At 65.1% G+C, this 57,475-nt stretch carries 51 protein-coding genes (1 of these 51 only partly in view); 31 read left to right on the plus strand and 20 right to left on the minus strand.

What is annotated here, in order from left to right:
* From yaaA to E3U47_RS09770, 16 genes are all read left to right on the plus strand, one after another.
* Positions 1-319, plus strand: partial view of a peroxide stress protein YaaA gene (gene yaaA / locus E3U47_RS09695; protein ID WP_134691139.1) — the 3' end only. 461 nt of this gene lie to the left of the window's left edge; only the last 319 of its 780 coding nucleotides appear in the window; the start codon falls outside the window, past its left edge; it ends in the stop codon at positions 317-319.
* 865 nt (positions 320-1,184) lie between these two features.
* Positions 1,185-2,501 (plus strand): nucleotide sugar dehydrogenase, encoded by a 1,317-nt coding sequence (locus E3U47_RS09700; RefSeq protein WP_134691141.1) that lies wholly within the window; start codon positions 1,185-1,187, stop codon positions 2,499-2,501.
* A gap of 71 nt (positions 2,502-2,572) precedes the next feature.
* The gene (locus tag E3U47_RS09705; protein WP_134691143.1) at positions 2,573-4,054 is read left to right on the plus strand and encodes a glycosyltransferase family 2 protein; all 1,482 of its coding nucleotides are present in this window, start codon (positions 2,573-2,575) and stop codon (positions 4,052-4,054) included.
* Between the two features lie 34 nt (positions 4,055-4,088).
* Complete coding sequence (locus E3U47_RS09710; RefSeq protein WP_134691144.1) at positions 4,089-5,255, plus strand: alginate biosynthesis protein Alg44; 1,167 nt, start codon at positions 4,089-4,091, stop codon at positions 5,253-5,255.
* 12 nt (positions 5,256-5,267) lie between these two features.
* The gene (gene algK, locus E3U47_RS09715) at positions 5,268-6,800 is read left to right on the plus strand and encodes an alginate biosynthesis TPR repeat lipoprotein AlgK (RefSeq protein ID WP_256660256.1); all 1,533 of its coding nucleotides are present in this window, start codon (positions 5,268-5,270) and stop codon (positions 6,798-6,800) included.
* Complete coding sequence (locus E3U47_RS09720; protein ID WP_134691145.1) at positions 6,797-8,275, plus strand: alginate export family protein; 1,479 nt, start codon at positions 6,797-6,799, stop codon at positions 8,273-8,275. The genes algK and E3U47_RS09720 overlap by 4 nt, the downstream gene beginning before the upstream one ends.
* Before the next feature lie 18 nt (positions 8,276-8,293).
* A complete protein-coding gene (algG, locus tag E3U47_RS09725) occupies positions 8,294-9,850 on the plus strand; it encodes a mannuronan 5-epimerase AlgG (protein ID WP_134691146.1) in 1,557 nt (518 codons plus the stop codon).
* A gap of 13 nt (positions 9,851-9,863) precedes the next feature.
* Positions 9,864-11,306, plus strand: coding sequence for an alginate O-acetyltransferase (locus tag E3U47_RS09730; RefSeq protein ID WP_134691147.1), 1,443 nt, complete (start codon positions 9,864-9,866; stop codon positions 11,304-11,306).
* Between the two features lie 7 nt (positions 11,307-11,313).
* Entirely contained in the window at positions 11,314-12,408 is a 1,095-nt protein-coding gene (locus tag E3U47_RS09735) for a mannuronate-specific alginate lyase (RefSeq protein WP_134691148.1), read from the plus strand.
* Between the two features lie 191 nt (positions 12,409-12,599).
* Entirely contained in the window at positions 12,600-14,057 is a 1,458-nt protein-coding gene (locus tag E3U47_RS09740) for an MBOAT family protein (RefSeq protein ID WP_134691149.1), read from the plus strand.
* A gap of 10 nt (positions 14,058-14,067) precedes the next feature.
* On the plus strand, positions 14,068-15,225 hold the full coding sequence (locus E3U47_RS09745; RefSeq protein WP_134691150.1) for an alginate O-acetyltransferase: 1,158 nt from the start codon (positions 14,068-14,070) through the stop codon (positions 15,223-15,225).
* Between the two features lie 20 nt (positions 15,226-15,245).
* The gene (locus tag E3U47_RS09750; RefSeq protein ID WP_134691151.1) at positions 15,246-15,893 is read left to right on the plus strand and encodes an alginate O-acetyltransferase AlgF; all 648 of its coding nucleotides are present in this window, start codon (positions 15,246-15,248) and stop codon (positions 15,891-15,893) included.
* A gap of 35 nt (positions 15,894-15,928) precedes the next feature.
* A complete protein-coding gene (locus tag E3U47_RS09755) occupies positions 15,929-17,383 on the plus strand; it encodes a mannose-1-phosphate guanylyltransferase/mannose-6-phosphate isomerase (protein ID WP_134691269.1) in 1,455 nt (484 codons plus the stop codon).
* A 176-nt stretch (positions 17,384-17,559) separates the two neighbouring features.
* Positions 17,560-18,024 (plus strand): multidrug transporter, encoded by a 465-nt coding sequence (locus E3U47_RS09760; RefSeq protein WP_134691152.1) that lies wholly within the window; start codon positions 17,560-17,562, stop codon positions 18,022-18,024.
* A 62-nt stretch (positions 18,025-18,086) separates the two neighbouring features.
* Positions 18,087-18,899, plus strand: coding sequence for an SDR family oxidoreductase (locus E3U47_RS09765; protein WP_134691153.1), 813 nt, complete (start codon positions 18,087-18,089; stop codon positions 18,897-18,899).
* Between the two features lie 296 nt (positions 18,900-19,195).
* Positions 19,196-19,867, plus strand: a complete 672-nt coding sequence (locus E3U47_RS09770) for a TetR/AcrR family transcriptional regulator (protein ID WP_134691154.1) — start codon at positions 19,196-19,198, stop codon at positions 19,865-19,867.
* Here the strand turns inward: E3U47_RS09770 and E3U47_RS09775 are convergent.
* A complete protein-coding gene (locus tag E3U47_RS09775) occupies positions 19,847-20,761 on the minus strand; it encodes a CoA ester lyase (RefSeq protein WP_134691155.1) in 915 nt (304 codons plus the stop codon). The two genes, E3U47_RS09770 and E3U47_RS09775, sit on opposite strands and share 21 nt — an antisense overlap.
* A 45-nt stretch (positions 20,762-20,806) precedes the next feature.
* Positions 20,807-21,547 (minus strand): SDR family NAD(P)-dependent oxidoreductase, encoded by a 741-nt coding sequence (locus E3U47_RS09780; RefSeq protein ID WP_134691156.1) that lies wholly within the window; start codon positions 21,545-21,547, stop codon positions 20,807-20,809.
* Between the two features lie 504 nt (positions 21,548-22,051).
* Here E3U47_RS09780 and E3U47_RS09785 point away from each other — a divergent pair.
* The 4 genes from E3U47_RS09785 to E3U47_RS09800 all read left to right on the plus strand — a co-directional run bounded on the left by E3U47_RS09785 (position 22,052) and on the right by E3U47_RS09800 (position 26,902).
* Positions 22,052-22,465 (plus strand): thioesterase family protein, encoded by a 414-nt coding sequence (locus E3U47_RS09785; protein WP_134691157.1) that lies wholly within the window; start codon positions 22,052-22,054, stop codon positions 22,463-22,465.
* A 72-nt stretch (positions 22,466-22,537) separates the two neighbouring features.
* On the plus strand, positions 22,538-23,680 hold the full coding sequence (locus tag E3U47_RS09790) for an acyl-CoA dehydrogenase family protein (RefSeq protein ID WP_134691158.1): 1,143 nt from the start codon (positions 22,538-22,540) through the stop codon (positions 23,678-23,680).
* Positions 23,681-23,833: 153 nt separating this feature from the next.
* Positions 23,834-25,165, plus strand: a complete 1,332-nt coding sequence (gene paaK, locus E3U47_RS09795) for a phenylacetate--CoA ligase PaaK (RefSeq protein WP_134691271.1) — start codon at positions 23,834-23,836, stop codon at positions 25,163-25,165.
* A 45-nt stretch (positions 25,166-25,210) separates the two neighbouring features.
* Positions 25,211-26,902: an alpha-keto acid decarboxylase family protein gene (locus E3U47_RS09800; protein ID WP_134691159.1), complete on the plus strand. Its 1,692-nt coding sequence runs from the start codon at positions 25,211-25,213 to the stop codon at positions 26,900-26,902.
* A gap of 159 nt (positions 26,903-27,061) precedes the next feature.
* Here the strand turns inward: E3U47_RS09800 and E3U47_RS09805 are convergent, their stop codons facing one another.
* The 5 genes from E3U47_RS09805 to E3U47_RS09825 all read right to left on the minus strand — a co-directional run bounded on the left by E3U47_RS09805 (position 27,062) and on the right by E3U47_RS09825 (position 33,251).
* Positions 27,062-27,856: an SDR family NAD(P)-dependent oxidoreductase gene (locus tag E3U47_RS09805; RefSeq protein WP_134691160.1), complete on the minus strand. Its 795-nt coding sequence runs from the start codon at positions 27,854-27,856 to the stop codon at positions 27,062-27,064.
* Positions 27,857-27,959: 103 nt separating this feature from the next.
* A complete protein-coding gene (locus E3U47_RS09810; RefSeq protein WP_134691161.1) occupies positions 27,960-29,426 on the minus strand; it encodes an efflux transporter outer membrane subunit in 1,467 nt (488 codons plus the stop codon).
* Positions 29,423-30,511, minus strand: coding sequence for an HlyD family secretion protein (locus tag E3U47_RS09815; RefSeq protein ID WP_134691162.1), 1,089 nt, complete (start codon positions 30,509-30,511; stop codon positions 29,423-29,425). Before E3U47_RS09815 ends, E3U47_RS09810 begins: the two co-directional genes overlap by 4 nt.
* 26 nt (positions 30,512-30,537) lie before the next feature.
* Entirely contained in the window at positions 30,538-32,094 is a 1,557-nt protein-coding gene (locus E3U47_RS09820) for an MFS transporter (RefSeq protein ID WP_134691163.1), read from the minus strand.
* Positions 32,095-32,345: 251 nt separating this feature from the next.
* Positions 32,346-33,251 (minus strand): LysR family transcriptional regulator, encoded by a 906-nt coding sequence (locus tag E3U47_RS09825; protein WP_134691164.1) that lies wholly within the window; start codon positions 33,249-33,251, stop codon positions 32,346-32,348.
* A gap of 170 nt (positions 33,252-33,421) precedes the next feature.
* On the opposite strand from E3U47_RS09825, the gene E3U47_RS09830 reads away from it, so the two are divergent.
* Both E3U47_RS09830 and E3U47_RS09835 read left to right on the plus strand, forming a co-directional pair.
* Entirely contained in the window at positions 33,422-33,886 is a 465-nt protein-coding gene (locus E3U47_RS09830) for a universal stress protein (RefSeq protein ID WP_134691165.1), read from the plus strand.
* Positions 33,887-33,901: 15 nt separating this feature from the next.
* Positions 33,902-34,678, plus strand: coding sequence for an enoyl-CoA hydratase (locus E3U47_RS09835; protein WP_134691166.1), 777 nt, complete (start codon positions 33,902-33,904; stop codon positions 34,676-34,678).
* Positions 34,679-34,729: 51 nt separating this feature from the next.
* On the opposite strand, the gene E3U47_RS09840 is transcribed toward E3U47_RS09835, so the two are convergent.
* From E3U47_RS09840 to E3U47_RS09855, 4 genes are read right to left on the minus strand one after another with little or no spacing between them, the layout of a single operon-like run.
* Positions 34,730-35,590 (minus strand): HlyD family secretion protein, encoded by an 861-nt coding sequence (locus E3U47_RS09840; protein ID WP_134691168.1) that lies wholly within the window; start codon positions 35,588-35,590, stop codon positions 34,730-34,732.
* A 10-nt stretch (positions 35,591-35,600) separates the two neighbouring features.
* A complete protein-coding gene (locus E3U47_RS09845; protein WP_028689551.1) occupies positions 35,601-35,801 on the minus strand; it encodes a DUF1656 domain-containing protein in 201 nt (66 codons plus the stop codon).
* A gap of 4 nt (positions 35,802-35,805) precedes the next feature.
* Positions 35,806-37,983, minus strand: coding sequence for an FUSC family protein (locus tag E3U47_RS09850; protein WP_134691170.1), 2,178 nt, complete (start codon positions 37,981-37,983; stop codon positions 35,806-35,808).
* Entirely contained in the window at positions 37,980-39,506 is a 1,527-nt protein-coding gene (locus E3U47_RS09855) for an efflux transporter outer membrane subunit (protein WP_134691172.1), read from the minus strand. The genes E3U47_RS09850 and E3U47_RS09855 overlap by 4 nt, the downstream gene beginning before the upstream one ends.
* 180 nt (positions 39,507-39,686) lie before the next feature.
* Between E3U47_RS09855 and E3U47_RS09860 the strand changes: the two genes are divergently transcribed.
* Both E3U47_RS09860 and E3U47_RS09865 read left to right on the plus strand, forming a co-directional pair.
* Positions 39,687-40,634, plus strand: coding sequence for a LysR family transcriptional regulator (locus tag E3U47_RS09860; RefSeq protein WP_134691174.1), 948 nt, complete (start codon positions 39,687-39,689; stop codon positions 40,632-40,634).
* A gap of 160 nt (positions 40,635-40,794) precedes the next feature.
* Positions 40,795-41,769 (plus strand): D-glycerate dehydrogenase, encoded by a 975-nt coding sequence (locus tag E3U47_RS09865; RefSeq protein WP_134691176.1) that lies wholly within the window; start codon positions 40,795-40,797, stop codon positions 41,767-41,769.
* A gap of 23 nt (positions 41,770-41,792) precedes the next feature.
* Here the strand turns inward: E3U47_RS09865 and E3U47_RS09870 are convergent, their stop codons facing one another.
* Entirely contained in the window at positions 41,793-42,695 is a 903-nt protein-coding gene (locus E3U47_RS09870) for a DMT family transporter (protein ID WP_134691178.1), read from the minus strand.
* A 230-nt stretch (positions 42,696-42,925) separates the two neighbouring features.
* Here E3U47_RS09870 and E3U47_RS09875 point away from each other — a divergent pair, with 230 nt between their 5' ends.
* On the plus strand, positions 42,926-43,801 hold the full coding sequence (locus E3U47_RS09875; RefSeq protein ID WP_134691180.1) for a helix-turn-helix domain-containing protein: 876 nt from the start codon (positions 42,926-42,928) through the stop codon (positions 43,799-43,801).
* A gap of 115 nt (positions 43,802-43,916) precedes the next feature.
* Here E3U47_RS09875 and E3U47_RS09880 read toward each other — a convergent pair whose 3' ends face one another.
* The 6 genes from E3U47_RS09880 to E3U47_RS09905 form a co-directional block, all read right to left on the minus strand.
* A complete protein-coding gene (locus tag E3U47_RS09880; RefSeq protein ID WP_134691182.1) occupies positions 43,917-46,310 on the minus strand; it encodes a TonB-dependent receptor in 2,394 nt (797 codons plus the stop codon).
* Between the two features lie 230 nt (positions 46,311-46,540).
* Positions 46,541-47,512, minus strand: a complete 972-nt coding sequence (locus E3U47_RS09885) for a FecR domain-containing protein (RefSeq protein WP_134691184.1) — start codon at positions 47,510-47,512, stop codon at positions 46,541-46,543.
* A complete protein-coding gene (locus E3U47_RS09890) occupies positions 47,509-48,081 on the minus strand; it encodes an RNA polymerase sigma factor (protein WP_134691186.1) in 573 nt (190 codons plus the stop codon). Before E3U47_RS09890 ends, E3U47_RS09885 begins: the two co-directional genes overlap by 4 nt.
* 4 nt (positions 48,082-48,085) lie before the next feature.
* The gene (locus E3U47_RS09895) at positions 48,086-48,412 is read right to left on the minus strand and encodes a DUF3325 domain-containing protein (protein WP_134691188.1); all 327 of its coding nucleotides are present in this window, start codon (positions 48,410-48,412) and stop codon (positions 48,086-48,088) included.
* Positions 48,406-49,974 carry a PepSY domain-containing protein gene (locus E3U47_RS09900; RefSeq protein ID WP_134691190.1) on the minus strand — a complete coding sequence of 523 codons (1,569 nt, stop codon included), beginning with the start codon at positions 49,972-49,974 and terminating at the stop codon, positions 48,406-48,408. The genes E3U47_RS09895 and E3U47_RS09900 overlap by 7 nt, the downstream gene beginning before the upstream one ends.
* The gene (locus tag E3U47_RS09905; protein WP_134691192.1) at positions 49,971-50,276 is read right to left on the minus strand and encodes a DUF3649 domain-containing protein; all 306 of its coding nucleotides are present in this window, start codon (positions 50,274-50,276) and stop codon (positions 49,971-49,973) included. Before E3U47_RS09905 ends, E3U47_RS09900 begins: the two co-directional genes overlap by 4 nt.
* Before the next feature lie 236 nt (positions 50,277-50,512).
* Here E3U47_RS09905 and E3U47_RS09910 point away from each other — a divergent pair, with 236 nt between their 5' ends.
* The 5 genes from E3U47_RS09910 to E3U47_RS09930 all read left to right on the plus strand — a co-directional run bounded on the left by E3U47_RS09910 (position 50,513) and on the right by E3U47_RS09930 (position 55,398).
* Positions 50,513-51,007 (plus strand): sigma-70 family RNA polymerase sigma factor, encoded by a 495-nt coding sequence (locus tag E3U47_RS09910; protein ID WP_134691194.1) that lies wholly within the window; start codon positions 50,513-50,515, stop codon positions 51,005-51,007.
* Positions 51,004-51,933, plus strand: a complete 930-nt coding sequence (locus E3U47_RS09915; RefSeq protein ID WP_134691196.1) for a FecR domain-containing protein — start codon at positions 51,004-51,006, stop codon at positions 51,931-51,933. The genes E3U47_RS09910 and E3U47_RS09915 overlap by 4 nt, the downstream gene beginning before the upstream one ends.
* Before the next feature lie 203 nt (positions 51,934-52,136).
* Complete coding sequence (fecA, locus tag E3U47_RS09920) at positions 52,137-54,443, plus strand: TonB-dependent Fe(3+) dicitrate receptor FecA (RefSeq protein ID WP_134691198.1); 2,307 nt, start codon at positions 52,137-52,139, stop codon at positions 54,441-54,443.
* Positions 54,444-54,620: 177 nt separating this feature from the next.
* Positions 54,621-54,968, plus strand: coding sequence for an HPF/RaiA family ribosome-associated protein (locus E3U47_RS09925; protein WP_134691200.1), 348 nt, complete (start codon positions 54,621-54,623; stop codon positions 54,966-54,968).
* A 130-nt stretch (positions 54,969-55,098) separates the two neighbouring features.
* Positions 55,099-55,398, plus strand: a complete 300-nt coding sequence (locus E3U47_RS09930) for a DUF3509 domain-containing protein (RefSeq protein ID WP_134691202.1) — start codon at positions 55,099-55,101, stop codon at positions 55,396-55,398.
* Between the two features lie 3 nt (positions 55,399-55,401).
* On the opposite strand, the gene E3U47_RS09935 is transcribed toward E3U47_RS09930, so the two are convergent.
* Positions 55,402-55,872, minus strand: coding sequence for a phosphate-starvation-inducible protein PsiE (locus E3U47_RS09935; RefSeq protein WP_031315617.1), 471 nt, complete (start codon positions 55,870-55,872; stop codon positions 55,402-55,404).
* 219 nt (positions 55,873-56,091) lie between these two features.
* On the opposite strand from E3U47_RS09935, the gene E3U47_RS09940 reads away from it, so the two are divergent.
* Complete coding sequence (locus tag E3U47_RS09940; RefSeq protein ID WP_134691204.1) at positions 56,092-56,355, plus strand: YebG family protein; 264 nt, start codon at positions 56,092-56,094, stop codon at positions 56,353-56,355.
* A gap of 78 nt (positions 56,356-56,433) precedes the next feature.
* Here E3U47_RS09940 and E3U47_RS09945 read toward each other — a convergent pair whose 3' ends face one another.
* Positions 56,434-57,453: a Glu/Leu/Phe/Val dehydrogenase dimerization domain-containing protein gene (locus E3U47_RS09945; protein WP_134691206.1), complete on the minus strand. Its 1,020-nt coding sequence runs from the start codon at positions 57,451-57,453 to the stop codon at positions 56,434-56,436.
* Positions 57,454-57,475: the final 22 nt, after the last annotated feature.

Raw genomic sequence — 57,475 nt, forward strand, 5'->3', positions numbered from 1 at the left:
GCTGAACCAGGCCCTGGCCGACCAGGGTGACGACGTGCTGCTCAACCTGGCCAGCAACGAGTACTTCAGCGCGGTGAAAAAGAGCGCGTTGCAGGCGCGAGTGATCGATGTCGACTTCAAGGACCTGAAGAACGGCCAGTACAAGATCATCAGCTTCTACGCCAAGAAGGCCCGCGGGATGATGAGCCGCTTCGTGATCCAGGAGCGCATCAACGACCCCGAGCAGCTCAAGCGCTTCGACGTGCAGGGCTACTACTACAGCGCCGAGCAGTCCAAGCCGGACCACCTGGTGTTCCTGCGCGATCACGCCGAAGGCTGATGGCCCTTGGGGCCGCTTCGCAGCCCATCGCGACACAAGGCCGCTCCTACAATGGACCGCAACCTCCTGTAGGAGCGGCCTTGTGTCGCGATAGGGGCGCAAAGCGCCCCCAGCACTTCCGACCCGCAGCCCCGCAATAGGGCACCCTCGCAACACCCCAAAAAAGCCAAATTCCCGCCGCCAAAAACCCACCACCCATACCTTTATCGCAAAATGCCATAAGACCGTTCGTAGTTTTTTGACGAATTTTGAAAAAAAATTTCCCATGCTGGCATATAACCATCCCGCCTCGTTTTCGCCCTTTATATACGGGAGTGAAACTGTGGGGTGCTATCAATATGAAAGTATTTTCCACTGAAAAAATATTTAGAAATCTTTCATCGACGCCGAACCACGCCGGAACTTCTACTACGGCCCATGGCTCATAGCACCCGTAACGAGTTTCAAGCGCTGGTCGTGAGAAATGACTTACAGGTGACAGCTGAAGGGTATCCACCCTTAGCCCCAATAAGTCAGGCAGCGCAACGGTGACCGCCGAAGGCCCTGCCCCGAAGGAGAGACGCGCCCCTTACGAATCGTCCTAGTGGTTGATTTCAAAAGGTTTTTCCAATTGAAAGAACAAGCACAGCAATTCACCAAGTTTGAATTGCAATAAAGACGGCTGCATTTCAGGGCACGCCTTTTTAATACTGGCCTTTGACTGCCAACTTTGAGTGCATCGGTTTATGCGCTCCGGATTTATTCATGCCTGCGTTCGGTGAAGTGTCAATTCGCCATGGATCCGTGCGCCCGAAAACTGTTGGTCAATCAACCCAGTCGGCTCTTCGCTGAAGGGCTGGCGTGATAAACACATGAGGTGAATGCGATGCGTATCAGCATCTTTGGTTTGGGTTATGTGGGTGCAGTCTGTGCAGGTTGCCTGTCGGCACGAGGCCACGAAGTGATTGGTGTGGATGTCTCCAGCACCAAGATCGACCTGATCAACAAGGGCAAGTCGCCCATCGTCGAGCCAGGCCTGGAAGAACTGCTGCAACAGGGCATCGCCAATGGCCGTCTGCGCGGTACCACCGACTTCGCCGAAGCCATCCGCGCCAGCGACGTGTCGATGATCTGCGTGGGCACCCCAAGCAAGAAAAACGGCGACCTGGGCCTGGAGTACATCGAGTCGGTGTGCCGTGAAATCGGCTATGTGCTGCGCGACAAGGCCAGCCGCCACACCGTCGTGGTGCGCAGCACCGTGCTGCCGGGCACCGTCAAGAACGTGGTGATCCCGATCCTCGAAGACTGCTCGGGCAAGAAGGCCGGTGTCGATTTCGGCGTGGCGGTCAACCCCGAGTTCCTGCGTGAAAGCACCGCGATCAAGGACTACGACCAGCCACCGATGACCGTCATCGGAGAACTGGACAGCGCCAGCGGCGACGTGCTGCAAGCCCTGTACGAGGAGCTCGATGCGCCAGTGATCCGCAAGCCGGTCGAAGTGGCCGAGATGATCAAGTACACCTGCAACGTCTGGCACGCCACCAAGGTCACTTTCGCCAACGAGATCGGCAACATCGCCAAGGCGGTCGGCGTCGATGGTCGCGATGTGATGGAGGTGGTCTGCCAGGACAAGGTGCTCAACCTGTCGCAGTACTACATGCGCCCAGGCTTCGCCTTCGGCGGCTCGTGCCTGCCCAAGGACGTGCGCGCCCTCACCTACCGCGCCTCGAGCCTGGACGTGAAGGCGCCGCTGCTCGATTCGCTGATGCGCAGCAACGAATCCCAGGTGCAGAACGCCTTCGACATCATCGAGAGCCACGACAAGCGCAAGGTTGCCTTGCTGGGCCTTTCGTTCAAGGCCGGTACCGACGACCTGCGCGAGAGCCCGCTGGTGGAACTGGCCGAGCGTCTGATCGGCAAGGGCTACCAGCTGGACATCTACGACCAGAACGTCGAGTACGCCCGGGTGCATGGCGCCAACAAGGACTACATCGAATCGAAGATTCCGCATGTGTCCTCCTTGCTCAATGCCAACTTCGAGCAGGTGGTGAACGACGCCGACATCATCGTGCTGGGCAACCGTGACGAGAAATTCCGTGCCCTGGCCCAGCAGGCGCCGGCCGGCAAGCAAGTGATCGACCTGGTCGGCTTCATGAGCAAGCCGACCTGCGCCACCAGCCGTACCGAAGGCATCTGCTGGTAAACCCGGTCGGGCGGCGCGTCCCTCCCCAGCGCGCCGCCCTTCCCACCCCGAATTCTCGACGGATGCCGAACATGCAAAGGTTCCAGACAGTGCTGTTGCAGTGCGCCGGCTGGCTGCTCTACATGAGCCTGCTCATGCTGATCGCCCTGGCCCTGCCCAGCGATATCTTCGATTCGCAGTCGAAGCACTTCATCTTCCTGGTCGGCGCTGTCGGCATCTGGCGCTACTCCATGGGCGCCACCCATTTCATCCGCGGCATGGTCTTCCTCTACCTGGTCTACCCGTACCTGCGCCGCAAGGTGCAGAAGCTCGGCAAGGCCGCCGACCCGTCGCATGTGTACCTGATGGTCACCAGCTTTCGCATCGATGCGCTGACCACCGCCCAGGTGTATAGCTCGGTGATCCGCGAGGCGATCGACTGTGGCTTCCCCACCACGGTGGTCTGCTCGCTGGTGGAGAAGTCCGACGAGTTGCTGGTCAAGAGCCTGTGGGCCAAGTACAACCCACCCGCGCATGTCCACCTGGACATCGTGCGCATCGCCGGCACCGGCAAGCGCGACGGCCTGGCCTATGGTTTCCGCGCCATCTCGCGAATGCTCCCGGACGAGAACGCCGTGGTCGCGGTGATCGACGGCGACACCGTGCTGGCCGAAGGCGTGGTGCGCAAGACCGTGCCGTGGTTCAAGCTCTACCCCAACGTCGGCGGCCTGACCACCAACGAGTTCTGCGAAGTGCGCGGCGGCTACATCATGAGCGAGTGGCACAAGCTGCGCTTCGCCCAGCGCCACATCAACATGTGCTCGATGGCCCTGAGCAAGCGCGTGCTGACCATGACCGGGCGCATGTCGATGTTCCGCGCAAGCGTGGTGACCAACCCCGAGTTCATCGCCGACGTCGAAAGCGACTCGCTGATGCACTGGCGCCTGGGCCGCTTCAAGTTCCTCACCGGCGACGACAAGTCCAGCTGGTTCAGCCTGATGCGCCTGGGCTACGACACCTTCTACGTGCCGGATGCGGCGATCAACACGGTCGAGCACCCGCCGGAGAAAAGCTTCGTCAAGGCCAGCCGCAAGCTGATGTACCGCTGGTACGGCAACAACCTGCGGCAGAACTCCCGCGCCCTGGGCCTGGGTCTCAAGCGCCTGGGGCTGTTCACCAGCATCGTGCTGCTCGACCAGCGCGTGTCGATGTGGACCAGCCTGCTGGGCCTGACCGTGGCGGTGATCGCCAGCTTCAAGTTCGGCCTGCAGTTCCTGCTGGTGTACCTGCTGTGGATCGGCATCACCCGCCTGATCCTCACCATCATGCTGCTGTGCTCGGGGCACAACGTCGGGCCGGCCTACCCGCTGATTCTCTATTACAACCAGATCGTCGGCGCAGTGATGAAGATCTACGTGTTCTTCCGCCTCGACAAGCAGTCCTGGACCCGCCAGCCCACTGCCCTCAAGCGCGACCTCGCAAGTTTTCAACAATGGTTCAACACCTGGTCCTCGCGGACCATGACCTTCTCGGCCGCGAGCATCTTCGTCGCCGTGCTGTTCATGGTCGTGTGAGCCCCCGGATCGGATAACAGGAACGAATATCGCCATGAATACCGCCGTGAACGTCAACGTCGTGCATGAATCCGAAGCGCAGCGCCAGCATGCCCGGGTGCGCATTCCCGCCAAACTGCGCTACCTGGATGGCAACCGCGAGCCGCACGAGGTGAAGGTTGACGACCTGTCCGCCGGGGGCCTGTCCTTCCATGCCAAGAAGCCCCTGGCCGAAGGCGAAGTGCTGCGCGGCCGCCTGCAGTTCGTGGTCGACAACCTCGGCCTGTCGATGGACGTCGAGCTGCTGGTGCGCACCAGCGATGCCCAGAACGGGCGCATCGGCACCGAGTTCCAGAACCTCGAGCCACGCGACATCGCCACCCTGCGCCATATCATCACCAGCCACCTGTCCGGCGAGCTGATCAGCGTCGGCGACGTGCTCAGTACCCTGCAGCGAGACAACTTCACCAAGGCGCGCAAGCAGAAGGACGGTGGCTCCGGTCTGTCGGCCTTTGGCCGCCTGCGCGCGGTCACCGTCACCGCCGGGGTGTTCGCCATTGGCCTGGTAGCCTTCGGCTTCGTCGCCAAGTCGCTGTATGGCCTGTACTTCGTCAGCCATGCCGAGGCCGGCGTGGTCGCGGTGCCCACCACAAATGTCACCATGCCCCGCGACGGCAGCCTGCAGAGCCTGGTGCAAAGCGGAACCAGCGTGGCCAAGGGCGCGCCGCTGGCGACCTTCAACACCAGCATGCTCGACCTGCTCAAGGGCCACCTGGACGACTCGCAACTGGAGCCGGCCAAGGTCGAGGAGCTGTTCGGCAAGCAACTCTCCGGCACCCTCACCAGCCCCTGCGATTGCGTGGTCTCGCGCCAGCTGGTGGACGACGGCCAGTACGCCAGCAAGGGCCAGCCGGTGTTCGCGCTGATTCCGCGTACCAGCACCCCGACCATCGAGGCGCGCTTCAGCTACCGCCAGTTCGATGAAGTGAAGCCCGGCACCCGGGTCAACTTCCAGGTCGCCGGCGAAGACGACGTGCGCAGCGGCAAGATCGTCGGCAGCTCGAGCCTGGACACCGACAACCTGGCGTCCGACATCCGTGTGCAGATCCAGCCCGACGAAGGCCTGCCAGCCGAGCTCGCCGGCCGCCCGGCCGCCGTCAACAGCGACCGTGGCCCGTCGCTGAACTGGCTGATCGACAAGGCCGTGGCCCGCGGGCTGTAAGAGGGATAACCCATGACCAGCAGATACCCCGATACCTGTAGGAGCCGGCTTGCCGGCGATCGAGTGCGCAGCACTCGCCCATGGGATGCAACACCTGCGCGAACCATTCGCCGGCAAGCCGGCTGCTACAGGGACGGTTTTGGCCTTGGCCTGTGCGCGCTGGCCCTGGCCATCACCCTGGGCGGCTGCGCCGGCCTGCCCGACCAGCGCCTGGCCAACGAAGCGCTCAAGCGCGGCGACACCGCCACCGCCGAGCGCAACTACAAGGCCCTCGCCGACCTTGGCTACAGCGACGCCCAGGTCGGCCTGGCGGACATCCAGGTCGGCACCCGCGACCCGGCCAAGCTCAAGCAAGCCGAAGCCACCTACCGCGCCGCCGCCGCCACCTCGCCCCGTGCCCAGGCGCGCCTCGGCCGCCTGCTGGTGGCCAAGCCCGACAGCACCCAGGCCGAGCGCGAAGAGGCCGAGACCCTGCTCAAGCTCGCTGCGCAACAAGGTGAGACGAATACCCTGATCCCGCTGGCGATGCTCTACCTGCAGTACCCGCAGAGCTTCCCCAAGGTCAACGCCCAGCAGCAGATCGACCAGTGGCGCGCCGCCGGCAACCCCGAAGCCGGCCTGGCCCAGGTACTGCTGTACCGCACCCAGGGTACCTACGACCAGCACCTGGGCGAGGTGGAGAAAATCTGCAAGGCCGCGCTGGCCACTACCGATATCTGCTACGTGGAACTGGCCAGCGTCTACCAGAAACGCGCCCAGCCCCAGCAGCAGGCCGCGCTGCTTGAGCAGCTCAAGGCCGCCCATGCCCGCGGCACCGTGCCGGCCACCCGGGTCGATAGCGTCGCCCGCGTGCTGGCCGACCGCAGCCTCGGCCAGACCGACGAGAAGACCGCCAAGGACCTGCTCGAGCAGGTCGCACCGGCCAACCCGGCATCCTGGGTGAGCCTGGCGCAGCTGCTGTACGACTTCCCCGAACTGGGCGACACCGACCAGCTGATGGCCTATATCGACAAGGGCCGCGAGGCAGAACAGCCCCGCGCCGAACTGCTGCTGGGCCGGCTCTACTACGAAGGCAAGACCGTGCCCGCCGACGCGCAGAAGGCCCAGGAGCACCTGCAGGCCGCCGCCGACGCCGGCGAAGTCAGCGCCGACTACTACCTCGGCCAACTGTACCGCCGCGGCTACCTGGGCCAGGTCGAGCCGCAAAAGGCCGTCGACCACCTGCTCGCCGCCGCCCGTGGTGGCCAGAACAGCGCCGACTACGCGCTGGCCCAGCTGTTCAGCGAAGGCCACGGCATCCGCCCGGCGCCGACCAATGCCTGGGTGTTCGCACAACTCTCCCAGGTCAACCCGACCCCACAGTCCAGCGAACTGCTGCAACAGCTCGACCAGCAGCTCACGCCCGACCAGCGCAACCAGGCCCAGCAACTGCTGGCGCAGGAAAAGCAGGCGCGCGGCAGCATGGCCCAGGGCGCCAACAACACCCTGGCCATCGAAGCGCTGCAGGACGAGAAAGAAGAAGTAGACGCCGAGGATTCGCTATGACGCTCAACCCCTTCGTGAAAGCCGGCATCGGCCTGGGCTTCGCCCTGCTGTGGTCGATGCCGACCCTGGCGGCGCAAACCGCGCAGAAGAACTTCGGCCTCGACGTGAAGATCACCGGCCAGTCCGAGGACGACCGCGACCTCGGCACCCGCTCCGGCGGCGACGTCAACGGCCTGGGCCTGGACCTGCGCCCCTGGGTGTACGGCGAGCGCGGCAACTGGAGCGCCTTCGCCATGGGCCAGGCGGTGGCCGCCACCGACATCATCGAAACCGACACCCTGCGCCAGAACGACGACGGCACCACCAGCGACAACGGCGACGACAGCCGCAGGCCGGACAAGAGCTACCTGGCCATGCGCGAGTTCTGGATCGGCTACAGCGGCCTGACCCCCTACCCCGGCGAGCAGTTGCGCTTCGGCCGCCAGCGCCTGCGCAGCGACGACGGCATGTGGCGCGACACCAACATCGAGGCGCTGAACTGGACCTTCGACACCACCCTGCTCAAGGCCGACCTTGGCGTTGCCCAGCGCTTCAGCGAATACCGCACCGACCTCACCGAACTGGCCCCCGAAGACAAGGACCGCACCCATGTCTACGGCAACGTCGCCACACAATGGACACCCGGCCACTGGGTTGGCCTGCGTGCCCATCACAGCCATGACGGCGGTAGCCTGAAGAGCCCCGGCGAAACCGTCGATGCCCTCGACAAGACCCGCACCGGCGACCTCACCTGGCTGGGCCTGGAAGCCAACAGCGACGCCTACAACTGGCGCAACGACCACCGCGTCAACTACTGGGGCAGCGTCACCTGGCTGACCGGCGACCGCGACACCCTCAGCAGCCAGGCGGTCGGCAACGACCAGGTCGCCACCGGCAAGCAGAGCGGCGACGTCAACGCCTGGGCCACCGACCTCGGTATCCGTCTGCGCCTCGACCCGCAGTGGCAGGTCGGCGCGGCCTACGCCCGGGGCAGCGGCGGTGGCGGCAGCGACGGTTCGAACAATTTCGAGCAGACCGGCCTTGAGAGCAACCGCTCCAACTTCACCGGCACCCGCTCGCGCGTGCACCGCTTCGGCGAAGCCTTCCGCGGCGAGCTGGGCAACCTGCAGGCGGCCACCCTGTTCGCCTCCTGGCAGTTGCGCGACGACTACGACGCCAGCTTCATCTACCACAAGTTCTGGCGCGTCGACGGCAAGCAGAACATCGGCTCCAGCGGCATCAACGCGGTGGTCGACGACGGCGGCATCAGCCGCCCTCTGGTGCAGGGCGAGAAAGACCTCGGCCAGGAAATGGACGTAGTCGTGACCAAGTACTTCAAGCAGGGCCTGCTGCCGGCCTCGATCAGCCAGTCGATTGACGAACCCTCGGCCCTGGTACGCCTGCGTGCCGGTGTGTTCAAGCCGGGCGATGCCTACGGCAAAGAGGCCGACTCGTACATGCACCGCGCCTTCGTCGACGTGATCTGGCGCTACTGAGGCCGGGAGAGGATAGCCATGAACCTGCACCCGAACCTTCGCCACAGCCTGCTCGCCAGCGCCCTGCTGCTGGCCGGCGGCCTTGCCCAGGCCGCCGAGCCGGAAATGGCCAAAGGGCTGCAACAGGCCAAGACCTATACCGTCTCCAGTGCGCCGATCGAGCCGCTGAAGATGGACCCACCCAAGCTGCCCGACCTGTCCGGCTACACCGCCCAAGCCGTGCAGCAGAAGATCGACCGCCAGCACAAGGGCAAGGTCAGCGTGCGCCGCATGCTCCAGGAGGACACCCTCAAGGAGTTCATCGGCGGCGACAACAAGGGCGCCGAATGGGTACGCCGCCAGCACGGCATCCCCCAGGCGATCTTCGTCGATGACGGCCACGTCGACCTGGTGGAGCTGAGCAAGAAAGTCCCCAGCCAGTACCTGCGCGAAACCGCGCCGGGGGTGTACCTGGCGCGCCTGCCGATCGTGGTCGGGCGCAAGGGCGTGCTGGAGATCGACGGCAAGGTCAAGGAGCTGCGCCTGTCCGAGGAAGGCGGTTCGTTCATCGTCAACGACGGCAAGCTGTTCGTCAGCAACACCCAGGTGACCGGTTGGCGCGAACAGGCCAACGGACCGGCGACCTTCCGCAAGCCCGACCAATTCCGCCCGTTCCTGCTCAGCTGGGGCGGCACCGAGACCTACATCGTCAACAGCAAGATGGCCAGCTTCGGCTACGCCAAGTCCAAGTCGTACGGCGTGAGCATCTCGCAGTACACGCCGAACATGGCCAAGCAGATGGGCCGCCCGGAACCCACCGGCTGGATCATCGGCTCGGAGTTCAGCGACATGTGGTACGGCTTCTACTGCTACGAAACCCAGGACTTCGTGATCAAGGACTCGACCTACCGCGACAACATCGTCTATGGCATCGACCCCCACGACCGCTCGCACCGTCTGATCATCGCCGGCAACACCGTGCATGGCACCAAGAAGAAGCACGGGATCATCGTCTCCCGTGAGGTCAACGACAGCTGGATCATCAACAACAAGAGCTACGACAACAAGCTCTCGGGCGTGGTGATCGACCGTAACAGCGTCAACAACCTGATCGCCTACAACGAGATCTACCGCAACCACACCGACGGCATCACCCTGTACGAGAGCGGCGACAACCTGATCTGGGGCAACAAGCTGATCAACAACCGCCGCCACGGCATCCGCGTGCGCAACAGCGTGAACATCCGCCTGTACGAGAACGTCGCCATGGCCAACGGCCTGGTGGGCGTGTACGGGCACATCAAGGACCTGTCCGACACCGACCGCGACATCGCCCTCGACCCGTTCGATACCAAGGTGTCGCTGATCGTGGTCGGCGGCGAGCTGGCGGCCAACGGTTCAGGCCCGCTGTCTATCGATTCGCCGCTGTCGGTGGAGCTGTACAAGGTGTCGATGCTGATGCCGCGCAAGGCCAACGGCATCAGCTTCAACGGCGTGCTCGGCGAGCGCCAGGACGAAATCCTCGACCTGCTGGTGCGCCAGCAGAAGGCCGTGCTGATCGACCCGGTCGAACGCCAGACCGAAATGATCGACTAAGGAAGCCCAGACCATGACTCCACACCTGATGAAACTGCTGGGCCTGTCCGCCGCCCTCCTGGCCATCAGCCAGGGCGTGCGCGCCGAAGACGTCAAGGCACCGACCTTCAGCGCCGAACCGTGCTGCCAACTGTGCCCCGAGGCCCACGACGCCAGCCGCTACACCACGCGCTACCAGCAGAACTTCACCACCCTGGTGCAAGCCCAGGGCGACTGGCTGTTCCGCACCCGTGAGGACCTGCGCACCGAGTTCGACACCACCCCGGGCGGCTACAAGCGCCTGCAGCAGGTGCACGACGCGTTCAAGAAGCGTGGTGTCGAGCTGGTAGTGGTGTACCAGCCGACCCGTGGCCTGGTGAACCGCAACATGCTCAACCCCGAAGAAAAGGCCGCCTTCGACTACCAGAAGGCCCTGCGCAACTACCAGGCCATGCTCCAGCGCTTCGGCAAAATGGGCTACAACGTGCCCGACCTGTCGCCGCTGACCAACGAGCAACTGGCTGCCGCCGACCAGGGCAAGGACTTCTACTTCCGTGGCGACCAGCACTGGACGCCCTATGGCGCCGAGCGCGCGGCGAAGATCGTCGCCGACACCGTGCACAAGATGCCGGCCTTTGAAGGCATCCCGCGCAAGGAGTTCGAGACCAAAAAGTCCGGGCGCATGGGCAAGACCGGCACCCTGCACAACGTCGCCGGCCAGCTGTGCGGCACCAGCTATGCGGTGCAGTACATGGACCAGTTCGCCACCGAACCGAAGGGCGCCGCCGGCGGCGACGACCTGTTCGGCGATTCGGGCAACGCGCAGATCACCCTGGTGGGCACCAGCCACAGCGGCAAGAACTACAACTTCTCGGGCTTCCTCGAGCAGTACATCGGCGCCGATGTGCTCAATGTCGCCTTCCCCGGCGGCGGCCTGGAAGGCTCGATGATCCAGTACCTGGGCAGCGAGGAATTCCAGAACAACCCGCCGAAGATTCTGGTGTGGGAGTTCTCGCCGCTGTACCGCCTCGACCAGGAAACCATCTGGCGGCAGATCCTCGGCCTGCTCGACGACGGCTGTGACGACCGCCCGGCACAGATGAGCGCCAGCGCCACCCTCAAGCCCGGCAAGAACGAGCTGATGGTCAACGGCAAGAACGGCGTGATCAAGGACCTGGTCAACCGCAACCACCAGCTCGACATCAAGTTCGAGGACAGCTCGGTGAAGGTGTTGCAGGCCACCCTGTGGTACCTCAATGGCCGCCACGAGGACATCAAGATCGAGAAACCCGAGACCTCCGACACCGACGGGCGCTTCGTCTTCCAGATGCGCGAGGACGAAGACTGGGCAGGCCAGAACCTGCTCGCCCTGGAGGTACAAGGGCCAGAAAGCGGTACGCAGAAAGTCGAAGCCAAACTCTGCAAACGCAACAACTTCGCCAGCCCCGCGCAGCACACCGCGCAAGCTGGCCAGTGAGGCGACCATGACCACCATAAGCAGCAAGACCGCACCCGCCCTGCTCGCCCTCGCCCTGTTCGGTGGCGCGGCGCAGGCCGCGCTGGTGCCGCCCCAGGGTTATTACGAGGGCATCGAGAAACTCAAGACCGGCGACGGCAATTTCCGCTGCGAAGCCGCGCCCAAGCCCTATACCGGCGCGCTGCAGTTCCGCAGCAAGTACGAAGGTTCGGACAAGGCCCGGGCGACGCTCAATGTCGCCTCGGAAAAAGCCTTCCGCAAATCCACCGAGGACATCACCACCCTCGAGAAAGGCGTCAGCAAGATGGTCGGCCAATACATGCGCGATGGCCGCCCGGCGCAACTGGACTGCGCCCTGACCTGGCTCGACACCTGGGCACGCGCCGATGCGTTGATGTCCACCGATTACAACCACACCGGCAAGTCCATGCGCAAGTGGGCCCTGGGCAGCATGAGCGGTTCGTGGCTGCGCCTGAAGTTCTCCAACTCGCAGCCACTGGCGGCGCACCGCGCCGAAGCCGAGCAGATCGAGAAATGGTTCGTGCGCCTGGCGCGCCAGACCGTGCGCGACTGGAGCGACCTGCCGCTGGAGAAGATCAACAACCACAGCTACTGGGCGGCCTGGTCGGTGATGGCCACTGCCGTGGCCACCGACCAGCAGGAGCTGTTCGACTGGGCGGTGAAGGAATACAAGGTCGGCATCAACCAGGTCGACGAGCAGGGCTTCCTGCCCAACGAGGTCAAGCGCAAGCAACGCGCCCTGGCCTACCACAACTACGCCCTGCCGCCGCTGGCGATGATCGCCAGCTTCGCCCAGGCCAACGGCGTGGACCTGCGCAAGGAAAACAACTTCGCCCTGCAGCGTCTCGGCGAAGGCGTGCTGGCCGGTGCCCGCGACCCTGTTCATTTCAACACCCGCGCCGGCGTGAAGCAGGACCTCAAGGACCTGAAGATAGATAGCAAGTACGCCTGGCTCGAACCATGGTGCGCGCTGTACCAGTGCGTCGGCGACACCCTCGAGCGCAAGCATGACATGCAGCCGTTCAACAGTTTCCGGCTGGGTGGCGATGTGACGCGGGTCTACGACCCGTCCCGAAAATAACGCAAATCCCTGTAGGAGCCGGCTTGCCGGCGATGCAAGGCGAAGCCTTGCCTTGCGATGGTCGGGGGCCGCCATGCGGCCCATCGCCGGCAAGCCGGCTCCTACAGGGGAACTAGGTTGCCTTCCGGTTTTTGCTGGGGGGTTTGGGGGGCGCTGTGCCCCAGGTGCTGTGCATAACTAGGAGAACCGGGATGGTCTTCTCGTCCAACGTGTTCCTGTTCCTGTTCCTGCCGGTTTTCCTCGGCTTGTACTACATAAGCGGGAACCGCTACCGCAACCTGCTGCTGCTGGTTGCCAGCTACATCTTCTATGCCTGGTGGCGGGTGGACTTCCTCGCCCTGTTCGCCGGGGTCACCCTGTGGAACTACTGGATCGGCCTGCAAGTCGGTGCCGCCGGCGTGCGCACCAAGCCCGCGCAGCGCTGGCTGCTGCTGGGCGTGGGCGTCGACCTGTGCATCCTCGGCTACTTCAAGTACGCCAACTTCGGCGTCGACAGCCTCAACGCGATCATGACCTCGATGGGGCTGGAGCCGTTCATCCTCACCCATGTGCTGCTGCCGATCGGTATCTCGTTCTACATCTTCGAATCGATCAGCTACATCATCGATGTGTACCGCGGCGACACCCCGGCCACGCGCAACCTGATCGACTTCGCGGCCTTCGTGGCGATCTTCCCGCACCTGATCGCCGGTCCCGTGCTGCGCTTCAAGGACCTGGTGGACCAGTTCAACAACCGCACCCACACCCTGGACAAGTTCTCCGAAGGCTGCACCCGCTTCATGCAGGGCTTCATCAAGAAGGTGTTCATCGCCGACACCCTGGCGGTGGTCGCCGACCACTGCTTCGCCCTGCAGAACCCCACCACCGGTGATGCCTGGCTCGGCGCCCTGGCCTACACCGCGCAGTTGTACTTCGACTTCTCCGGCTACAGCGACATGGCCATCGGCCTGGGCCTGATGATGGGCTTCCGCTTCATGGAAAACTTCAAGCAGCCCTACATCAGCCAGTCGATCACCGAGTTCTGGCGGCGCTGGCACATCAGCCTGTCGACCTGGCTGCGCGACTACCTGTACATCACCCTGGGCGGCAACCGCAAAGGCACCTTCAACACCTACCGCAACCTGTTCCTGACCATGCTGCTGGGCGGGCTGTGGCACGGCGCCAACTTCACCTACATCATCTGGGGCGCCTGGCACGGCCTGTGGCTGGCCATCGAGCGCGCGCTGGGGCTGGACACCAACCCGCAGCGTTTCAACCCGGTGAAATGGGCCTTCACCTTCCTGCTGGTGGTGGTTGGCTGGGTGATCTTCCGCGCCGAGAACCTGCACGTGGCCGCGCGCATGTACGGCGCCATGTTCAGCTTCGGCGACTGGCAGCTGTCGGAAATCAACAGCGCCCAGCTCACTGGCCTGCAGGTGGCCACGCTGGTGGTCGCCTACCTGAGCCTGGCGTTCTTCGGCCTGCGCGATTTCTACCGCAATGCCAAGCCAACGCCAAAGGCCACGCCGGTGCAAATCAACGCCGACGGCTCGGTGGGGCTGGACTGGACGCGGATCATGACCCACGCCCTGGTCCTGCTGCTGTTCGTCGCCTCGGTGCTCAAGCTCTCGGCGCAGAGCTACTCCCCGTTCCTGTACTTCCAGTTCTGAGGCCTGAATCATGAACCGGACACTTCGCATCACCTATTCGCTGTCGTTCATGGGCCTGCTGGTCGGGCTGGGCGCAGCCTCTCTCGGCGGGCTGGAAAGCTTCACCCGCACCGGGCAGATGACCCTGCTCGACGGCAAGCTGGCCAAGGCCGCCGAAACCCACTACGACGAGCAGTTCCCGATCAAGCGCGTCGGCACCAACCTGTGGGCCGCGCTGGACTTCAAGCTGTTCAACGAAGGCCGCCCCGGCGTGGTGCTGGGTCGCGACCAGTGGCTGTTCAGCGATGAAGAGTTCAAGCCCACCGCCAGCGCCGAACAACTGATGCAGGACAACCTGGCACTGGTGCGCGGTATCCGCGACGCCCTGCAACGCCACGGCAGCCAGCTGGTGCTGGCGATCGTCCCGGCCAAGGCGCGGCTGTACTCGGAATACATCGCCAAGCAAACCCCGGCCAGCCTGCACGACGAGCTGTTCAACCGGTTCCACGCCCAGGTGCGCCAGGCCGGGGTATTCGCCCCCGACCTGCTGGCCCCGCTGGAACAGGCCAAGGCCCGTGGCCAGGTGTTCCTGCGCACCGACACCCACTGGACGCCGCTGGGCGCCGAGGTGGTCGCCCAAGCCCTGGCCGAGGCGGTCAACCGCCAGAGCCTGCTCAGCGGCGCACCACGGCAGTACATCACCGAGGCTGGCGCCAGCGCGCCATACAAGGGCGACCTGACCAACTTCCTGCCGCTCGACCCGTTGTTCAGCAACCTGCTGCCCACTCCGGACACCCTGCAGCAACGCAAGACCCATCCGGTACAGGCCGACGGCGAAAGCGCCGACGCGCTATTCGCTGACAGCCAGATCCCGGTGGCGCTGGTGGGCACCAGCTACAGCGCCAACCCCCACTGGAACTTCCTCGGCGCCCTGCAGCAGGCGCTGCGCAGCGACGTCGCCAACTACGCCGAGGATGGCCACGGCCCGCTGTTGCCGATGCTCAAGTACCTGCAAAGCGACGCCTTCAAGAACGCCCCGCCACAGGTCGTGGTGTGGGAATTCCCTGAACGTTATCTGCCCATGAGGAACGACCTCGGCAGCTTCGACCCACAGTGGATCGCACAACTGAAGAACACCCGTCAATCCGAAGAAAACCTGGCCCTGTCGTCCCACCGGACGGACCACTGAAGATAGAGAGGAACACGCACATGACCACCAAGACTTCCATTGCCAAAGCCCTCACCCTCGCCGCCGGCCTGACCGTCGCCTCGATGCAGGCCTTCGCCGGTGCCGACGCCGCCCTGTATGGCCCAAGCGCGCCGAAAGGCTCGACCTTCGTGCGCCTGTACAACGCCGCCAGCGCGCCCACCGCCGCCTCGGTCGGCAATACCCAGATCAAGCAGGTCGGCGCCCAGGCCAGCAGCGACTTCAGCTTCCTGCCCGGCGGCGACTACACAGCCCAGGTCGGCGGCAAGAGCGTGCCGGTGAAGCTGGCCGCCGACAAGTACTACACCCTGGTCAACAGCAACGGCGGCAACCCGCAACTGATCGAGGAGCCGCCGTTCAAGAACAAGCAGAAAGCCCTGGTCCGGGTGCAGAACCTCAGCGACCAGCCCCTGACCCTGAAGACCGCCGACGGCAAGACCGAAGTGGTCAAGCCGGTGGCCGCCAAGGGCCGTGGCGAACGTGAAATCAACCCGGTCAAGGTCAACCTTGCCCTGTATGCAGGCGACAAGAAAGTCGGCGACGTCAAGCCCGTCGCCCTGGAGCGCGGCGAAGCGGCCGTGCTGTATGTCACCGGTTCCGGCGACAGCCTGTCGCCGGTGTGGGTAACTCGCCCCGTGGCTAGCAACTGATCCCCCTGCCTCTAAACGACTATTGGAGAAACATGATGATCCCGGTAATTCTTTCTGGTGGTAGCGGTTCGCGTCTGTGGCCTCTGTCGCGCAAGCAGTTCCCCAAGCAGTTCCTGGCCCTGACCGGCGAACACACCTTGTTCCAGCAGACCATCGAACGCCTGGTGTTCGAAGGCATGGACACTCCCATCGTGGTCTGCAACAAGGACCACAAGTTCATCGTCCAGGAGCAGTTGGGCGCGCTGAAGCTGGAAACCCAGGCCATCCTCATGGAGCCGTTCGGCCGCAACACCGCGCCGGCGGTGGCGATCACCGCGATGAAGCTGGTCAACGAAGGCCGTGACGAGCTGATGCTGGTGCTCCCGGCCGACCACGTGATCGAGGACCAGAAGGCCCTGCAACGCGCACTGGCCCTGGCCACCGTGGCCGCCGAGCGCGGCGAAATGGTGCTGTTCGGGGTGCCGGCGACCAAGCCCGAGACTGGCTACGGCTACATCCGTTCCAGCCAGGATTCGCTGCTGCCCGAGGGCGTGGCACGGGTCGCGCAGTTCGTCGAGAAACCCGACGAGAAACGCGCCAACGAGTTCGTCCGCGCCGGCGGCTACTTCTGGAACAGCGGCATGTTCCTGTTCCGCGCCAGCCGCTTCCTCGAAGAGCTGAAAAAACACGACCCGGACATCTACGACACCTGCCTGCTGGCCCTGGAGCGCAGCCTGGAGGACGGCGACGCTCTGAGCATCGACGACGCCACCTTCGCCTGCTGCCCGGACAACTCCATCGACTACGCGGTGATGGAGAAGACCCAACGCGCCTGCGTGGTGCCGCTGTCGGCCGGCTGGAGCGACGTGGGCTGCTGGTCGTCGCTATGGGATGTGCACGAGAAGGACGACAACGGCAACGTCACCAAGGGCGACGTGGTGGTGCAGGACAGCCACAACTGCATGATCCATGGCAATGGCAAGCTGGTGTCGGTGATCGGCCTTGAGAACATCGTGGTGGTCGAGACCAAGGACGCCATGATGATCGCCCACAAGGACAAGGTTCAGGGGGTCAAGCAACTGGTCAACACCCTCGACCAGCAGGGCCGCACGGAAACCCAGAACCACCTTGAGGTCTACCGCCCGTGGGGCTCGTACGACTCGGTGGACATGGGCGGGCGCTTCCAGGTCAAGCACATCACCGTCAAGCCCGGCGCCAGCCTGTCGCTGCAGATGCACCACCACCGTGCCGAGCACTGGATCGTGGTGTCCGGCACCGCCGAGGTGACCTGCGACGAGAACGTGTTCCTGCTCACCGAGAACCAGTCCACCTACATCCCCATCGCCTCGGTGCACCGCCTGCGCAACCCGGGCAAGATCCCGCTGGAGATCATCGAGGTGCAGTCCGGCAGCTACCTGGGCGAGGATGACATCGAGCGCTTCGAGGATGTGTATGGGCGCACGTCCACGCCGGTGGAGCGTGGAGTTTCGGTGAAGACCATCGCGCAATAAAACGTCGGGACCGCTTCGCGGTCCATCGCGGCACAAGGCCGCTCCTACAGAGGATTGCGTTACCACTGTAGGAGCGGCCTTGTGCCGCGAAAGGAGGGCGAAGCCCTCCCGCTTTTGAGGCATTCCCCGTTTCCCGCTAGGATGATCAAACCCCCGTCACCAAGGCCTGCTCCACCATGATCATCGGCGCCCTGCTCGTCCTCACCTGGCTGGTCCTGCTGCTGCGCTACCCGGCCAAGGCCTTGCCGATTTCCCTGTCCGCGGTCTGCGGTCTCGGCCTGGTGGCGCTCTGGGTAGCCTGGCAAGACACCCGCGAGGCCGCGCAACTGGCCCGCCTCGATATCCGCCTGGCCTACGCCCCCGACCAGTGCCCCGCCGACCGTGCCCTGCAAGTGCGCATGAAGAACGGCAACCAGGCCCCGCTCAGCGAGCTGCGCTGGCGGGTCGGCGCCTATGCCCCGGGCGATACCGTCAACCTGGCCGAGAACACCTACGCCGCCCCGCGTTATCGCGGCCCAGGCGAACTGCAGCCGGGGGCCGAATGGCAGGACTGCCTACCATTGCCACCGCTGCGCGCAGGCTATCGACCGCAGACCTTGGAGTTCCGCGCCGAGCACCTGCAAGGTACATTCGCCAACTGATTCCAGCGCATCGCGACCCGACTTGCCCCGCGATGCCCTCAACCTAAAACAAGGCCCCAACCATGCCCACCGTCCTCATCACCGGTTGCTCCAGCGGTATCGGCCGCGCCCTGGCCGATGCCTTTCGCGAGGCCGGCCATGAAGTCTGGGCCACCGCCCGCAAGGCAGAAGATGTCGAACGGCTGGCCGCCGCCGGCTTCCAGGCCCGGCAGCTGGACGTCAACGACGCACAGGCCCTCGCTCGCCTGGCCAGTGAGCTGAAGCGCCTGGACATTCTGGTCAACAACGCCGGATACGGGGCCATGGGGCCCTTGCTCGATGGCGGCGCCGACGCCCTGCGCCGGCAGTTCGAGACCAATGTGTTCGCCCCGGTGGCTGTCACCCGTGCAATGTTCTCCTTACTCCGCCACAACCGCGGCGTGGTGGTGAACATCGGCAGCGTCTCCGGCGTGCTGGTTACCCCCTTCGCCGGCGCCTACTGCGCCTCCAAGGCCGCGGTACACGCCTTGAGCGACGCCCTGCGCCTGGAACTGGCACCGTTCGGGATTCGGGTCATGGAAGTGCAACCGGGGGCCATCGCCTCGCAGTTCGCCAGCAACGCCGGGCGTGAGGCCGAGCTGTTGATTGCCGAGGGTTCGCCCTGGTGGCCGCTGCGCGAAGGCATCCGCGCCCGGGCCCGCGCCTCCCAGGATCGGCCGACCCCGGCCGATGATTTTGCCCGCCAAGTGCTCAAGGCACTGCAACGCAATCGCGTGCCGCAGCTGATACGCCTGGGCAATGGCAGCCGTGCGTTGCCTTGGCTGGCCCGCTGGCTGCCCGGCGGTATGCTGCAAAAAGTCTTGATGAAGCGTTTCGGCCTCGACGTAACGCTTTGATCTTCCCGGTTTTACGGGGTTTGAGCGATCGATAGCTGACCCTATCGCTAACTATAAAGTGCACACCAGAGCATTTTCCAATGTTGCGCCAGGGCCAAGAATCCCTATCGCATTTGAACGGTCACACCAGACATTAGTGTCATCTCCCGCTGAAATTTGCCCTGCGGGGCCCATTTTGCGGGGGAGAGACACTGCCGGCTCAAAGGCAATCAGGGAGAAACCTCCAGGATCGGAGCCCCATGGTCTGGCTGGCAGTCTTTCTCACAAATGCATACAGGTAAACTCTGGAGTCATTCGTGAAACACGCTCAACTTCCTCGCAAAGTCCCCACGCAAGCCCGCTCCAGGATGATGGTCGAGACCATCCTGAAGACCACCGCCACGGTGGTGGTCAAGCATGGCTATGCAGGAACCAACACCAACCTGGTGGCCGAACGCGCCGGCGTCAGTGTCGGTTCGGTCTACCAGTATTTCCCCAACAAGGATGCCCTGATCGCCGCTCTTTACGAGCGCCACGCCCAGGCGGTGAACCAGATCATCCTTGACGTCGCCAGCCGCCAGGACGTGGCCGACCTGCCAAGCCACATCACCCTGCTGGTGCGCGGCCTGCTGCAACTGCACCTGCAGGAGCCCGAGCTGCACCGCATGCTGGACAAGGACTTCGCCTTCCTCAGCAACGGCAGCAGCGAGCACCAGGCACGCATTGCCCATTCGATGGAATGCCTGCTGCAACGCTGGCGCCTGACACATGGCAACCTGCAATCAGCCGCCTGGCTGACCGCGCAGATGATCATGTCGATGGTCAAGGCGTACACCCTGGAGGCGCCGCAGATCAGCCAGGCCGGCATCGAGGAGGCGATCTGCTGTTCGGTGACAGGGCTGCTGTGCGCCAGTCCGCACAGCAGCTTCACCCAGGCCGGTTACCTGGCCAACGGTGCCGTCACCCATTCACACCTGGGTGCCGCGTGACGCCTGGACCTGCAGCAGTTGCCGGTAGCGCTCGAGCAACCGGCGCGACTGCAGATAGCTAGGCACCTCAACCACCAGGCCATCGACCTCGGCGCGCACGCTGCCCGAACGGGTAGCGTGCTCGAAGGCGTCGATCTGGCGCTGCGCCAGCTCGGCCTCGGCCGCGGTCGGGGTCAGGTAGCGGTTGGCCACGGCGACATGCGCCGGGTTGACCACGCCCTTGGCCTGATAGCCGATGGAGCGGGCGAACTGCATGTCCGCCTCGGCGCCTTCGTCATCGGCGAAGGTATACGGCGAGTCGATCGCCAGCACACCCGCCGCCGCGCATTCGAGCAGAAAGCGCGAACGCGGGTAGAACAGCTCGGTCCCGGCGCGGCTGCGACCGGCGCCCAGGTCGGCGACCATGTCCTCGGTGGCCACCAGCATCGCCTTGATGCGCGGCGTCGAATGGGCGATGTCGATGGCCCGGACCACACCCAGCGCGGTCTCGATGTTCGGCACGATCAGCGTCGAACCTGGGGCGATGCCGTACTGGCCCTCCAGGCGGGTGATGTGCCAATCCAGCAAGGCCATCTGCTCGCGCGACTCGACCTTGGACATCATCACCACTTGCGGACGCGCCGCCATCACCGCCTCGAGGTCCTCCAGGCCGCAGGTCTCGAACGGGTTGATGCGTACCGAGCTGATGCGCCCGCATTCGCGCCAGTGCTGCATGACCCGCGCGGCCAGTTGGCGCGCCTCGGCCCGCCGCTCGGGCGGGGTAAAGTCCTCCAGCTCCTGCACCAGCACGTCGCCGTCACCGTTCAGCGCGTCGAGCAATGCCGCCTCGTCGGCGCCGGGAATGAAAAGGAAGGTGCGGCAAAGCGCCAGGGGATTGTCCTTGGAAACAGCCATGATGACGTCCTGTAGTAGAGATAAAGAGGGGAATGCGTGCCAGCTCTAGAGCATCGCCAAACCGCCGTCGACGGCGATGGTGGTGCCACTGACGAACGACGACTTGCCCGACAGCAGCCAGCCGATCACCTCGGCGGCCTCCTCGGCGCTGCCTTCGCGGCGCAGGGCAGTCATGCCATGCAGCTGCTCGAGCTTGCCGGCGACCCGGGTGGTGTCGTCGAGCATCGGCGTGCGGATCACCGCCGGGGCCACGCAGTTGACATTGATACCGCGCGGGCCCAGCTCCCGGGCCAGGCCTTTGCTCAGGGTGATCACCGCGCCTTTGCTGGTGGCATAGCCCAGCGTGCCCGCCAGGCCGCCGCCGCGGATGCCGGCGACACTGGCCACGGTGCAGATGCGCCCGCCGGCGGGCATCAGCCGCACCGCCTGCTGAACCACGCTGAAGGTGCCGATCAGGTTGATATCCAGCAACTGGCGCAGGCGCGCCACGCTCAAGGCGTCGAAAGCGCTGGTGTCGACCACGCCGGCGCAGGTGGCCAGCGCATCGACACGGCCGAACACGCGTTCGATGTCGCTGAACGCCTGCGCCACGGCCTGTTCGTCACACAGGTCCAGGCAATAATGCCGATGCCGCGCGCCAATGGCGTCAAGAGTCGCGGCCAGGCCCTGGGCATCCAGGTCCAGGCACGCCACCCGGTAGCCATCGGCGGCCAGCAGGCGGGCTGTCGCCGCGCCAATGCCACTGGCGGCACCGGTAACCACCGCCACCTTGGTTTGTTCCAACATATCGAAAGCACTCCTTGCGACAACAGTGCCCGCTCGCAGCGGGGCACGCTCCTCGACATGCTAAAAGAATGTATACAACTCAACTACTCGCATTCAACCCAGCGTAATAACAGGCGCCTCATCCAACCTCACTGAATATAAACTCGCATTTTCAATTCGCGCTAAATAAACAGTGGCGATACTCGTCACCACGGCGAAAACGCGAGCTTTTCCCAATTCATTTTAAATTTCTCTGCGCCCGATCGTCGCAGCGCGCAGGCAGGCCGTAGCGCGCCTCGAAAAAACCCCGCAAGACCGCGTATTTCGTGGCCCTTGGCGTCTATATAACAGAGCACAACAGTCAGTTATAAGAATGCGAGTAGCCATCTCCGGGCAAGCTGCTTAGGATTAAAAACACTTTGAAACTTTATATTTCAGTCGCACTTCACGCGCACTGACGTGAGACAAAAAAGTTTCAAGATAATGACATCCCTCTTTCTACCCTCATATAAAAGGACGTTCACAATGAGCACCAAGGGTTTTGACACCGTCATTGAAATCAAATACCGCGACACCGACTCCATGGGCCATGTCAGCAGCCCGATTTATTACGACTACATGCAGCACGCCTACCTCTGCTACATGCACGACCTGCTGGACCTGCCGAAGCGCGAAAAACTGCCGCACATCATGGTGCGCAGCGAGTGCGACTACGTGGCCCAGGCCATGTACGGCGAAACCCTGGTGGTCACCAGCTCGGTGGTCAAGTTCGGCACCAAGAGCTTCGAGATCGAGCACATCATGCGCCGCTCGGACGACAGCAAGGAAATCGTCGCCAAGGCCAAGTCGTACCACGTGATGTTCGACTACGACAAACAAGCCACCGTGCCTGTACCGCAAGCGTTCAAGGACCAGGTCCTGGCATTCCAGGAAGGCTGAGCCCGGGCTCAGGGATGATGGTATCGCCGGGCGCCTGGCGGCCGGCGAGCAGACTGCAAAGGAACTCTCGCGATGAAATTCTCCTGGACGCCCCAGCAACATGAACTGCTGGTGAAATACCGGGCCATCGGCGCCGAGCTGGCACAAGCCCGCCGCAGCGCCGAACCTGGTTTCGATCATTACGGCTGGCAACGCCTGTGCGATGCCGGCCTTTGGCAATTGGTCATCCCCGCCAGCCACGGTGGCCTGGGCGAGGACTGGTGGGGCTTCACCGCCGCTCTCGAAGGCCTGGCCTCGTCGATCCGCACCCCCGAACTGCTGCTCTCGGTGATCGCCCAGGCCGGCATGGTCCGCGCCCTGATGCTCTACGGCAACGACGAACAGAAGGACCGTTACCTTACCGCGATCCTCAACGGCGCGCTGAGCGCCACCGGCATCGCCGAACCCGGCACCGGCACCGACGTGCGCAGCATCCACAGCCTGCTGACTCCGACCGCAGACGGCTATCGCCTCAATGGCAGCAAGTTCAACATCGCCCACGCCCCCGTGGCCGATTTCATGCTGATCGTCACCAAGCTCGATACCGACGCCAAGGCCAATATCGCCCTGGTGATGATCGACAAGGACACCCCGGGCCTGACCCGTGGCCAGCCTGACGACAAGCTCGGCAACAAGCACCTGCCGACCGGCCCGCTGCACTTCGACAACCTGCACGTGCCGACCAGCCAGGTGCTTGGCGAGCCCGGCCGCGGCCTGCAGCAACTGATCAAGATCATCTCGCTTGGCCGCCTGTACTACGGCCTGGTGGCGGCCAACCTGCCCACGCCGTTCCTCGCCGAAGCCATGCAGTACGCGGCCAAGCGCGAAAGCTTCAACAGCACCATCGATAACCACCAGTACGTGCAGAAGCGCCTGGTGGACCTGGCCATGGGCATCGAACGCAACCGCTGGATGGCCTATGCCGCCCTCGACCAGTTGCTCAACGACCAGCCACAGGCCCTGATGAACTGCTCGATCGCCAAGCTCGGCGCCGCGCAGGACTTCATCAACAGCGCCATCAGCCTGCTCAAGCTGTACGGCAGCCTGGGCTACCACGAAGGCGACGTCGCCAACCTGGTCAAGGATGCCCTGGGCTTCGCCAGCGTCGGCGGCACCGAAGAGATGCACCAGAAGAACATCTTCAACCAGCTGCTGCGCCTGACACAGGCCGTCTGAACGGTCGAGCCCGCAGCTCGCAAGCCCTGTCATGCCCTGTCGGCACGTCAGGCTCGCCTTCCGGGGCGGGCCTGGGGTGAGCCGGCAGTGGGGCTTTGCCTGCCTTCCATTGCGCCCTACACAAAGAGAGCAGATCCGATGCCCATCCCATCGATGCCCTTGCACAGCACCCCGTCCACCGCCTTCGCCGAGCCGGTCGACGACCGCTTCGAACACGCCAGCGTCGACCAGTTGCGCGACCACCAGCTGCAACGCCTGCGTGTCACCCTGGAACATGCCTACGCCAACGTGCCCTGGTACCGCGAGCAATTCCAGGCCATGGGGATTCACCCCAAGGACATGAACCAGCTGGAGGACCTGGCCCGCTTCCCCCTGACCAGCAAGGCCGAACTGCGCGAGCACTACCCGTTCGGCCTGTTCGCCGTGCCCATGGACCAGGTGGTGCGCCTGCATGCCTCCAGCGGCACCACCGGCAAGCCCACCGTGGTCGGCTACACCCGGCATGACATCGATGTCTGGTCGTCGCTGGTGGCCCGCTCGATTCGTGCCGCCGGCGGCCAGCGTGGCGACCGCATCCACATCGCCTACGGCTACGGCCTGTTCACCGGCGGCCTGGGCGCGCACTACGGCGCCGAGAAACTCGGCTGCACGGTGATCCCGATGTCCGGTGGCCAGACCGAGAAACAGGTCCAGCTGATCCGCGATTTCCAGCCCGACATCATCATGGTCACGCCGTCGTACATGCTCAACATCGCCGAAGAGATCGAGCGCCAAGGCCTGGACCCACGCGCGCTGTCACTGCGAACCGGGATCTTCGGCGCCGAACCCTGGGGCCAACAGATGCGCGGCGAACTGGAACAGCGCCTGGGCATCCAGGCCCTGGATATCTATGGCCTGTCGGAGATCATGGGCCCGGGCGTGGCCATGGAGCACCTGGACACCAAGGACGGCCCGACCCTCTGGGAAGATCACTTCTACCCGGAAATCATCGACCCGGTAACCGGCGAAGTGCTGCCCGACGGCCAGTTCGGCGAACTGGTGCTCACCACCCTGAGCAAGGAAGCGCTGCCGATGGTGCGCTACCGCACCCGCGACCTGACCCGCCTGCTGCCCGGCAGCGGCCGCGCCATGCGGCGACTGGACAAGATCACTGGGCGCAGCGACGACATGCTGATCATCCGCGGGGTCAACGTGTTCCCCAGCCAGATCGAGGAACAACTGCTGAACCTGTTCATCTTCAGCCCCGTGCACGAGCTGCACGTCAGCCGTGAAGGCAACCTCGACGCCCTCACCGTGCAGGTTGAGCTGCGCCCAGAGCACAGCCGCCTGAGCAACGAGGAGCAACAAGCCGCCTGCCAGCAGCTCAGCCACCGGATCAAGGTGCATGTCGGCATCAGCACCCGCATCGTGCTCAACCCCTGCCACTCCCTGAAGCGCTCCGAAGGCAAGGCCGGCAAGGTCATCGACCTGCGCGGCACACGCTGACGACGCGTTATCCCTCCTCAACGGACTCACGAGGTTGACTCCAACATGGACATGACCATCGGCGACTTTCTCCTGCGTCGCCTGCAGGAATTCGGTATCCGCCACTTGTTCGGCGTACCCGGCGACTACAACCTGACCTTGCTCGAACAGGTCGAGGTCATGCCGGACCTGCGCTTCATCGGCAACTGCAACGAGCTCAATGCCGCCTACGCCGCTGACGGCTACGCCCGCGCCCAAGGCTTCGGCGCGGTGCTGACCACCTACGGCGTGGGTGACCTCAGTGCGCTGAACGGCATTGCCGGGGCCTATGCCGAACGGGTTCCGGTGGTCATGATCTCCGGCATGCCGCCGCTGCACGCGATTATCGACCGCGCGCTCATGCACCACACCCTGGCCGACGGCAACTACGACAACATCATGGTTGCCGTGCGCCAGTTCACCGTGGCCCAGGCGCGCATCACCGTGGAAAACGCCGCGCAAGAGATCGACCGGGTGCTGCAGACCTGCTTGCGCGAACGCCGCCCGGTGTACCTGCAACTGCCGTCGGACCTCGCCTACCTGCACATCGAAGTACCCGACACGCCGCTGCAACTGTGCGAAACCCGCAGCGAACCGGGCCAGCTGCAACATGTGGTGGCCCAACTGCGCGAACGCCTGGCCAAGGCCAGCCGACCGGTGGTGCTGGTGGACATCGACGTCGAACGCTTCGGCCTGACCGAACAGGTGCTGGAGCTGATCGAACGCCTCGACCTGCCCTTCGCCAACCTGCCGCCGGCCAAGGCCATGCTGCCGGAAACCCACCACCTGTTCCTCGGCACCTACGCCGGTGCCGGCAGCGCCCCGGCGGTACGCGAGGCGATCGAGCAGGCCGACTGCGTGCTGAGCATCGGCGCGCGCTTCACCGACGTCAGCACCGCGCTGTTCTCGCAGAAGTTCCAGGACGGCGCGCTGATCCAGCTGCAGCCTTATGCCGCGTCGATGGCCAAGGTGCACTACAACGCGGTGAGCATGCGCCAGGTGCTGGAGACCCTGGTGCAACAACCACCAGTGATGCAAGCCATGCCGCGCCAGGTACCGCCGTTCAGCGGCCCGGCGGCATTCCGCGCGCTGCCTGAACACCCGCTGAGCCAGTTGCGTTTCTGGCAGCGCATCGCCCACTTGATCCGCGGCGACGAGTTGATCATCGCCGAGAGTGGCACTTCCTCGGCTGGCCTCAACGGCCTGCGCATGCCGCGTGGGGTGACCTACCTGACCCAGCCGATCTGGGGCTCGATCGGCTACACCTTGCCAGCCCTGCTCGGCACCCTGCTGGCCCAGCCACAGCGGCGGCAGATGCTGTTCATTGGCGACGGTTCGCTACAGATGACCGTGCAGGAGCTGTCGACCATCCTCGCCCACGACCTCAAGCCGATCATCTTCCTGATCAACAACGACGGCTACACCATCGAGCGCCTGATCCTCGGCGAGAACTCCAGCTACAACGACATCAACCCGTGGCGTTACGCGCAGCTGCCCAAGGTGCTCGACACCCGCGAGCGCGCGCGGCATTTCACCGTGCACACCGAGGACCAGTTGGAAGTGGCGTTGATCGAGGCCGAGGCCTGCGACGCGCTGGTGTTCATCGAAGTGGTGATGGAGCGCATGGACGCACCGGAGTCGCTCAAGCGCTTCGCCCGGCTGTTCGCCGAGTTCGACTATGGGCTGCCGGCCCTGAGCCAGCCGACCCTGGCGCATTGACCCTGCGGTGCATGGCGCCGCTGTTCGCCGGCAAAGCCGGCTCCTACACAGACTCCAACCTGTAGGAGCCTGCCTTGCTGGCGATCCAGGCAACAGGGTGTTTGCCGGCAAGCGCGATACAACAAAGCCCGGGCGGCATGACCGCCCGGGCTTTTTACATCAGGCGATCGAACGCACCACCCCGCCATCCACGCGCATGGCCGCGCCGGTGGTGGCGCTGGCCTGGCGCGAAGCCAGGTAGACCACCAGGTTGGCCACCTCTTCCACCGTGGCCAGGCGCTTGATGATCGAACTGGAGCGGTGCTCGGCGATGAAGCTGGCTTCCAGCTCCTCGACCGGCTTGCCGGCCTCGTCGGCCATCTTCTCGAAGTAACCGCCCACGCCCTCGGAACGGGTCGGCCCCGGCAGCACGGCGTTGACCGTCACGCCGGTACCGGCCAGGGTCTCGGCCAGGCCGCGGGACACCGCCAGCAGCGCGGTCTTGGTGGTGCCGTAGTGGATCATCTCGGTCGGGATCTGCAGCGCCGATTCGCTGGACATGAACAACACCCGGCCCCAGTTGCGCACTTTCATGCCCTGGGCGTAGTGACGCGACAGGCGCACCGCGCTCATCACGTTGACCTCGAAGAAATGCTGCCAGTCTTCGTCGCTGATCTCGAAGAAGCCCTTGGGCTCGAAGATGCCCAGGTTGTTCACCAGGATGTCGGTTTCCGGCTCCTTGGCGATCAGCTTCTTCACACCTTCGAGCGTGCCAAGGTCGGCAACCACGCCGGACACCTTGGCGCCGGGCAACTTGTCGGTGATTTGCTTGATGGCGCGCTTCACCCGGCCTTCTTCACGGCCGTTGATCACCACATTCGCACCCGCCTCGGCCAAGCCGAAGGCGACGGCGAACCCTATACCGGCCGTGGAACCGCTGACGATTGCACTTTTGCCGTGCAAGGAAATATTCATACCTGCGTCCTTTTTCTGGATGATATCTGTTCCCAAAAACGACACGCCGCCAACAACGCAAGCATTGTTGGCGGCGTGCCTCATGGCTCTTTGACCGCTGCGCTCAATCGCGTTCAACCTTGGCTTGCATCACCGGCGCAAACGATTGCCATCCGCCGCCCAGGGACTTGTACAGCCCCACCATGGACAACGACGTGGCGGCACTGCTTTCCACCCACTGCTCCTGGTTGGCCAGCAATGCGCTTTGCACCGTCAAGACATTGAGGAAATCCACCGCGCCTTCCACGTACTGGCGCTTGGCGTTATCCAAGGCCACCCGGCTCTGGCGCACCGCTTCCTCGAGCAAGTCGCGGCGCAACTGGCTGGCGTTGTACTGGCGAAGCACATCGTCCACTTCGTGCCAGGCGCGCAGCACCGTCTGCTGATACTGCAATGCCGCTTCCTGCTGCTGCGCCTCGCGCAGTTCGAGCACGCCCTTGAGGCGCCCACCTTCGAAAATCGGCAGGTTCAACTGTGGCCCGATGGCGAAGCGCCGCGCGTCCCAGTTGCCGAAGTCGGACAACTGCATCGACTGGAAGCCGGCACTGCCGGACAGGCGGATGCTCGGGTAGAAGTTGGCCTTGGCCACGCCGATGCTGGCGGTGGCCGCATGCAGCCGCGCCTCGGCCTGGCGGATGTCGGGGCGGCGCTCGGCCAGCTCCGACGGCAGGCCCATGGCGAAGCGCTGGGCGGTGCGCGGCAGTTCGCCCGGGGTCAGCAGTTCCTGCTGCAAGCTGCGCGGCGGCTCGGCCACCAGCAGGCTCAGGGCGTTGATCAACTGCGCCTGGCGCTCTTCCAGGGTCGGCAGGCGCGCCTCGACCGAAGCCACCTGGGCGGCGGCCTGGGCGACATCGAGGTTAGTCGCCACGCCGTCGCTCAGGCGCATCTGCGACAGGCGCAACGAGTGACGGGACACGTCCAGGTTCTCGCGCACCACGCCCAGGGTGCTTTGCACCGAGCGCAGCTGGATATAGGTGCTGGCGGTTTCCGCCAGCAGCGAAAGCAGCACGCCCTGACGATCGTTTTCGGCGACCTCGACACTGGCGTCGGCCGCTTCCACTTCACGCCGCACGCGGCCCCACAGGTCCAGCTCCCAGGCCGCGACGAAATCGCCTTGCCACAGGTTGAACGCCGACTTGCCATTTTTACCGGACGGGTCGGCAAGCCCTTTGGCGCTGTTGCGCGCGCGGCTGTAGCCGGCGTCGACGTCCACCGACGGGTACTGTTCAGAAGCGATGCTCATGCGCAGCGCGCGACTTTGCAGCAGGCGCGAAGTGGCGATCTGCAGGTCCAGGTTGCGCTCCACCGCGCGCTGGATCAGCGCCGTCAGTTGCGCATCGTGGAAAGTCTCCCACCAACGGGCTTCCAGCGGCGTGCTCTGCGGCTGGCTGGGGGCAGCCTTTTCCTGCAGGGCGGGCCAGGCCGCCGGGGCGCTCGAAGCAGGCTTGTGAAAGTCCGGGCCGAGGGTGCAGGCGCTCAAGGCCAGGGTGGCGCCCAACAACAAGGGCGTGCCGGTACGTGCAAGCTTCATCGGGCGCTGACCTCCTGATTGGCCTTGGCCCGGGCGTCCTGGCCGCCTTCACTGCGGGTGTCGATATCGGCGATCACCGACATGCCCACGCGCAAGCGCTGCAACAGCGGCTGGTCAGCGTCGAAGACGATCTTCACCGGAATGCGCTGCACCACCTTGGTGAAGTTGCCGGTGGCGTTGTCAGGCTTGACCGCCGCGAAGGTCAGGCCGGTGGCCGGCGCGACGCTCTGCACCACGCCGCGCAGGCGCTCGCCGGGGAAGGTATCGACGCTCACCTCGACGCGTTGGCCAGGCAGCACGTGGGTCAGCTGGGTTTCGCGGAAGTTGCCGATCACGTAGGCGCGCTGCAACGGCACCACCGAGAGCATTTTCGCCCCGGGCTGCACGTAGGAGCCAATGCGCACCGCCCGCTCGCCGACCATGCCGTCGATAGGCGCGACGATGCTGGTGTAGGACAGGTCCAGGCGCGCACGGTCCAGCGCCGCATCGGCATGCTTGCGCCCGGCCTCGGCGGCCTGCAACTGCGCGCTGAGGATGTCGGTCTGCTTGCGCGCCGCCGCCAGGGCCGCGCTGGAGTTGGTCAGCCGCGCCTGGGCCTGGTCGACCCGACTACGCGCCTGCTGGGCGTTCTGCACAGTGCCGGCGCCCTGCTCGGCCAGGCGCGTGTGGCGGGTCAGCTCATGGCTGGCGAAGGCCAGTTCAGCCTTGTCGGCGGCCACCGCGGCCTCGGCCTGGGAGATCAGCGAGGCCTGACGCTCCAACGTCGCCTTGGCGTTCTGCAACTGGGCGCGGGACATCTGCGCCTGGGCCTCGGCCGCCGCCAGGGCGGCCTGGAAGTCACGGTCGTCGATGCGCGCCAGGAGTTGCCCGGCCTTGACCTGCTGGTTGTCCTCGACCAGCACCTGGGTGATGAAGCCGGCCACTTTCGGCGCCACCACGGTGTAGTCGGCCGATACGTAGGCGTCGTTGGTCGATTGCACGCCACCGCCGCCGAACAGCGAAGGCAAGGCGGTGAAGGCGATGCCGCCGACGACGATGACCGCCGCCGCGATCAAGGCCAGTTTCTGGTTTTTGCTTATGGTCATGATGTCTTTCTCTCTCAACAAGAACGCTATGCCACCGCGCGCGGTGGATAGATCCGGGTAGGCACGAAGGGAATCAGCACGATCAGCGCCAGCGCCAGCAGTGCCATGCACAGGTACAGGTCAGCCGAGGTCAGCACCACGGCTTGCTCGTGAATACGCTTGGCCAGGCCGGCGGCGTTGCCGTCGACCAGGGGCGAGTTGCCCAGGTTGTCTACCAGCATGTTCGAGTGGAAATGCCGGCGGCTGGTGGTCAGCGCGTCGAGAACCCCGGCAGCGACCACCGAGGCCAGGCCCTTGACGGTGTTGAACCAGGCCGAGGCGAACGGGCCGTCCTGCGGCGTCATGCCGCCGGTGGCGAGCATCAGCAGCGGGATAACCGCCATGGGCTGGCCGAAGATCTGGAACAGTTGCAGCACGTAGAAGTTGTCGCGGATCCACTGCGAGGTAACGAAGGTGCCGCCGAAGCAGGACACCGCCAGCATGCCCAGGCCGATGGCCAGCACCCAGCGGCAGTCCACCGCGCGGATGTTGCACAGCGCCGCGGTCAGCGGCAGCGCCAGCAACTGCGGCAAGGCCACCAACAGCATTACCGGGCCGGTCTGCGCCGGGCGGTAGCCCTGGATCTGGGCGAGGAAGCTGGACGGGATGATGATCACCGCCGACAGCACCACCAGCACGCCGCCCAGGGTGATCAGGGCATGGGTGAGGTTGCGGTTGGTGAGCATCTGCAACTTGAAGAACGGCAGTGGATGGGACCACTCGTTGATCATGAACAGCACCAGCAGCGCCAGGCCACCGCCCAGCAACCAGCAGATCATCGGCGAGTTGAACCAACCGTAGCGGTCGCCCTGGGACAGGCCAATGACGATCGAGCAGATCGCCGGCAACCCCAGCAGCAGGCCGCGCCAGTCGAACTGCTTGAAGCGCTCCAGGCGCAGCGGGTCCTGCGGCAGGCCCCAGGCCACGCAGGCCATGGCCAGCAAGGATGGCACGATGATCTGCCAGAAAGCCCACTGCCAACCGACGTATTCGGTCCACAGGCCGGCCAGTGGCAGACCCAGGCTAGGGCCGAAGGTGGCGGTCAGGGCATAGCCAGCCAGGCCGTAGAGCTTGATGCCTGGCGGCAGGAAACGCAGCGCCACGCTCATCAGCATCGGCGGCAAGGCACCGCCTGCGAAGCCTTGCAGGGTGCGCAGCACCATCAAGGTTTCCTGGTTGGGCGCGAACGGGCACAGCAGGCCAAGCACGGCGAAGGCACCGATGGCACTAAGGGTGAAACGACGCAGGGAAAAGGTCACCGAGCACCAGGGCGCGAAGGCCATGGCCGATACCGAGGTGGCCGAGTACAGCGCCACCAGCCAAGAGCCTTCGTCGGCACCGATGCCCATGCCGCCACGGATATCGGCCAGGGCCATCTTGGTGACCATCTCGTTGAGGCCGGCGCACAGTACCGCCAGCAGCACGCCAACCAGGCCGACCACGATGCGTGGGCCAAATGCCGGTGGCGCGGCTGGCTTGGCCGGTGCCGGCGCCGCGGCGCTCGCAGGGGCGGCCACGGTAGCCGTGGCGGCCAGCGAAGTCATGGCCTGGCCCCGGTGGCGCGGGCTGGGGCGGGACGAGGCAGATAGGCACGCATGGCTTTAGAACTCCGGGAAAAGTAGATACCCGGCAAGTCTAGGGAGGCGCAATGCTGTCGAAAACTGACATATTCGCAGCTTTATGCTGCATACGATGCAACTATAAAGCCACATAATCATAAGTGCGAGCGGGGGATGTGGGGCCTATGAGTCGGGCGCCGCACTCGATCTCATAGGCGCTAAGCCCTCCCCCCCGCTCAATGCTTGCTGCAACACTCCTTGAGCGTCTGGCGCAGCCAGCGGTGTGCCGGGTCGTTGTCGTATCGCGGGTGCCAGGCCTGCATGATGGCCACCGACTCCAGCGCCATCGGAATGCGGAACGAGCGCAACGGCAAGCCCAACCGGGCGACACTGAGCAGCACATGCTGCGGTAACGGCAGCAGCAGGTCGGACTCGGGCAGCGAGAACATCGCCGAGTGGAAACTCGGCGTGATCAACGCCACCCTCCGGCTCAGCCCCATGCCCGCCAGCGCCTGGTCGATCGGCCCAGTGGCGCGGCCACGCCGCGACACGCTGATCTGCTCATAAGCGGCGAAACGCTCCGGGGTGATCTCGTCGTTGAAGATCGGGTGATCGACCCGGGCCAGGCCGACGAAGGTGGTGGAGAACAGGCTCTGCACCTTGATCTCCGGGCCCAGGTTGCGGGTGGCGCTGATATAGAGATCCAGGCGCCCATCGCGCAGGCTTTCGTCCTCGTCGCCACCCTCGCCTTCGGGAACGAAGCGCAGCACGGTGCGTGGCGCCTGCTTGCGCATGGTTTCCAGCAACGGCGTGGCGAACGGCGCGATGAACACGTCATTGGCCCGCAGGTTGAAGGAGCGTTCCAGGGTCGGCAGGTCGACCTCGTCGCTGGAGCTGAAGACCTGGCCGGCCTGTTCGACCACGCTGCGCACTTGGCTGCGCAAGGCCATGGCCTTGGGCGTGGGCACCAGGCCGCGGCCGGCGCGCACCAGGATCGGGTCGCCAACGGCATGGCGGATCCGCGTCAGGGTGCGGCTCATGGCTGCCGGGCTGAGGTTCATGCGGCGTGCCGCCCCGACCACGCTGCCCTCGTCGAGCAGGGCGTCCAGTGCGACCAGAAGGTTCATATCCGGAAAGTGCATGGTAAGCATCCATTCAAGAATTTCGGTGAATCCGCTGCAATATTACCAGTCTTTGCCGGTTTTCCTGCCTTTGCATATGACGCAATATGTGATTGCGCTGCACACCATTTACCGTACTGCAATCATTCCGAAGAATAGCTGCCTTCTGCATAATCAATGGACCCGCAAGCATGTTCAGGTCGGTACTGATCGCCATCGATGGCACCCCGCGCAGCCTAGGCATCCTCGACACCGTCAAGCGCTTCTGCGACCCCGAGCAGCACTTGCTGCACGTGTTGCTGGCGGTCGACAGTGCCTATGCCCTGGAGGAGTTCGACCAGCGCCTGAGCAGCTTCGACCAGACCGAATACCCTGCCGCCGCCCAAGAGCAACTGCACGCTGACAAGATCGTGCAAGAGGCAATCAAGGCCTTCGAGCAACTAGGTTTCTCGACCACCGGCAGCCAGGAAGTTGGCGAGCCGGCCGAGGTCATCATCAAGCTGGCCAAGGCGCGCAACATCGACCTAGTGGTCATGGGCCATCGCCATCTGTCACGCCTCAAACGCGTGCTCGACCCTTCGATCGCCAGCAGGGTCATCGACGAAGCCGGCTGCCCGGTACTGGTCGATGCCCGCCACCAACTCCCACGCCACTGAACCGAGACGACACGGATGAAACTCGACTACCTGCAACTGGAACAGTTCGGCGCCGTCGCGCTGGTCCGCCTGAGCCGCCCCGAGGCCTTGAATGCCCTGAGCGGAGAAATGATGGAGGAGCTGGCGGGTGTGCTCGACCGTCTGGAACAGGACCGTAGCGTCCGCGCCCTGGTAGTGACCGGTGGCGATACGGTATTCGCCGCTGGCGCCGACATCAAAGGCATGCGCGACCGCAGCTACATGGAGGTCTACACCAGCGACTTCGTGACGCTGAACTGGGAGCGCCTGGCCAGCTTCCGCAAGCCGAGCATCGCCGCGGTGGCCGGTTATGCCCTGGGTGGCGGCTGCGAGCTGGCGCTGATGTGCGACATGATCATCGCCGGTGAGAGCGCGCGCTTCGGCCAACCGGAAATCAAGATCGGCACCATCCCCGGCGCCGGCGGCAGCCAACGCCTGGCGCGCTCGATCGGCAAGGCCAAGGCCATGGACCTGGTGCTGACCGGGCGCACCATGGATGCCGAGGAGGCCGAGCGTTGCGGCCTGGTCAGCCGTCGGGTCAGCGATGCCACGCTGCTCGACGAGGCGTTGCAGGCCGCTGCGCGCATCGCCAGCTATTCCGGCCCGGTGACCATGATGGCCAAGGAGGCGGTCAACCACGCCTTCGAGACCAGCCTGAGCGAAGGCGTGCGGGTCGAGCGCCGGTTGTTCCACTCGACCTTCGCCATCGATGACCAGAAGGAAGGCATGGCCGCCTTCGCCGAGAAGCGCGCCCCGCAGTTCATGCACCGCTGAGCTCAAGCCCTGCGCTCCTCCTGTAGGAGCCAGCCTTGCTGGCGCCTACGGTCAATCGCTGTCCGGCGTCACCACCACGGTGCAGGTGGTGCCGGCCGCCAGCAGGAATCCGTCCGGCACCTCGTCGATATGGATGCGCACCGGCACCCGTTGCGCCAGGCGCACCCAGTTGAAGGTTGGGTTCACATCGGCGATCAGCTCGCGGCTCTGCGGGTTGTCGCGGTCGTAGATACCCCGGGCGATGCTCTGCACATGGCCCTTGAGACGCTCGCCACTCATCATCTGCAACTCGGCCTGGTTACCCACCTTCACATGCGGCAGCTTGGTCTCCTCGAAGAAGCCGTAGACCCAGAACGAATGCTCGTCCACCACCGCCATCAACGCCTCGCCTGTGCGGGCGTAGTCGCCGCGGTGGATGTTCAGGTTGGTCACGTAACCATCGACTGTGGCGACGATCTGCGTGCGCTTGAGGTTCAACTCGGCCGCGGCCAATTGCGCCTGGGCGTGCTGGTAGTCGGCCAGCGCGGCGCTGGCGATGTTGCTGGCATCGTCGCGGTTTTCCTTGGAAATCACCAGGTTGTCCATGTCGGCGCGGCGCTTGGCGTTGACCTTGCGCATTTCCCAGGTGGCCTTGCGCGCGGCGACCAGGGCCTTGGCCTGGTCCACCGCCAGTTGGTAGTGCTCCGGATCGATGCGCATCAGCACATCGCCCTTCTTCACCCGCTGGTTGTCCAGCACCGGCACGTCGACCACATAGCCCGGCACATCGGCGGCGACATTGATGATGTCGGCGCGCACCCGGCCGTCACGGGTCCACGGCGTGGTCATGTAGTGCAGCCATAACTGGCGGCCGATCGCCACGGCGGCGGCCAGCACCAGCAGGGTGGCGATCAGGCTGAAGAACTTTTTCATCGAGGGATTCTCACCAGTAGAGCGACAGCGCCAGGGCGCCGAACAGGCAGACGAACAGGGAAAGGCGCAACAGCGCCGGGTGCCAGAAGAAGCGATAGCCATCCACGCTGGCGATGAACCGGTCCAGGCCCCAGGCCAGGCCCAGGGCGAACAGGAACATCAAGGTCATGGTGGGCATGTACACGCCATGGAAGGCGATCTCGCGGGGCATGGTTTCACGGAGCATCGTGCAGTCCTTTCGCCGGAACCAGCGGCGACTGTGGGTCGAGCAGGGAGGAACGGATGAAGTGCAGGTAGCTTTGCGCGCGGCGCAGCACCGAGGTGTCGAAGTGCCGGGCGAAGGGTTCGTCGGTGGCCTGCACGCGGCTGATGGCATGGTCCACCGCCACCAGGGCGCGCTCATGGTTGCTGGCGCTGGGTTGCAGGAACAAGCGCGCCAGGGCGCGGCCCATCACGCGGATGGCCTGGCGCCAGGGCTGCGACTCGGCATAGGCCGGGTGGATCGGCGCCCGCGCCTGCTCCTTGCGCAGCTCGATGATGGCGTGGCCGATCTCCAGCACCGTGAACATCCAGCCCATCAGTTCGCTCTGCACCTGCGGCTTGCCGGCGGCCAGGCCATAGGCCTGGTGCAGCAGGTCGCGGGTGCGGCTCTCGAACGCCGAGCCCAGGCCACGCAGACGCCCACCGATGGCGAACAGCACCTGCTCGCGCAGTTCCTGCTCCAGCCGGCTCCACAGCCAGCGGCTGTTGGGCGGCAGGATGATCGCGCCAGCGGCGGCGCAGACGAACATGCCGATGACCATGCCGATGTAGTCGTTGATGAAGGCATAGGGGTCGTAGACCGTCAGGTTGTTGGGCACCGAGCCGATGGCGAAGAACACCAGCAGGCCCAGGCCATAACCTGCATAGGCCGGGCGCGAGGCGAGGAACGCGCCGAGCACGAACACCGGCGCCAGGACCATGCACAACAGCGCGAAGCCATCGATCCAGGGGAACACGAAGAAGGTTTCGAAGAAGCCGACGAACGCCCCGATCGCCGTGCCGCAGGCCATCTGGAACGACATGCGCTTGGGGTTCGGCGAGGCCGCCGACAGGCACACGGTGACCGTGGCGATCAGCGTCATCATGCCGCCGCTGGGCCAGTCGCTGAGCAGCCAGTAGCTGCCCAGCAGCAACAGCACCGCCGAGGCTCGCACGCCGGCGGCCAACGACACCAGCCAGCTGGTCTGGGCCACATAGGGCTCATCCCAGTGCTCGCGCTCATGCTTGTGCACGGCCAGCGAGGCGTGGGTCTCGGCATAGCTGTACATCTCGTCGACGAAGCGGTACAGCAACTCGAACGCCGTGTGGAAATCGAGCAGGTCGGACTCGCTGGGGCCGGTCTCCAGGTATTCGCCACGCAGGCCGCGCACCTGGGCCTGCAAGCCTTCCTTGTAGGTGCCCAGCTCCAGTGCCAGGCGCAGCGCGTCGGCATCGGTGAGGGCGCGGCCAACGTAGGGCTGGAGCAATTGCGCGAGGGTTTCGATACCCGGTTCGATCGCGCTGACGATCTGCAGCGGGCCGCGCGCGCGCAAGCGTTCGAGCAAGCGGTGCAGGGCGTTGAAACGGGTGGTGATGGCCATGAACTCGCTGTTCATGCGCACCAGCCGGCCAGAGCGCCGGCGCATGTGCGGGTCTTCGAAAGCGGTGACATTGCGCAGGCTCTCAAGGCCCACGGCCTCGGCGACGAAGCGCACGTTGCTGGTCTCGTAGCGATCGCGTTGGCTATCGCCGCGCAGGGCCTCGACCACCACCGCGGCGAAGGTGCCGAAGCGCTGGTACAAGGCATTGCGCATGGCGGCGCTGGCCGACTGCGGCAGGATCGCGGCGCTGACGAAAGTCGACACCAGGATGCCCAGGGCGATTTCCAGCACCCGCCACACCGCCGCCATGAACGCCTGGTCGGGGTGCTGCAACACCGGCAGGCCAATCATCGCCGCGGTGTAGCCGGCCAGCACGAAGCCATAGGCGCGGAAGGTGCGATAACGCATGGCGCCGGCCGAGCACAGGCCGACCCACAGGGCCAGGCTGGGCAGGAACAGCTCGGTGTTCTGCGGGAAGATCGCGATCAACGCGATCATCATCGCCGAGCCGGCCAGGGTGCCGAGCACCCGGTAGAAGCTCTTGGCGAACACATGGCCGCTCTGCGGCTGCATGACGATGAACACGGTGATCATCGCCGTGCGCGGCTGCGGCAACTCCAGGCGCATGGCCAGCCACAGGGTGATGAAGGCGGCGGCCAGGACCTTCAGGATATACACCCAGGTGACGCCGTCGGTGCGCGCCCAGGCAAAGAAGCCGCGGCGCCATTCCAGGCTCCGCAGCCAGCGCAGGGGCAAACTCGATGTGCTCATTCGGCGTGGTCCGGCTTGTCGAAGATGGCCAGGGTGGCCGGGGTTTTCGGTGCGGCCTGACGCTGTTCGTCCGGCACGTCCTTGCCTGCCTCCAGGCCCCCGCCCAGGGCAGTGACCAATTCGGCATGGGCCACCAGGCGCGCGGCCTGTACCTGCTGCTGCAGCTGTTGCTGGCGGAACAGCAACGTCTGCGCATTGAGCACGTTGAGGTAGTCGGTCAGGCCACGCTGGAAGGCAATCATGGCGATGTCGTAGGTTTTCTGCGCCGCGGCCACGCTCTCGGCGGCGAAGTGCGACTGTTCCTTCATCGATTCACGGCGAATCAGCTGGTCGGAAATGTTCTTCAGCGCGCCGATCACCGTCTGGTTGTAGCGCGCCACGGCGACGTCATAGCCAGCCGAGGCCACGCCCAGTTGCGAACGCAGGCGGCCACCGTCGAAGATCGGCAGGCTGATGGCCGGGCCGACGTTGTAGTTGAACTTGCGCCCGGTGAGAAACTCCAGCGGGCCGCCACCGGTGGCCATGAAGCCGAGGCTGCCGACCAGGTCGACGTTGGGGAAGAAGCCGGCGTGGGCCACGTCGATCCCGCGGGCCTGGGCCGCCACCTGCCAGCGGCTGGCGACCACGTCGGGGCGCTGGCCGACCAGTTCGGCGGGCAGGTTCGACGGCAACTGCAACGGTGCGGCAAGGGCCAGGCTCGGCCGCTGCAGCTTCGCGCCCTCCCCCGGGCCCTTGCCGGCCAGGGCCGCGAGCTGGTTGCGGGTCAGGGCGATCTCTTCGTTGAGGCTGTCGATCTGCCGGTGGGTCTCGGGCAAGGGTGCCTCGGCCTGGCTGACCTCGAAATGGGTGCCGATGCCGCCATCGAGGCGGCGCTTGGCCAGGGCGAGGATCTGCTCCTGCTGGGCCAGTTCGGCCTGGACGATATCGCGCTGGGCATAATGCAGGCTGAGCTGGATGTAGGCGCGCACCACGTTGTTCTCAAGCTCCAACTGCGCCTGGCGCGCCTCGGCCACGCTCACATGCGCCTGGTCCACGGCCTGCTCGCTGGCATTGCGCTCGCGGCCCCAGAGGTCCAGCGCGTAGCTCAAGCCAATGCTGGCATTGTTGTCCCAGGTATTGGCACCCGACAGCGCGCCGGGGCCGTAGAACTGATCTTCCGGCCAGTTGTGGCGCTTGAGCGAGGCGTTGCCGTTAGCCTGGAGTTTTTCCGCCGACTCGACCACGCCGGCCAGGGCCTTGGCTTCACGCACCCGGGCGGCCGCCATGGCCAGGCTCGGGCTGCCGGCCAGGGCCTGGGCGATCCAGCCGTCGAGCTGCGGGTCGGCATAGGCGCGCCACCACTGCTGGGCCGGCCAATGGGCGTCACGCGCGGCCTCGCGGATCGCGTCGTCGATGGTCAGTTGGTTGGCTTGAAGGGTCTTGCTTTGCGGGGCGATGCCCCAGGTTCCGATACAGCCGCTCAAGGTGAGACAAAGGGCACAGGCACTGAACGCATGGAGCGCTCTGATGTGGCGACGCGGCACAGCTGCGATTTCCCGAGGAAGAGGTGGAGGGGCCGAGCAATTCTAGGGGGCGCGTGGAGTGGCGATAAGCGTATATTCCTGCGAATCTTTGTTACCAAAACAGCGATAATCCGGCTTTAGTCGGAAGCGACAGATAGTTACTTCATGTCACAATTTTGTCCTCTAAACCGAGAGTGACCCATGGACACCCTGCAAAACATGCGTGCTTTCAGTTGCGTGGCCCAGCTCGGCAGCTTCACCGCTGCCGCGGCGCAACTGGATACGACCACCGCGAACGTGTCGCGGGCGGTCTCCAACCTGGAAGCCCATCTGCAAACCCGCCTGCTCAACCGCACCACCCGGCGCATCGCGCTGACCGAGGCCGGCAAGCGCTACCTGATGCGCTGCGAGCAGATTCTTACTTTTGTGGAGGAAGCCGAGGCCGAGGCCAGCGATGCCCACGCCCGCCCCGCCGGGCAGCTGAAGGTGCACTCGATGACCGGGGTCGGCCAGCATTTCGTGGTCGACGCCATCGCCCGCTACCGCGAGTCGCACCCGGATGTCACCTTCGATCTGACCATGGCCAACCGTGTGCCCGACCTGCTCGACGAGGGCTACGACGTGTCCATCGTCCTGGCCAGCGAGCTGCCGGACTCCGGCTTCGTCTCCCAGCGCCTGGGCATCACCTACAGCATCGTCTGCGCCTCGCCCGACTACGTGGCCCGCCACGGCTTCGCCCACAAGCCCGCCGACCTGCTCAAGCATGCCTGCCTGCGCATGGTCAGCCCGGTGATCCCGCTGGAAAAATGGCTGTTCGACGGGCCTGAGGGACAGGAGGTGGTCAACATCACCAGTTCGCCGTTCCAGGTGAACTCGGCCGATGCGATGAAAACCGCGATCCGCAGCGGCATGGGCGTGGGCGTGCTGCCGATCTACACCGCCATCGACGGCCTGCGCGACGGCAGCTTGGTGCGGATCCTGCCGCAGTACCGCCTGCAGGAGCTGAACCTGTACGCGATCTACCCGTCGCGCCAGTACCTGGATGCCAAGATCAAGACCTGGGTCGAGTACCTGCGCAACTCGCTGCCGGAGATCCTCGCCGCCCACGAGGCCGACCTGAAAACCCACGAGCTGCTGATCGCCAACTGAAAAAGCCGGTGCATTGCAATGGACGGCAATGGTAGGTTGCTAAGCAATGACGCCGTCATCGCGCGGCAAGTCCGCTCCCACGAGTGCTCCACTGCATGCATGGGAGCGGGCTTGCCCCGCGATAAGGCAGCCCCCGCTCGTTTTGCAGAGAAGCAGCCCGATGAAAAAGACCGTCCTAGCCTTCAGCCGCATCACCCAGGCCATGGCCGAGCGCCTGCAACATGACTTCAACGTGATCGTGCCCAACCCCAAGCTGGGCGACATCGCCGCCCAGTTCAACGAAGCGCTGCCCGAGGCCCACGGCCTGATCGGCGTCGGTCGCAAGCTGGGCCGTGCGCAACTCGAGGGCGCCGGCAAGCTGGAGGTGGTGTCCAGCGTCTCGGTCGGCTACGACAACTACGACCTGGACTATTTCAACGAGCGTGGCATCGCCCTGACCAACACCCCCGACGTGCTTACCGAAAGCACCGCCGACCTGGGCTTCGCCCTGATAATGGGCTGCGCCCGACGCACCGCCGAACTGGACGCCTGGACCAAGGCCGGCCACTGGCAGGCCACCGTCGGCCCGGCGCAGTTCGGCTGCGATGTGCACGGCAAGAAACTGGGCATCGTCGGCCTGGGCAACATCGGCGCTGCCATCGCCCGGCGTGGCCGTTTCGGTTTCAACATGCAGGTGCTGTACACCGGCAACAATCGCAAGACCGCGCTGGAACAGGAGTTGGGCGCGCAATTGCGCAGCCTGGATGAGCTGTTAGCAGAAGCCGATTTCGTCTGCCTGGTGGTGCCGCTGTCCGACGCCACCCGCAAGCTGATCGGTGCCCGTGAGCTGAAACTGATGAAGCCCAGCGCATTCCTGATCAACATCGCCCGCGGGCCGGTGGTGGACGAGGCGGAGCTGGTCGAGGCGCTGCAAAACGGCACGATTCGTGGTGCCGGGCTGGATGTGTACGAGAAAGAGCCGCTCGCCGACTCGCCGCTGTTCAAGCTGCCTAATGCCCTGACCCTGCCCCACATCGGCTCGGCCACCGCCGAGACCCGCGAGGCCATGGCCAATCGGGCCATCGACAACCTGCGCACTGCGCTGCTCGGCGAACGCCCACAGGATTTGGTCAATCCGCAGGTGTGGAAAGGCTGAAGGCTCGATCGCGGGGCAAGCGCTCACTTCGCTGGCAATGCACCAGTAACCTGCCTCGGCTTCGACTTGCGAAACACCAGCACATTACCCGCCATCACCGCCACCAACCCCAACAACGCTGGCGCCGTCCACTGGTAACCCTCGGCGAACGCCGAGACATTCAGCGCCACCAGCGGGAACAGCACCGTGCAATAGGCGGCCCGCTCCGGCCCCATGCGCCCGACCAGGGTCAGGTAGGCGGTGAAGGCGATCACCGACCCCGGAATCACCAGGTACAGCAGCGCGCCGACATAGCGGGCATTCCACTCCATGGTGAAGGGAATACCGCTGAGCACACAGTACAGCGCCAGCATCGAGGCGCCGTAGAGCATGCCCCAGGCGTTCGTGGTCAGCGGCTTGAGACCAGCCTTCTGTTGCACGCTGGAGAGCATGTTGCCCGCCGAGAAGCACAAGGTGCCGAGCAGGCCCAGCCCCAGCCCATACAAGGTTTCGCGGCTGGCCGCGTGGTGCGACAGCTCCGGCCAGAACAGCAGCCCCAACCCGAGCAGGCCCAGGGCGCCGCCACCAAGCACGTTGGCGGCGATCTTCTGGCCGAAGAAGATCCGCGCATTGATGGCGTTCCACAACGTGGCGGTGGAGAACACCACGGCGATCAGGCCGCTGGCGACCCACTGGCTGGCAGTGAGGAAACACATGAAGTTGACGCAGAACAGGCACAAGCCCTGGGCCAGGCACACCAAGTGCCCACGCCGGTTCATCGGTTGCAGGCGGCGGGTGAGCAGCAGGAAGGCGAACAGGATCAGCCCGGCCAGGGCGAAGCGGTAGACGATCGACACCGGGATGGCGACCGTGCCCAGTTGCCACTTCAGGGCGATCCAGGTAGTGCCCCAGATCAGGACGGTGAGCAGGTAGAGCGACAGGTTCATGGCAGTCCTCCGGGTGTTGAGCCAAGGGCCGCGTTGCGGCCTTCGCCGGCAAGCCGGCTCCTACGGGGACGCTGTAGGAGCCGGCTTGCCGGCGAACAACCGAGACGACATGCCCACTGTCAGTGTCCAACGCCCTGTTTGTTCCGGCTTGCAAAAACTTGCGCTTTTCCACCCCAGGTAGCTGCCAGCGCGCCCCGCGCGCAGTACGATGGGCGCCAGAGGAACCACCCATGCCCGCACTCGACCACCTGCAGGTTTTCAATGCCCTGAACGCCTCGCCCCACGCCCGCCTGGAGCTGAGCGCGCACCTGGGCGACGGGCTGGCGGCGGCGCTGTGGAGCAACCGTGACGATGCCCGCGACTACCAGGCCCCCAGCCATCACACGCTGTCGTGCTACATCGCCGACGGCACCGGCACCTTCCGTCGCCAGCGCCCGGGCGAGCGCGGCGCGCCCGACAAACTGTGCGTGATGCCCGCCGGCCATGAATCGAACTGGGTGATCAATGGCTCGATCCGCCTGGCCCACCTGTATATCAACGAGGAACAGTTCGCCCTCGGCTGCACGCGCCTGCTGGACCGCGAGCCGCGTGAGCTGCAACTGCGCGAAGCGACCTTCCTTGACGACCGGCAACAAGCCCGGCGCTTCCGCCAACTGATCGGCCTGGACTGGGCCGAGCCCGGTGAGCGTCTGCTGGCCAGCAGCCTGGCCCACGACATCATCGACCACGCCGTGCTCAATCAGGTTGGCCTGCGCCAGGGGCTCAAGCTCAAGGGCGGTCTGGCGCCACACCAGCGCCGCCAGTTGCTCGACTTTATCGAAGCCAACCTCGAGCAACCGCTGACGCTGGGCGAACTGGCGCTGCGCTGCAACTTGTCCGAATACCATTTCGCGCGGATGTTCCGCGCCAGTTTCGGCCTGCCGCCCCATCAGTACCTGCTGGCCAGGCGGCTACATCGCGCCTGCCAGTTGCTGCGCTCGGGGGCGTTGCCCTTGGGCGAGGTGGCGCTGTTGTGCGGATTCGCCAGCGCCAGCCATTTCAGCAACCGCTTCAGGCAGGCGCTGGGGGCGACGCCGGGTGAGTACCGGGCAGCGTTCGCCGGTTGATTCTGGTGTACACGCAACTGTAGGAGCCAGCCTTGCTGGCGAAGGCGTCCTCAAGGTACAGGGCAAGGCTGCGCCTTGCATCGCCAGCAAGGCTGGCTCCTACAGTGCCAGTGCACTAGAACTCGAAGGTACTCGACAGGCTCACCTGCCGCGCATCGCCGATCGCCACGAAATACCGATTCACCGCCGAGCTGTAGTACACCTTGTCGAACAGGTTCTTCACGTTCAGTTGCAGGCGCACCTTGTGCTCGTCGAGCTGGGTCTCGTAGCTGGCGAAGGCATCGGCGACGGTATAGGCCGGCAGGTCGAAGTCGTTGGTCGCGTTCCCCGCACGCTCCCCCACATAGCGCGCCCCCGCCCCCAGGCGCAGTCGATCACCGCCAAACAAACTGCCGTGGTCGTACACCGCCGACAGCGAACCACTGTGGCGGGCGACGTTCTGCAAGCGGTTGCCCTTCAGGTCCGGGTCCTGGGTCACCTCGGCATCGGTGAAGGCATAGGCGCCGATCAGGCTCCAGCGCTCGCTGAGCTGGCCGGCCAGGTCCAGCTCGACGCCACGGGAGCTGACCTCACCGGCATTGCTGTACAAGGTTTCACCGATGTTGGTATCGAAGTTGGACACCAGCACATTGCGCTTGGTGATGTCGAATAGCGCCAGCGTGCCGGAGAGCCGCCCGGGCATGTCGAGCTTGGCCCCCAGTTCCCAGGACTTGCCCTCCTCCGGGGCGACCGACGCGTCCAGCACCAGCCCACCGGTCAATGGCGCGATGCTGGAATTGGGCTTGAACGACTCGCTGTAGCTGCCATAGAACGACAGCTGCTCGTCCACTTTGTACACGACCCCCGCATGGGGTACCCAAGCACGATCACGGGTATCGGTGTTGGCACTGAACGGGCGACCGCGGCCAGCGTATTGGTCGTACTGCTGCAAGCGTGCGCCGGCCACCAGGATCCAGTGCTCGTCCAGGTGCAGGGCATCCTGGAAGAACAGCGCGTCGGTGCGCAGCTTGTCGGTCTGGTCGCTGTCGCTGGCACGCACGGCGCTGCCTTCGACTTCGCGGTCGTACACCGGGTCGAGGTAGCTGAAGGTCGAGCGACTGGCCTGGCGGATCAGATCGGCGCGGTAGACCTTGCGGTCCTCATGGTCGACCCCCACCAGCAAGTCATGCTGCAGCCCCGCCAGTTGCACGCTGCCGTTGAGGCTGAAGGTGGCGAACTGATCGCGGCTCATGGCGCCGTGGGTGCCGTCGATGCTGCGGGTGAGCGTGCCACGCGCGTCGTTGACGCCGGTCACGCGCACCTGGCTGGCGTCGTAGGTTTCACGATTGAAGCTGTAGCCGACATGCAGCTTCCAGTCGTCGGCGAGCTGGTGATCGACCTCCAGGCGGTACAGGTCGGAGCGCCCTTCCATATCGTTGAACGGCTCATCCAGGCGGCGCGTGGCGGGGATGTCCAGCGGGTGGTTGGTGCGGTTGCTGATGGCCGTGCCGCGGTCGAACGGCGAGAGAAATTCGCGGTGCTCGTAGGCCAGCACCACCTGCGTGTCCTCGCCGTACCAGGCCAGCGACGGCGCCACCAGCGACTCGCGGTGCACACCATAGTTGCGCCAGTAGTCTTCGTCCTCATGGTCGACGATCAGCCGGTAGGCGAACGGACTGTCGCCCAGCGCGCCGGTGCTGTCGAAGCCGCCACCGCTGCCGTTCTTGCCACTGCCATAGGTCGAGCCGCGCAGCGTGAGGGCGTTGTACTGCTGCAATTGCGGGCGCTTGCTGACCACGTTGATCACCCCGCCCGGGTCCTGGATGCCATACAGCAGCGACGCCGGGCCCTTGAGCACTTCCACCCGCTCGGTGCTGGCATTGAGCGCGCGGCCCTGCACCAGCGGCATGCCGTCGCGCATGATCGAGCCGTCGCGGTTGTCGCCGAAGCCGCGCTTCATCACGGTGTCGGCGGTGCCGCCGAAGTTGTTGCCCTGGGTGATGCCGCTGACGTTGTACAGCGCGTCGTCGAGGTTGCGTGGCGCCTGGTCGCGAATCACCTGGGCCGGCACCACGTTGATCGCCTGGGGAATCTCCAGGGTCGAACCCTGGCCGCGCATGATCGAGGCGCTGGCCGGCGGCTGGTAGCTGTAGTCGTCCATCTGCGAGTTGATGGTGGTGGCCTGCAGGTTCAGCGCGCCGGAGGTATCGACAGGTTCCAGGGTCAGGGTGCGGGCGTCGAGGCGGCGCCAGGCCAGCCCGGAATTGCCCAGCAGTTGTTGCAGGGCCTGCTCGGCGCTGAAGGTGCCATTGAGCGCGGGCGCCTGTTGCCGTGGCAGTTCCAGGGTGTAGACCACACTTTGCCCGGTGGCCCGGCTGAAGGCGTTGAGCGCCTGGGCCAGCGGCTGGCTCGGTTGGGCGAAGACATAGGCCTGGCGCTGCTGTTCGGCCAGGGCCTGGGGTGCCAGGGCCAGGGCGGGCAAGGTGCAAAGGCCGAACCAGAGAGGGACGCAAAGCGGGGTGAACTTCATGGACGCTGACCTGTGAGAGGGATGAACGTTTGCGAATGAATCGCACTACCACTCACTACACGGATGCCGTGATGAAGTACCTCACCCCCTGCTCAAAATTTTATGCGCCACTGCGCGATCACCGTAGGAGCCGGCCTTGCCGGCGAACACCGGCGCCGCCGGTGCCATCCACCGCGTCGCCGGTGTTCGCCAGCAAGGCTCCTACAGCGCCTGCGTTTGGGGGCTGAATATCAGTGCAACACCGTCAGCCGCCCCAGCAGCGTCTGCCGCGAAAAGCCCAGCACCTTGCCCAGCGAATCCAGCGCCACCAGCGGCTCCGTCACCGGGAAACTGCCACTGACCTTGCGCTGCGCCAACTCGCCATCGAGCAACAGGATCCGCCCCGGGTAGTAACGCGCCAGATCCTCGACCACCTGCCCCAGCGGCACCTGGTAGTAATTCAGCCAGCCCTGGCGCCAGGCCAGCCGGCCCTCACTGTCCACCGCCTCGACACCACCCGCCACGCCCTCGGCGTAGGCCAACTGCTGGTTGGCGGTCAGTTCCCGGGCCTGCTGCCCTTCGGCCGCCGTCACCGCTACCCGCCCACTGCGCACGGTCACCTGGGCCCCGGCGGCCTGCTCACGCACTTCGAACTGCGTCCCCAGCACACGCACCTCGCCGCCACCGGCCTCGACCAGGAACGGCTGCCCGGTATGGGTCACCTCGAAGAACACCGCACCTCGCAACAGCCGCACCCGCCGCTCGCCATGGTCGAAGTCCACGGCCACCGCGCTGCCGGCATCCAGGGTCAGCTGCGAGCGATCCGCCAGGGTCACCTGGCGCAGCTGTTCGCCGCTGCTGTAGTCGGCGCGCAGGTCCAGCAGCCAGGCCTGTGGATGCCAACCCGCCACGCTTCCCACTCCAAGCACCAGGCAAGCCGCAACCGCGAAACGACGCCAATGGTTCGTGTGGCGAGGCCGCCGCATCGCTTCCAGGTACTGGCGCAGGCTGTCCTGCTCTTCGGCGGCCAGGCGCGCCGCCGGGGCTTCGCTCAGGCGCCACAGGGCCTCGGCCTCGGCATAAGCACGGCGATGAGCGGGGTCCTCCAGCAGCCAGCGCTTGAACGCCGCGCCATGCGCCTGTTCGGCCTGCTGGTTGATCCGCCCCAGCCAACGCAGGGCCGCTCGGGACTGCTCGGCGGTGATCGGCTGTTCAACATTCATCGACGGGCGCTCCCTGGCCGGCGCGGAGGGGGGGCGGCTTCGGCAACACTCGCCTTGCACGCTTCGAGGGCGCGCATCATATGCTTTTCCACGGCGCTCTGGGACAGCTGCATGGCTCTGGCGATCTCGCCGTAGGTGCAGCCGTGGATGCGGTTGAGCAGGAAGATCTGGCGAGTACGCTCGGGCAAGGCGCGCAGGGCCGACTCGATACGCTGCAGGTCGTGGACAACTTCCAACGCCTGCTCGGGCGCCTGGGTGCCTGGCTCGTCGTCGTTGATATGCAGGCCTTCGGCGGCGCGATCACGCGAGCCTTCGCTGCGCAGGTAGTCGATGGCCAGGTTGCCGGCGCTGCGCAGCAGGTAGGTGTCGAGGGCCTCGACCTTGACCTCGGGGCGGCGCCAGAAACGCAGGAACAGGTCCTGGACCAGGTCCGAGGCGGTGGCGCGGCAACCGATGCGCCGGCTCACCAGCGCCTCCATGCGCGCCCGCTGGGCCAGGAACACCTGGACGAAGCGCGCTCGGCCGGCGCCGTCGGGCTCGGCGTCGATCACTTCCCCCGGCTCGCTCAAGCCCTCACACCGCCAGCAAGGCGAGCAGCGGACCGAGCAGCAGGCTCACCGTCGCCAGGCCCAGCAACAGGCGAGGTTGATACGGCAGGCCGAACACCCACACGGTGCCCCCGGCCATCAGCACGGCAATCCACTCCACCAACCCCAGCGCCCAGCCACGCCCTTGCACCGCGAGCACCAGCGACAGCAGCAGCAAAGCCCAGCCACAGAAGCGCAAGGCTCGCAACTGAACAGCCGTTGGCTTGCGCCCGAGCAGCTCGTTGAAATGCTTTTCCATGGCCAGGCACAGCCCGGCGAAACCGGCGAAACCGATCAGGGCGACACTCAGCATCCGCTCGCCTCCACCGTTTTCGCGGCACGCGGCGCACGCTTGGCCACCGGCGTGGGCGCGCGCAGCATCTTGCCGGCGGCCCACGCCAGGAACAGCCCGGTGCCTAGCGCGGTCAGGTCGAAACCGGCCATGGCCCAATCGCCCACGGCGATGGAGTGGTTCAGGCCCTGCCCGGTGGTCAGCGCGTTGAGCACAGGCAACAGCGCGAATGCCAGCGCACCCAGCGCCAGCTGTTCACCCCAGGCGCGGCGCCCGGGGCGCAGCATCGCGTGCAGCAACGACAGCCCCCAGGCCAGGAAGAACCCATTGATCTCCCAGTCGGCGCGCCCTTCCTGCGTCGCCGGCACCAGGCGGTTGACCCAGAAGAACGCCGCCACGGCCAGCATCAGGCCGCTCATGCTGGCGATATTGAGCACCTCCACCAGGCGCAGCTCGCCCGGCATGCGTGCGCTCTTGGCGTGCTTGAGCTGGCGCTTGCCCAGCCACATCACCAGGCCCGTGCCGATCACCGCGGTGCCGGCCACGCCAAAGACGAAGTACAACCAGCGCAACCAGGGCCCGGCGAAGTTACCCATGTGCAGGCCGACAAAGGTGAATGAGGTCAACATCGCCGCGCTTTCCGGCGCCCCCTGGGTGAGCAGCGCGCCGCTGGCGCCGTCGAAGGTCCAGTTGGCGCTGCGCCGGTAGGCCACGCTGTCGGATGACGCGCGGTTGAAGGTGACGCGGGCGTTGCGGTCGCCGGGGTTCTGCACCTGAATGAAGCCCAGCCGCGCGCCCGGAGCCTGGGCCTGCAACTTGCCGTACAGCTCGGCCAACGGCACCAGCGGCGCGGCCTGGGCCGTCGCCTTGGGCACCTGGTCGCGGCCGAACACATCGCTGAAGTAGCGGTTGCTGTCGCCATAGCTGGCCATGATGCTGGCCGGCATCACCATGTACATGAAGATCACCAGGCTGCTGTAGCTGATCATCAGGTGGAACGGCAGCACCAGCACGCCGATGGCGTTGTGCCCATCGAGCCAGGAACGCTGGCCTTTGCCGGGGCGGAAGGTGAAGAACTCCTTGAAGATCTTCTTGTGGGTGATGATCCCGGTGACCAGCCCGAGCAGCATGATGAAGGCGCAGAAGGTCGACAGCCAGCGGCCCCAAGGGTGCGGCATCTGCAGTTGGAAGTGGAAACGATAGAAGAACTCGCCGCCCCGGCTGTCGCGGGCCTCGACTTCCTGGCCGCTGCGCGCATCCAGCGTCTTGCTGACGAAGCCCCGTCGCCCGCCGGCCTCGGGATCGCGCCAACCGACGCTCAACGCCGACTCGCGCTCGCTGGGCAGGCGGATGAACCAGCCACCGGCGTGCCCGGCGTTGGCCTCCAGGTAGCGTTGCGCCGCCGTCAGGCTGGCCGCGGGATCGAGCGCGTGGCTGCGGATTTCCGGTTGGGTCCAGTGGCTGATCTCATCCTTGAAGTACGACAGCGTCCCGGTCAAGAAGATCGCGAACAACAGCCAGCCGAAGATCAGGCCGGTCCAGGTGTGCAACCAGGCCATCGCCTGGCGGAAGCCCTCTTTCATGGCTGTTTCATCCAGTAGGCCAGGCCGTTGATCGCCCCCAGCAACACGCTCGGCAGCAGCACCCCCAGCCAGGCGCGCCAGGCGCTGCGGCAGGCGAAGCACCAGAGGAACGCCAGCAGGTAGAACACGAACGACAGCATCATGCCGGTCATGGTCGCGTCCACCTGGCTCATGGGCGCCAGCAGGGTGATGCAGACACTGGCCATCGACGCCAGCAGGTAGCCGCCCAGCAAGGCAGCCAGGCTGCGTGAAGTCACGGCCAGGCGGTAGCTCAAGGGAAGACCGGCGGCTTTGCGGTTCATGGCGAGGGTCCGGGGAATGGGGCTGCAATAGTAATGATTTCAATTCTCATAAGCAAAACCCTATAGGCATGCGCTCACGCCGCCACTCTTGATTCGACGGCGCAGGCGTGCGAGCGCAGGGGGCCACTCATCGCGATCAGCCTTGCATCGCCACCGATTGCCGAACAGCGGCCGCCTGAATACAATGCGAACAATTCTTACTTCCAGTTGCGCCAGCAGGCGCCGGAGTCGCATTGGTGCCCAGCGCGCTTTCCTCCACCGTCGAAGGCCTCTACCTCGCCCATCACACCTGGCTCACCGGCTGGTTGCGGCGGCGCCTTGGCTGCCCGCAGAGTGCCGCCGACCTGGCCCAGGACACCTACGTGCGCCTGCTCCAGGCCCGCGAGGCGCCACAACTGGTCGAACCCCGCGCGTTCCTCGCCACCGTGGCCAAGCGCGTGCTGTGCAACCACTTCCGCCGCCAGGAACTGGAGCGCGCCTATCTCGAGGCGCTGGCCCAGGTGCCCGAGCAAGTGGCGCCGAGCGAAGAGGACAAGGCGATCATTTTCGCCACCCTGCTCGAACTCGACCGCCTGCTCGATGGCCTGGCGCCGTTGGTCAAGCGCGCCTTCCTGCTGGCCCAGGTCGATGGCCTGGGCCAGGGCGAGATCGCCCGCGAGCTGGGTATCTCGCTGGCCACCGTCAAGCGCTACCTGAACAAGGCAGCCCTGCGCTGCTACTTCGCCCTGTGAACACCCGTTTCTCGCCACAAATCGCCGAGCAGGCGGTGCACTGGCTGATCGAGTCCCAAGGCGACAGCTTCGACCAGCAGCAGCGCCAGGCCCTGGAACGCTGGTTGCAGGCCGACAACGAGCACCAGCGCGCCTGGGCGCATATCCAGCAGGTCAACCAGCGCCTGCGCGGCGTCGCCTCGCCGGTGGTTCATGCCACCTTGCAGGCACCGCCCTCCCCAGCCCGGCGCCGGGCACTCAAGGCCCTGCTGCTGGCGGGCGTGGCCAGTGCCACCGGGCTGGGCCTGCAACAACACAATCCGCTGCCTGGGCTGATGGCCGACTACCGCAGCCCAGTGGGCCAGCGCCGCCGCCTGAGCCTCGATGATGGCAGCCAACTGCACCTGAACACCCGCAGCGCCGCCGACGTGCGTTTCGACGGCCAGCAGCGGCTGGTGCGCCTGCGCGAAGGCGAATTACTGCTCGACGTGGTCGAGGAACCCCGCCCGCTGCGCGTGCGCACCGCCGAAGGTGAACTGCACCTGGCTCGTGGTCGCTTCGATGTGCGCCAGTTCGACGGTTTCAGCCTGGTCTCGGTGTTCAGCGGCCAGGCCAGCGTCGCCAGCCAGCCCCTGCTGGCCGGGCACCAGGCCCGTTTCGCCCAGGGTGGCTGGCAGGCCATCGCGCCCCTGGACCCCAACCGCGCGGCCTGGACGGACGGCATGCTGGTGGTGTCGCAGATGCGCCTGACCGACTTTCTCGCCGAGTTGTCGCGCTACCGGCTCGGGCAGCTCGCTTGCAGCGAGCGAGTGGCCGCCTTGCGGATCTCCGGCTCCTATCCGCTGGAGGACAGCGAGCGGATCCTCGACATGCTCGAAGTGGCGTTGCCGGTACGGGTGCGGCGCTTCACCCGTTACTGGGTCAACGTGGAAGCCGCCACTAGTTGAACAACCGCGCCACCTTCCCCTGTAGGAGCCAGCTTGCTGGCGAACAGTCCCATACACAGATCCAAGACCTGCGTTGGGCCGGTTCGCCAACAAGCTGGCTCCTACCGAGCGCGTGACGCGACATTTTTTTCATTCACCTGAGCCATTTCCCGCGCCTCGCGTGACAGAGAAGGCAGAACCCCTTGTCACAGGACTTGCGCCACATGCACCCCAGCTCCCTCGCCTATGCCCTGCTGCTCGCCGCGCCATTCGCCCTGGCTGGCGAAACCCGCGACTACCACATCGCCGCCGGCACCCTGGAACAGGCCCTGAACCAGTTCGGCCGCGACAGCGGCGCGCTGATCTCGTTCAGCCCGGCGCTGACCCAGGGCTTGAACAGCCCAGGCCTTGAAGGTCAGTACGACACCGGCGAGGGCCTCGACGCCCTGCTGCGCGGCAGTGGCCTGCAAGCCCGCCAGGAGACCGCCAACGCCTTCAGCCTGCAACCAGCGCAGGCCGCCGCCGCTGGCGCCGCCGTCGAGCTGGGCGCCTCGACCGTGGTCGGCGACTGGCTGGGCGAGGCGCGCCAGGACAACGTCTTCGAGCACCCCGGCGCCCGCGACGTGGTACGCCGCGAACAGTTCGAGCGCAGCGGCGCCGCCAGCGCCCGCGAAGTGCTCAACCGCATTCCCGGGGTCAATGCCCCGGAAAACAACGGCACTGGCAGCCACGACCTGGCGCTGAACTTCGGCATCCGTGGCCTCAACCCGCGCCTGGCCTCGCGCTCCACCGTGCTGATGGACGGCATCCCGGTGCCCTTCGCCCCCTACGGCCAGCCGCAGCTGTCGTTGGCGCCGATCAGCCTGGGCAACATGGACGCGGTGGACGTGGTGCGTGGGGGCGGCGCGGTGCGCTACGGGCCGCAGAACGTCGGCGGTATCGTCAACTTCGTCACCCGCGCCATCCCCGAAGAGGCCACCTTCAAGGCGGCGATGCAGAACCAGGTCAGCCCGTCGTCGAGCCAGGATGGCCTGAAGAACAGCGCCAACCTGCTGATCGGCGGCACCAACGCCAACGGCCTGGGTGGCGCCCTGCTGTATTCCGGCAGCCGGGGCAGCGACTGGCGCGAACACAGCGACACGCAGATCGACGACCTGATGCTCAAGGGCAAGCTGCAACTGGACGAGGCCAACAGCCTGCACGCCATGGCCCAGTACTACGAGGGCGACGCCGAGATGCCGGGCGGGCTGAGTGCGGCGGCGTTCGACGATGACCCCTACCAGTCGACCCGCCTCAAAGACAAATTCTGGGGCCGCCGCACGCTGTTCAACTTCGGCTACGACTACAAGCAGGACGACCGCCAGTTCAGCGTCAACAGCTTCTTCACCAAGACCCTGCGCAGTGGTTACCTCGACCAGGGCAGCTTTGTCTCGCTGTCGCCGCGCGAATACTGGGTGCGCGGTATCGAGACGCGCTTCTCGCAGGGCGTGGCGCTGGGTGATAGCTGGCACGAACTGGGCATCGGCTACCGCTACATCAACGAAGCCGGCCACGAATTGCGCTACCGCGAGCCGACCCGCGCCAACCTGCTGCCGACCACCAACAGCCGCAACGACCGCGACACCCGCGGCAGCACCGAGGCCCACGCGATCTACCTGGACGACCGCATAGATATCGGCCGCTGGACCATCACCCCGGGCATCCGCTACGAGATGATCGACTCCGAACAGAGCAACAAGCTCAGCGGCCAACGCTATCAGGGCAGCTACAACACCGCCTTGCCGGCACTGAACGTGATGTACCACCTGACCGACAACTGGAACCTCTACGCCAACACCGAAGGCTCGTTCGGCAGCGTGCAGTACAGCCAGATGCCCAACCGGGTCAGCAGTGGCGAGGTAAAACCGGAAAAGGCGCGCACCTGGGAAGTCGGCACCCGCTATGACAATGGCGACCTGCAAGCGGAGATCGGCGCGTTTCTGATCAATTTCGACAACCAGTACGAAAGCAACCAAACCAACGATTCGGTAATCGCCCGCGGCGAGACCCGCCATCAAGGGATCGAGACCAGCGTGCGCTACGCCCTCGATGGCCTGAGCCCGGCACTGGCGGGCTTCGACGTACATGCCGGCTATGCCTTCGTCGACGCCAGCATCCGCGAAGACGGCCCGAACAAGGGCAACCAGGTGCCGTTCTCGTCGCGCCACAAGGGCACCCTGGGGCTCGGCTACACCCAGGGGCCGTGGCAACTGAACCTGGACAGCAGCTTCCAGAGCAGCCAGTACGCCGACAACGCCAACACCGGCAGCGAGAGCGCCGACGGCAGCACCGGGCGCATTCCCGGCTACATGCTGGTCAGCAGCCGCGCCGGCTACGACTTCGGCCCTACGCTTTCGAACTTGAAGGTGGCGGTGGGGGTGAAGAACCTGTTCAACCGCGAGTACTACACCCGCTCGTTCGACGACAACAACAAGGGCAAGTACGTGGGGGAACCTCGCACTTTATACCTGCAAACCTCGGTCGAGTTCTGATCGACGACAAGAAAAGCCCGGCGATCGCCGGGCTTTTTGCAACAGGAAATTTTTCTTCGACAGGGGCTTGAATTCGCCGCGCCGATGCCTGACCTTAGAGTCAAGAGGCGCAGAAAACCCAACGCCCTCAGTGGCCTAGGCACGCCTCTCGCGAGCAAGCTGAATAAGGATTGAATCATGCAAATCCAGGTCAACAGCAGCAACCACATCGAAGGCAACATCCGTCTCGACCAATGGGTGCGCAGCACCCTGCAAAGCAGCCTCGAACGCTACGAGGACGACCTCACCCGCATCGAGGTCCACCTGCGCGACGAGAACGGCGCCAAGCCCGGCCCGCATGACAAGCGCTGCCAGATGGAGGCCCGCCCCAAAGGCCACCAGCCGATTTCCGTGACCCATACCGCCGCCTCGCTCGACCAGGCGGTCGACGGCGCCGCCAGCAAGTTGAACCACGCCCTGGAACACTTCTACGGCAAGCTGCGCAGCAAGCGCGGTGCCCTGGAACTGAGTGATCCGGACGCCTGATCCAAACGGCTGTCACACACAAACGCCCGGCCTTGCGCCGGGCGTTTTCGCAGGTCGCCGATCAACGGCCCTGAACCAACCTCGAGCGCGCCCGGTCAATCTGTGCAGTCATTCAAGGCAGAACCCGACCATGAACAATCCTTTCGACCAGATCAGCGCCGCCTTCGCGCCTGAGTATCGCGTCAACCTCAGCATCGAGCGCCTGGACGGCAGCATCATGCTGACCCTGTCGGACGACAGCGGCGTGGTCGCCAAGCGTCTGATCAGCCAAGCCCAGCGCAATGAGCCGACGCGCCTGCGCCGGGTCATCGACAGCATCCGCCTGGGGCTGGCCATCGAGCTTGGCCAGAACCCCGTGGAAGTGCTGGCCGCACTGGCCCGCAGCCAGCACGGCGAACGCCGCTTGCCCAACGCAGGCGTGGCCAACTGAGGGTCACTTACCCTCGTCCACTTCCTTGCCACTGGCATCCAGCGCCTTGGTCGACGGGTAGCGGTACGAGGCATAGCGCACCACCAGGATGGCGAAGGCCAGCAACAGGATGCCACCGCACACGTACAACAAGCCGACATCCGGCGCCTTGTGATGCGAAACATCGCCGATCAGCAGGCGGGTCAACGCGGTGATCGCCACGTACAGCAGGAAGCGAATCGGCATGTGGTTGGTCTTGAAGTAGATCCCCACCATCGCCCCCAGCTCCAGGTAGATGAACAGCAGCAGGATGTCGTCGACGCTGACCCCGCCCTTGCCCAGCATGTCCAGGAAAGTCACCACCGCCGCATAGGCGGTGATCGCGCCAATGCCGAACAGCGCCAGGTAGTGGAAGGCCTCCACGCACAGGTTGCCCAGCGAGTCGGCCGAGCCATGCAGGCCCTTGCGCAGTTTTTCTGCCCATTTGATGTTCACGATGTTCGATATCCCCGATACGGCTGAAGGTCTTGTGGCATGCAGTTAAAGGGCCAGGCCCTTGCCTTGGAAGGCGGCCGATTGCCGCAGGGCACCTGTGGGCTACGCTGTTTTCAGCATAAAAGGCCATCATTGCGGTTGCAGGACGATGGCTTGAGCCTGTACTGTATAAAAATACAGTTGTTAGCCAACCCAACCAAAAAGGCACAGAGGTGATGAATGGCCGTCGAAGTGGTGTACCGCAGCAGCCGCGACCCGGAGCGCTTGTTCATGGATAAGGCCGAAGCAGACCGTCACGACAAGATGCTCGAGCTGGCCGAGCGCCTGGCCGAGGTGCTGCACAAGGCGGTGCCGTCGCTGAGCGAACAGCAGGTCGAGGAGGCCGGTATCTACATGGCCAAGAACCGCGATGTCTTCGCCCGTGCGTTCAAGAGCCAGCCCGATGCACTGTCGGAGCTGCTCGAAGGCGGCGCGGTGGAATGACGCCATCGCGGGGCAAGCCAGCAAGGCCCGCATCCATGGAAAATCTCGTGGGAGCGGGCTTGCCCCGCGAAATGGCTTTCAGCCGTACAGCAGTCTTTCCGCCAGCATCTGCGCCACCCGCGCTGGCGAACGCTTCTCCGCCTGGGCATGGGCAAACACTTCGGTCAGCCGCGAAGGTATCCGCGCCAGATGCGCGGTAATGGTTCCCAGCCCCTCGCCCCGATGGGTGAGCGCCACATAGATCAACCCACCAGCATTGATCACATAGTCCGGCGCATACAGGATGCCCCGGTTCTCCAACTGGTCGGCCACTTGCAGCGTGGTCAACTGGTTGTTCGCCGACCCCGCCACTGCCGCGCAACGCAGTTGCATCACACTCTGCCCGTTCAACACCGGTCCAACGCCACACGGCGCAAAGATGTCGCACGGCGTGCTGAGCAAGGCTTCATGGGCCACTGGGTGGGCATTTAGCTGCTCCACCGCCAGGCGCACCTTGCCGGCATCCAAGTCGCTCACCAACAGCTCGGCGCCCGCCGCATGCAGTTGCTCGGCCAGCGCATAGCCGACGTTGCCCAACCCTTGCACCGCCACTCGTAGCCCCTCCAGGTTGTCACTGCCAAGCCTTGCCATGGAGGTGGCGCGGATGCCGGCGAACACGCCCAGCGCCGCATGGGGCGATGGATCGCCCGAGGCGGTGGTACTGGTGACGTAGGGGGTGGCCTGGGCGATGCAGTCCATGTCGAGGGTCGAGGTGCCACTATCCACTGCCGTGATGAAACGCCCCTGAAGCGTGTCGACGAAACGCCCGAACGCCTCGAACAGCGCTGCACGGTTTTCCACATGCGGATTGCGCACGATCACCGCCTTGCCGCCGCCCATCGGCAGGCCAGCCAAGGCCGCCTTGTAGCTCATCCCCTGGGCCAGGCGGATGGCATCGGTCATGGCACTCTCGTCGTCGGCATAGGGCAGGTAGCGACAGCCACCCATGGCCGGGCCCAGTTGTTGGCTGTGAATCGCCACCACGGCCTTCAAGCCCGTGGGTGGGTCGATGAACAGGTGCAGTGACTGAGTGCGGGTGCTTTGCATGAGCGCGAACATCGACGGGCTCCCCCGAGAGGTG

This window comes from Pseudomonas sp. RIT623 (assembly GCF_004519305.1).
Taxonomy (GTDB): Bacteria; Pseudomonadota; Gammaproteobacteria; order Pseudomonadales; family Pseudomonadaceae; genus Aquipseudomonas.

Coding starts and splice junctions, on each gene's coding strand:
- E3U47_RS09820 (WP_134691163.1), bottom strand. CDS start 32,094: ATGACTTCGCTGGCCGCCACGGCTACCGTGGCCGCCCCTGCGAGCGCC.
- E3U47_RS09930 (WP_134691202.1), top strand. CDS start 55,099: ATGAACAATCCTTTCGACCAGATCAGCGCCGCCTTCGCGCCTGAGTAT.
- E3U47_RS09885 (WP_134691184.1), bottom strand. CDS start 47,512: ATGAATGTTGAACAGCCGATCACCGCCGAGCAGTCCCGAGCGGCCCTG.
- algK (WP_256660256.1), top strand. CDS start 5,268: ATGACCAGCAGATACCCCGATACCTGTAGGAGCCGGCTTGCCGGCGAT.
- E3U47_RS09905 (WP_134691192.1), bottom strand. CDS start 50,276: ATGAACCGCAAAGCCGCCGGTCTTCCCTTGAGCTACCGCCTGGCCGTG.
- E3U47_RS09825 (WP_134691164.1), bottom strand. CDS start 33,251: ATGCACTTTCCGGATATGAACCTTCTGGTCGCACTGGACGCCCTGCTC.
- E3U47_RS09790 (WP_134691158.1), top strand. CDS start 22,538: ATGAAATTCTCCTGGACGCCCCAGCAACATGAACTGCTGGTGAAATAC.
- E3U47_RS09730 (WP_134691147.1), top strand. CDS start 9,864: ATGACTCCACACCTGATGAAACTGCTGGGCCTGTCCGCCGCCCTCCTG.
- E3U47_RS09880 (WP_134691182.1), bottom strand. CDS start 46,310: ATGAAGTTCACCCCGCTTTGCGTCCCTCTCTGGTTCGGCCTTTGCACC.
- E3U47_RS09900 (WP_134691190.1), bottom strand. CDS start 49,974: ATGAAAGAGGGCTTCCGCCAGGCGATGGCCTGGTTGCACACCTGGACC.
- E3U47_RS09710 (WP_134691144.1), top strand. CDS start 4,089: ATGAATACCGCCGTGAACGTCAACGTCGTGCATGAATCCGAAGCGCAG.
- E3U47_RS09870 (WP_134691178.1), bottom strand. CDS start 42,695: ATGAACCTGTCGCTCTACCTGCTCACCGTCCTGATCTGGGGCACTACC.
- E3U47_RS09735 (WP_134691148.1), top strand. CDS start 11,314: ATGACCACCATAAGCAGCAAGACCGCACCCGCCCTGCTCGCCCTCGCC.
- E3U47_RS09780 (WP_134691156.1), bottom strand. CDS start 21,547: ATGTTGGAACAAACCAAGGTGGCGGTGGTTACCGGTGCCGCCAGTGGC.
- E3U47_RS09840 (WP_134691168.1), bottom strand. CDS start 35,590: ATGAAAAAGTTCTTCAGCCTGATCGCCACCCTGCTGGTGCTGGCCGCC.
- E3U47_RS09865 (WP_134691176.1), top strand. CDS start 40,795: ATGAAAAAGACCGTCCTAGCCTTCAGCCGCATCACCCAGGCCATGGCC.
- E3U47_RS09810 (WP_134691161.1), bottom strand. CDS start 29,426: ATGAAGCTTGCACGTACCGGCACGCCCTTGTTGTTGGGCGCCACCCTG.
- E3U47_RS09830 (WP_134691165.1), top strand. CDS start 33,422: ATGTTCAGGTCGGTACTGATCGCCATCGATGGCACCCCGCGCAGCCTA.
- E3U47_RS09760 (WP_134691152.1), top strand. CDS start 17,560: ATGATCATCGGCGCCCTGCTCGTCCTCACCTGGCTGGTCCTGCTGCTG.
- E3U47_RS09805 (WP_134691160.1), bottom strand. CDS start 27,856: ATGAATATTTCCTTGCACGGCAAAAGTGCAATCGTCAGCGGTTCCACG.
- E3U47_RS09815 (WP_134691162.1), bottom strand. CDS start 30,511: ATGACCATAAGCAAAAACCAGAAACTGGCCTTGATCGCGGCGGCGGTC.
- E3U47_RS09895 (WP_134691188.1), bottom strand. CDS start 48,412: ATGCTGAGTGTCGCCCTGATCGGTTTCGCCGGTTTCGCCGGGCTGTGC.
- E3U47_RS09925 (WP_134691200.1), top strand. CDS start 54,621: ATGCAAATCCAGGTCAACAGCAGCAACCACATCGAAGGCAACATCCGT.
- E3U47_RS09765 (WP_134691153.1), top strand. CDS start 18,087: ATGCCCACCGTCCTCATCACCGGTTGCTCCAGCGGTATCGGCCGCGCC.
- E3U47_RS09835 (WP_134691166.1), top strand. CDS start 33,902: ATGAAACTCGACTACCTGCAACTGGAACAGTTCGGCGCCGTCGCGCTG.
- E3U47_RS09875 (WP_134691180.1), top strand. CDS start 42,926: ATGCCCGCACTCGACCACCTGCAGGTTTTCAATGCCCTGAACGCCTCG.
- E3U47_RS09700 (WP_134691141.1), top strand. CDS start 1,185: ATGCGTATCAGCATCTTTGGTTTGGGTTATGTGGGTGCAGTCTGTGCA.
- E3U47_RS09750 (WP_134691151.1), top strand. CDS start 15,246: ATGACCACCAAGACTTCCATTGCCAAAGCCCTCACCCTCGCCGCCGGC.
- algG (WP_134691146.1), top strand. CDS start 8,294: ATGAACCTGCACCCGAACCTTCGCCACAGCCTGCTCGCCAGCGCCCTG.
- E3U47_RS09800 (WP_134691159.1), top strand. CDS start 25,211: ATGGACATGACCATCGGCGACTTTCTCCTGCGTCGCCTGCAGGAATTC.
- E3U47_RS09745 (WP_134691150.1), top strand. CDS start 14,068: ATGAACCGGACACTTCGCATCACCTATTCGCTGTCGTTCATGGGCCTG.
- E3U47_RS09945 (WP_134691206.1), bottom strand. CDS start 57,453: ATGTTCGCGCTCATGCAAAGCACCCGCACTCAGTCACTGCACCTGTTC.
- E3U47_RS09720 (WP_134691145.1), top strand. CDS start 6,797: ATGACGCTCAACCCCTTCGTGAAAGCCGGCATCGGCCTGGGCTTCGCC.
- E3U47_RS09785 (WP_134691157.1), top strand. CDS start 22,052: ATGAGCACCAAGGGTTTTGACACCGTCATTGAAATCAAATACCGCGAC.
- E3U47_RS09705 (WP_134691143.1), top strand. CDS start 2,573: ATGCAAAGGTTCCAGACAGTGCTGTTGCAGTGCGCCGGCTGGCTGCTC.
- E3U47_RS09845 (WP_028689551.1), bottom strand. CDS start 35,801: ATGCCCCGCGAGATCGCCTTCCATGGCGTGTACATGCCCACCATGACC.
- E3U47_RS09740 (WP_134691149.1), top strand. CDS start 12,600: ATGGTCTTCTCGTCCAACGTGTTCCTGTTCCTGTTCCTGCCGGTTTTC.
- fecA (WP_134691198.1), top strand. CDS start 52,137: ATGCACCCCAGCTCCCTCGCCTATGCCCTGCTGCTCGCCGCGCCATTC.
- E3U47_RS09860 (WP_134691174.1), top strand. CDS start 39,687: ATGGACACCCTGCAAAACATGCGTGCTTTCAGTTGCGTGGCCCAGCTC.
- E3U47_RS09850 (WP_134691170.1), bottom strand. CDS start 37,983: ATGAGCACATCGAGTTTGCCCCTGCGCTGGCTGCGGAGCCTGGAATGG.
- paaK (WP_134691271.1), top strand. CDS start 23,834: ATGCCCTTGCACAGCACCCCGTCCACCGCCTTCGCCGAGCCGGTCGAC.
- E3U47_RS09940 (WP_134691204.1), top strand. CDS start 56,092: ATGGCCGTCGAAGTGGTGTACCGCAGCAGCCGCGACCCGGAGCGCTTG.
- E3U47_RS09775 (WP_134691155.1), bottom strand. CDS start 20,761: ATGGCTGTTTCCAAGGACAATCCCCTGGCGCTTTGCCGCACCTTCCTT.
- E3U47_RS09755 (WP_134691269.1), top strand. CDS start 15,929: ATGATCCCGGTAATTCTTTCTGGTGGTAGCGGTTCGCGTCTGTGGCCT.